Here is a 56,773-nt window from a genome sequence, read left to right on the forward strand (position 1 = left end):
GCTGACGCCGACAACGCAGCGTGGAGGCACCTCCCGGGGACCCCCCGCGACAGCAGGGGGAGAAGCCAGGGGGAGTGCGTGCCAGACGTCGCGGGCCAGGCGGGATTTGTCAGACACGGCCGAGGGCGTGCGTGGGGCGGCGGTCCGGGCAGGCGGGGCGGGCCGGGGCGACACGCGGAATCCATCCCGGGCCGCCCCACGCGTGGGACACGACGACCGGAGCCGGCGTACGTCACACGGCCGGGAGCGTGAACGTCAGCGCGGGGCGATGGCCGACAGCCGTCCCCGCCCACCGCGCCGACGCGGCCCAAAAGGTGCACCGGACGAATGGACCGGGCGGGGCTGACGAGCGACCCCCGACCGGCTCGCCCTTGGCCGAGCCGCCAGAGCGGCAGGCACAACGAGCAGCCTGGGACCCCAGCAGGGCCGGGGAGCGACAACCGGAACCCGACCCTGCCCGCCAGACACCGCACGCGTCGTCGGACAGACCGGAGCCGACACACAACGCCTGGCCGCCGACACGCGACCGGCAGCACGAGGCGAGGGACGGGCCGACGACCCGACCCGGCCCGGCTTCCCGACACGGCCCACAAGGCGCACCGGACGAAACGGAGCGGGCTGTCGGGGCCGACAGGCGGCCTCGACCGGCTCCGCCCTGCCAGCCCCCGCCAGATCCGCAGGCAGGACGAGCAGCCTGTGACCGGAACCGAAGCGGGCGTCGGTGCCCAGTCCTTGAGGACTGGGCCGACGGCATGTGGCCCGTCCACCGAGTGTCCGGGGGCACGCACCCACGGCGGCACCTCAGACCTCGGCGGCCAGGCGCGCCAGCGCATCCGCGTAGGAGTCGATGAACTCCTCCGCCGTGGCGTCGACCACCAGCGTGCGCTGGTGGTCCACGGCGAGCAGTACGCGCTGCGAGACCGGGTCCTGGATCAGTGAGGCGCCGAACGCGAAGCTGTTGGGCTCGTGCCGCAGGGTGGGCTCGCAGCCGATCCTGCTGTCCTCGATCCGGGCCGCGCTGAGTCGGCCCAGCGCGTGGAACCGCAGATAGCCGAACTGGCTGTCGAGCGCGGTGTCGGCCATCATCCGGGCCAGCCGGGCGAACGGCACCCGGCGGTGCGGCATCATGTCCAGCTCCTCCCCGTGCACGTGCCGTACCAGGGCGGACAGGTCCCCCTCCGGCTCGGCGACCAGCGGGACCGTGTTGAGGAACAGGCCGTACACCTCGGTGCCGCCGAGCCTTTCCAGTCGGCCGTTCATCGCCAGCCCGGTGGTGACCCGGCGGCGCCCGGTGATCCGGGCGAGTGCGTGCAGATGGGCGGCGAGCGCGACCGACTTGACCGGTACGGCGAGGGCGTCGGCGACCGCGCGCAACTGCCCGGGGGCGTCCGGCAGTACCCGTTCCACCGTGCGCGGCAGCTCGTGGACGTTCTCGCTGCCGGGCCAGAGCTGGCCGGTGGCGCCGTCCAGTCGCCGTTGCCAGTACGCCAGCGACTCCTGGTCGGCGGTGGCCGCGCGTTCCACGGCGACGAAGTCCCGGAAGGCGGTGCGTGGCGGCGGGTTGGGAGCGGACTCCGGATCGGCGGCGAGGACGGTGTGGCGTTCGAGGATCTCGGTGAGCAGCGAGGTGAAGCTCCAGCCGTCGAGGATGGCGTGGTGCTCGGAGATGGTGAGCTGGAAGGCGTCGTCGGCCAGCCGCTGCACGGTGATCCGGAACAGCGGCGGCTCGGCGAGGTCGAAGGGCCGGTCCCGATGGCTCTCGAAGACGCCGCGTATCCGCTCGTCCTGCTCCTCTCCCGGCACCCCGCGCAGATCCTCGAACTCGGTCGGCACGGGCAGTGTGCCGTGCACCAGTTGGAGCGGTTCGCCGTAGCCGGAGAGGTCGAGGCCGGTGCGCAGGACGGGGTGCCGTGCCATCGCCTCTCCGACCGAGCGGCGGAACGCGTCGGCTTCGAGGGCGCCGGTGATCCGGTAGGAGTTGACGTTGTGGTAGCTGTCGGTGCCGCCGGCGACCTCCATGTGGAAGACCATCGAGAGCTGCATCGAGACCATCGGGTAGGCGTCGGTGATCCCGGGCGGCAGCTCGGCCCGGTCCTCGTCGGCGATCAGCGCGAACGGCCGTTTCGCGGCGGGGTCGGTGTCAACCGGCCGGGCAAGCGGCAGCAGTTCGGCGACGGTCGGCGCGTTGAAGACGTCCCTAAGGGTGACCTGCCACCCCCGGTCGTGCAGTGCCCCGGCCAGCTGGACGGCGCGGATGGAGTCCCCGCCGAGGTGGAAGAAGTCGTCATGGACGCCTATCCCGGCGACGCCGAGCACTTCTGTCCAGACTCCGGCGAAGAGCTCTTCCTCCGGTGTACGCGGCTCGACATGCCGGCCGGCGGGAGTGGGTGCGGCCCGGTCGGGGTCGGGCAGCGCGGCGCGGTCCACCTTGCCGTTGACGGTGAGCGGCAGCGCGTCCAGCACGGTGACGCTCGCCGGGATCATGTACTCGGGCAGTGAGCGTGCCAGGAACTCCCGCAGGTCTCCGGGCCCGGCGGCCGAACGCTCGGTGATGTACGCGGCGAGCCGGTCCTCGTGGACCGTGACCACGCAGGCGTCCACCTCCGGGTGGGCGGCGACGGCGTTCTCGATCTCGCCCAGCTCGATCCGGAAGCCGCGCAGTTTCACCTGGAAATCCGCCCGGCCGACGTACTCCAGACCGCCGTCCGGCAGCCGTCTGGCCACGTCGCCGGTCCGGTAGAGCCTGGCGCCGGGCGGGCCGTACGGATCGGCGACGAATCGGCCGGCGGTCAGGCCGGGGCGGCCCCAGTAGCCGTGCGCGAGGCTGCCGCCGCCGATGTACAGCTCGCCGGGGACACCGGGCGGGCAGGGGCGCAGCCAGTCGTCCAGGACGAGCGCGGTGAGGTGCGTCATGGGTTCGCCGACCAGGCTGCGCTCGAAGCCCGCGCCGCCCTCGGCGACATCGTGGATGGTGACGTGGACGGTGGTCTCGGTGATGCCGTAGAGGTTGCAGAGCCGGGCGGGCGGCAGCGGGTCGAGTTCGTGCCAGCGCTGCACCACACCCGGGTCGAGCGCCTCGCCGCCGAGCATGATCCACCGCAGGTCGGGCAGGGCGCGCGGATGGCGGCGCAGCGCCGGTTCGAGCTGCCGGAGGGCCGATGGGGTGAGGCAGAGGTGGGTGACCTGTTCCTCTTCGAGCAGACCGGCGAACTCGTCGGGCGAGCGGCTTGTGAGGTAGGGCACGACGACCAGGCGGGCGCCGTGCAGCAGGGCGCCCCAGAGCTCCCAGACCGTCCAGTCGAAGGCGTAGCTGTGGAACAGGGTCCAGACCTTCTCCGGGCCGAAGCCGAAGTGGTCCCGGCCCGAGTCGATGAGGCGGCTGACGTGCTCGTGGGCGACGGCGACGCCCTTGGGGCGGCCGGTGGAGCCGGAGGTGAAGATGAGATAGGCGATATCGGCGGGGCGGCCGGTGCGGGAGGGACGGGTGGGCGGGTGGGCGGCGATCTCGTCCGCCCGGTCGGCGAGGTCGAGGGTCCTCCAGGGCCCGTCCGGGGCACGGTCGGGCCGATCGGTGAGGACCATGGTGACGGCGGTGTCGCCGAAGACCAGGGCGGCCCGGTCGGCCGGTGCGGCGAGGTCGACCGGCACGTAGGCGGCGCCGGTTTTGAGCACGGCCAGGATGGCGACCGGCACGGCGGCGGTGCGTTCGAGCAGCAGGCCGACCCGGTCGCCGGGGCGCACCCCGCTGGCGAGCAGGGTGTGCGCCAGCCGGTTGGCACGGCGGTCGAGTTCGGCGTAGCTGAGGATGCCGCCCTGGTCGCTCACGGCGGGCCGGTCGGGGTGCGCGTCGGCGGCACGCTCGAAGAGGTGGTGCAGGCAGTCGCCCGGGTCGAGCCGGGCGGGGCGGTGGGGCCGTCCGGCGGAGGTGAGCCGGAGCACGGTGGCGTCCGGGTCGGCGAGGGCGGCGTCCAGCAGTGCGCCGTAGTCGGCGGCGAGCCGGCGCACGGTGCCGGGGTCGAAGAGGTCGCTGCTGTACTCGGCCTCGCCGCGCAGTTCGCCGCCGTCGCTGCCCTCGAAGACGGACCAGGTGAGATCGAACTTGCTGGTGCCGTTGGAGCGGACGGTGCGCACGGCGGTGGCGGCGCCGAGCGCGACCGGCTCCCGGTCCTCGGCGTGGGCACCGAACACCACCTGGACCAGGGGCGGGTGCTGCGGGGTGCGGGAGGTGCCGAGCATGTCGACCAACTGGTCGAAGGGGACGTCGAGGTAGCCGAAGGCATCGAAGGCGCTGTCCTGGATGTCGGCGAGCAACCCGCGGAAGGTGGCGCCGGGAGCGAGCCGTACACGTATCGGCAGCATGTTGACGAAATAGCCGAGCAGGTGGCCGAGTTCCGGACGGTCGCGGGTGGTGACCGGGGTACCGACGAGCAGATCGTCGGCACCGGTCCAGCGGCCCATCAGCATGGCGAAGGCGCCGAGTTGGATGGTGAACGGGGTGACGCCCTCCGCTTCGGCGAGCGCCCGGACCCGGGCCGCGGTGCCGGGGGCGAGCTCGAACGGCTCGGTGGCGCCGAGCTGGCTGCGCTCTGCGGGCCGCGGCCGGTCACCGGGCAGCTCGAGCAGGGTGGGAGCACCGTCGAGGCTCCGCTTCCAGTGTGCGAGATGCTCCTCGTAGGAGGTGTGCTGCTCCTCCTCCGCCCAGTCGGCGTACTGGGTGGGGAGCGCAGCCAGGACGGGATCCCGCTGCTCACTCAACGCGGCGTAGAGCTCGCTGAGTTCGCCGTCGAAGAGCTCAGCCGACCAACCGTCCCAGATGATGTGGTGGACCACGAACAGCAACGTGGTGCGGTCGTCGGCGAGCCGGAACGCCTCGGCGCGCAGCAGCGGTCCCGTGGTCAGGTCGAACGGTTCAGCGGATCGTTCGGCGATCAACTGCTCTGTTCGGTGGCCTTGTTGGGGCTCAGGCAGCTCGCGGAGATCGGTGACGGCGAGTGGCAGGGCGAGGGTGGGGTGGACACACTGGTGGGGGCCGTCCGGGTGCAGGGCGAAAGTGGTGCGCAGCGCCTCGTGCCGGGCGGCCACACCGTCCAGCGCCCGCTGGAGCAGTGTGAGATCGAGCGGGCCGGTGATGTCGTACGTCCAGGGGGTGGTGTACGTGGCGGCCTGCGGGTTCCACCGGTCGAGGAACCACAGGCCGCGCTGGAGACCCGAGACCGGCGCGCTGCGGACGAGGCCCGGGCCGTCGGCGGGCTGCACGGCCGCCCGGCCGGCGGCCGGGCCGGCGGAAGCGCGGAGGTCCGCCGACGGGACGGCGGGCAGGTCGGCTGCCCGGTCGGTCGGCGAACCGGCCGGCGGCGCGACGAGCGGGGCGCCCCACGGGGAGGCCTGAGTGGTGCTCAGCGGCGCGGCAGGCGGGTCGGCGGATGGGCTCATGGCCTCGTTCCCTTCGTTCGGGCGGGTGGACTGACGGTCAGGCGGGCTGGCGGCGGTGCGAGGGGCCGCTTCATCGCGCCCCCATGCGTTCGGCGATGGCGCTGACCGTCCGTCCTCGGAAGACCACCTGTGGCGGGACGCGGGTGCCGGTCTCCTGGGAGAGCCGCATGGCGACCCGTACGGCGGCGAGCGAGTCGCCGCCGATCCGGAAGAAGTCGGCGTCAGGCCCGAGGGCGTCGGTCAGCTTCAGAACAGCGCGGACGGCGTCGGCCACCAGTCGCTGGTCCGGGGTCAACGCGTCAGCAGGGGTCTCCTCGGGGCGTTCGGCGGGAACGGGCAGGGCCCGGCGGTCGGCCTTCCCGTTGGAGTTGAGCGGCAGCGCGTCCAGTACGTCGCAGGTGGCGGGCACCATGTGCTCGGGCAGGAGCCGAGCGAGGTAGTCGAGCAGCGTGTTCGGGTCGGGCCCCGGCGCCCCGGCGGCGGTGACATACGCGGCGAGCCTGCGGTCGCCGGGGGCGGGCTCGTGGACGGTGACGACGGCCTCTCGTACGGACGGGTGGCGGGTGAGCGCGTCCTCGATCTCGCCGGGCTCGACCCGGAAGCCGCGGAGTTTCATCTGGTCGTCGATCCGGCCGGTGATGTCCAGCACCCCGTCCGCCGTCCGGTGGCCGAGGTCGCCGGTGCGGTAGAGCCGTTCGCCGGGCCCACCGAACGGGGAGGCCACGAACCTCTCGGCGGTCAGCCCGGGCCGGCCCATGTATCCGAGTGCGAGGCCACCGCCCGACGCGTACAGCTCACCGGTGGCGCCGTCCGCGACGGGACACAGCCGCTCGTCGAGGATGTGGATCTCCTTGCCGTGCAGCGGGTGGCCGATCGGGATGGAGTTGCCGGCGGCATCCTCCCGGGTGGCGCGGTGGCAGGTGGTGAGGCCGAGGCTCTCGACCGGGCCGTAGCCGTTGGCGACGACCAGGTCCGGCCACTGTTCGAGCGCCTTGCCGACATGGGTGACGGAGGCCCGCTCACCGGCGGTGAAGGCCACCTTGAGGTCGTCGTAGGTCTCCGGGAACTCCTCCAGAAGGAAGTTGAACAGGCTGGCCGAGAGCTGGAGTTGGGTGACGCCGTGCCGTCGGGTGAGTTCGCTGACGGTCTGCGGGTCGGGCCGCTGGCCGGGCTGGAGCACGCACACCCCGCCGAAGGCGAGCGCCCCGTACAGCTCCAGGGCGAAGGCGTCCCAGGAGACCGGGGAGCACTGGAGCCATACCTCGTCGGGGCCGAAACGGGCGTAGTCCTGGCCCAGGTACGTGGTGGTGAGGGCGCGGTGCGGGACGGCGACGCCCTTGGGGCGTCCGGTGGAGCCGGAGGTGAACATCACGCAGGCGAGATCGGCACCGGTGACCGGCAGGCCGGGGTCGTGGCCGGGACAGGCCCCGACGACGGCGGCTGCGGCGTCCAGGTCGAGATGGTGGGCGACCGGGAACGGCGGTCTCGTGTCCCGGTGGGTGATCAGCAGGGCGGCGCCGCTGTCCGCGAACGCGCCGGCCAGCCGCTCGGCGGGGAAGTCCGGGTCGAGCAGGGTGTAGCCGGCGCCGGACTTCAGCGCGGCCAGCGAGGCGATGACCAGGTCCGGTGCACGCTCGACCAGGATGGCGACGGTGTCGCCGCGGCCGATGCCCAAGCCGCCACCGAGGTGGTGGGCGAGACGATTGGCCCGCTCGTTCAGGGTGCCGTAGTCGATGCGGTCCGCACCGGAGACCAGGGCGAGGGCGTGCGGTTCCCGGGCGGCCCGGTCCTCGAACAGTGTGTGCACCGGCGTTTCGACGGCGGCGGCGAGAGTGCCGAGCCAGGCTTCGCACAGCGCGGCCATGGTGGCGGGGTCGAACAGGTCGGAGTCGTACTCGAAGCGGCCGGTGAAGTCGGTGCCCCGGTCGTCCACGGAGATGGAAAGGTCGAAGCGGGAGACGGGGTTGGAGTGCAACTCGCGGGTGACCTCGGTGCCGCCGACGGTCAGCGGACGGGTGTCCAGCGGGTGCAGCTCCAGCAGCACCTGGCAGAGGGGGTTGCGGTCGTCGGTGCGGTCGTCGGTGCGCTGCTCCATGACGGCGCCCGCGATGGCGTCGAACGGTGCCTCCTGGTGGCGGTAGCCGCCGATCGCCACCTCGCGGACGTGTCGGACCAGCTCACGGAAGTCCATCCCCTCGTCCAGTCGTACGCGCAGGGGCAACAGGTTGACGAAGTAGCCGATCAGGGCGTCGAGTTCGGCCCGGCCACGGACGCTCACCGGGGAGCCGAGCACCAGGTCGCGCCGCCCGGTGCGCCGGTGCAGGGTGAGCGCGAGCCCGGCCAGCAGGACCATGTACGGGGTCGCGTCCTCGCTGCGGGCGAGTGCCCGGACAGCCTCGGCGACCGGGCGCGGCATCGTGAAGCGGTGGAACGCGCCACGGAAGGCCCGCAGTTCGGGGCGGGGGTGGTCGGTGGGGAGCGCGGGCTCGGTGGGCGCGCCACGCAACTGTTCGCGCCAGTAGTCGAGCTGCCGCTCGGCGGTGCCGTCTTGCTGCTGCCACAGGCTGTAGTCGGCGTACTGCAGCGGGAGTTCGGGAAGTCCGGCGGGACGGCCGGTGGACAGGGACTCGTACAGGGCGGCCAGTTCAGCCTCCAGGACCGGGAGTGAGCCCTCGTCCCAGACGATGTGGTGGCAGAGCAGCAGCAGGGTGGACGTCTCGCCGGTGCGGTAGAGGTGGGCGCGGACCAGGGGGCCGGTCTCCAGGTCGAACGGCACCAGCGCGGCCTTGGCCAGCAGGCCGTCCACGGCATCGGCAGTGGTGTCCACGACGGTGAAGGGCAGCTCGATTGAGGCGCGGATCATCTGCCGTGGGCCGTCCTCGCCCAGCTCGAATGTGGTGCGCAGCGCTTCGTGCCGGTCGGCCACGCCCGTCAGGGCGCGGCGGAGCAGCTCCGGGTCGACCGGTCCGGCGAAGCGGAACACCCAGGGCACGATGTAGGTCGGCGCGTCCGGGTTCCACTGGTCCAGGAACCACAGCCCGCGCTGGAAGTTCGCGAGCGGCGCCTCGGTGGCGGCGGCCCGGTTCAGCGCCGGGCGTTCGCCGCCGTCCGAGGCGGCGGTCACCGCGGCGGCGAACTCGGCGAGGGTCGGCGCGTCGAAGATGGTGTAAGGCGAGATCATGCCGAACACGTCGAAGACGCGGCCGACCACGCGTACGGCCGTGAGCGAATCCCCGCCCAGGTGGAAGAAGTTGTCGTCGGCGCTGACTTCGGGGACTCCCAGCACGTCTGCCCAGACGGCGGCGATCAGCTGCTCGGCGGGGGTACGCGGCGGGCGGCGGGCCGCGACCGGCGCGGCGGGCGCGGCCTGCGGCTCGGGCAGCGCGGCCCAGTCCACCTTGCCACCGGCGGTCAGCGGGAACGCGTCCAGCAGGGTGACGGTCGCCGGGACCATGTGCTCGGGAAGCCGCTCCGCCAGGTAGGCACGCAGTTCGGCCGGGTCTGGGGCGCTGCCGGTCGCATACGCGGCGAGCCGGCCCTCATGCGCGACCACGACCGCTGCGGCGATGTCCGGGCGGGCGGCCAGCACCTGCTCGATCTCGCCGGGCTCGACCCGGAAGCCGCGGACCTTGACCTGATGGTCCACGCGGCCGACGAACTCCAGGGCGGTACGAGTACCGGCCTGTGTACCAGGCTGCCGGACCAGGTCACCGGTGCGGTACATCCGGGCGCCCGGCTCCGGTGCGAAGGGGTCCGCGAGGAACCGGCCGGCGGTCAGTCCCGGGCGGCCGTGGTAGCCGGAGGCCAACAGCGGTCCGCCGATGTACAGCTCACCGGATGTGCCGGGCGCCACCGGCCGCAGCCGGTCGTCCAGCACATAGGCGCGGCGGTCACCGAGCGGGCGGCCGATCGGGACCGTGTCGCCCTCCCCCGCGGCCGGTCGCGTCAGTTCGTGCACGGTGGCGGTGACGACGGTCTCGGTGGGCCCGTAGGCGTTGAGCAGCGGCACACCGGTGGCGGCCCACCAGCGGGAAGCGGCGTCCGGATAGAGCCGGTCGCTGCCGGAGATCATCAGTCGGAGGGTGCGCGGCGGGCGGCCGCCCTCGCGGAGCGCGGCCACCACCTCCTGGAAGTAGCCGGCGGCAAGATTGGCCACGGTGACAGCCTCGGCGTCCAGCAGCTCCAGCAGGGCGGCGGGAGCGAGCAGTCGCTGCTCGGGTACGAGGACGCAGGCGCCGACCGAGAGGGCGGTGAGCACCTGTTCGACGGCCACGTCCACGGTGGGGCGGGCGAAGTGCAGCACCACATCGTCCTGGGTGAGCCCGAAGCGCTCGACGGCGGCGGCCAGATGGCCGGTCAGCGCGGCCAGTGGGACATGGACGCCCTTGGGGCGACCGGTGGTGCCGGAGGTGTAGATGAGGTAGCCCGCGGCGGACTCGCGACCGCGCCGGTCCGGGTCCGGCTCGCTCGCGGGTCCGGCCAGGTCCCGGGCGGCAGCAGGCTCTGCGCCCGTGAGCAGTTCGCCGTCGGTGTAGGAGAGGGTGGCTCCGGCGTCCTCGCGGATCCAGTCGTTGCGCTCCTCGGGTGCCTCCCGGTCGAGCGGCAGGTAGGTGGCACCGGCGCGGAGGGCGGCGAGCAGGCCGACCACGTGGTCGAGCCGGTCCCGGCCGGTGACGGCCACCGTCCGTCCGGGGGCGATCCGGGCGGCGAGGGCTCCGCTCAGCTCGTCCAGCTCCCGGTAGGCGACGGTCCGGGAGCCGAGCCGTAGGGCTGGGCGATCCGGGAACCGACGTGCGACGGATATGAAAGGGAGATCGCGAGATTCCATCATCCAACCCCGATGAATTGACGACGCTGCGGGTGGTCGTCTCGAAAATATGGCGGTGTCTCCGGGCCGATCGGCAGAATGCCCGGAAGACCGTCGGCAGTTTCAACTGCCTCTCAGTCTGAGCGAGTTACAAAACGCAGAAACAGCGCAGCCCGCCCGGGCGACAGCGAACGCCCCGGCGGGCTGCGGGAGATTGCCCCGGCTATCCCGTGACGGGAATTTCAGGGAAGTCCTGGGACCATATGTCGTTCCGGTCCAGTGCGGTCGGCGCGTATTTTCCGAGTGCGCTGATCAGCAATCGGAGTTCGAGCGCGAAGCACTCCGCGAACCGGATCAGCCCGGCCCGCGGGTCTTCGGCTGTGGCGAGCAGAGCGGCCCGGCCCAGGCCCACGGCGCGGGCGCCCAGCGCCAAGCTCTTCACCGCCCGGCCGCCCTCCCAGATCCGTCCGGAGACGAGCAGGCAGGACACTGGGCCCGCGGTTGCCAGTCGGCGCAGGCACTCCGCCAGCGGCAGCCCGACCTGGTCCGGGAAGATCCCCGGCGCCCACCCGGTGCCGCCCTCGGCACCGTCCACCGTCACGGCGTCCGCCCCCGCCTCGGCGGCCACCCGGGCGGCCTCGGCGATGTCCCGGCCGGGGTGCAGCTTCACCCAGATCCGGGCCCGGGGGAAGTTGTTGCGCATCAGCCGGATCTGCTGGCGCAGTATCTCGGCCGTGAAGGTACCGGGGGTGCTGGAGCGCAGCACCCGGCCGTCACCGAAGACGTCGTCAAGACCGTACCTGTCACCGAGCCGGCCTGCTGCCCCGGTGTCCAGCACGGTCATCCCGCCGAGACCCGGCTTGGCGCCCTGCCCGAGCTTCAACTCGAAGGCCAGCCGACCTGATTCGAGCAGCGGCAGGGCAGCCGGGTCGCTGTATACGAGGTTCCACACCTCGGCGTCGGCGTCCTCGGTCGACTGCTGTACGGCGACACCGCCCTGTCCGTCCGGCAACTCTTCCGCGTAGGCGCGAAGGCGGCCGAGCAGTGCCCGGTCAGCCTCCTCGCCGAGTCTGCCGTAGCCGTTCACCGGGACGACGTTCTCGCCGATCACCATGGGGACGCCGAGCGCGCCCGCCTGCCTGCTGAGCGCGAGACCGAGGTCGCCACCTGCTGCCCGGGTGGAGCCGAGTGCGGATACGTACACCGGCAGGGGGGAGGTGAATCCACCGATGGCGGTGTCCAGTTCGACATCCCGGTAGTCCGGCTCGCGGCCGAGGTCGATCAGCCGGGCGAGACGTTGCGGCATGAACACCGGCGGGGCGATCCGTACCGCGTCGAGCACGTCCCGCTCGCCGCCCCGGAACCGGCTCTCCCCGTGCTCCGCACCGAACAGGACCCGGCCGTACTCGCCGGGGGGCGGGAAGGCCGCCGCCGTCCCGCCCCGGGCACGCCACCGGACCTCCTCCTCCGGGAAGCCGGGCGCCGACAGATCGCTCACGGCGACACCACCCCGGCCAGCTTCGGGAAGGCACTGGCCTGCCAGACCGCGTCCAGTCCGGAGACATAGCGGGTCAGCCGCTCGACGCCGATACCGAAGCCCGCGCTGCCGGGCACACCCTCACGGACCAGGTCCAGATACCAGCGGTACTTCTGCGGGTTCTCGCCGGTCTCCCGCATCCGGGTGACGATCTCCGCGTAGTCGTTGGTGCGCTGGCTGCCACTGCACAGTTCGCCGTAGCCCTCGGCTGCGATCAGGTCGAAGTTCCTGAGCAGGCCGGGCTGTTCGGGGTCCTCCCGGTCGTAGAATCCGCGGGAGCCCTTGGGGTAGTCGGTGACGAAGAACGGCCGGTCCCGCTGGGCGGACAGCAATGCCTCACCGGCCCAGTCGAGTTCGGCGTCCGGGCTCTGCGGGTGGCCGAGCCCTTGCAGTTCGGCGACGGCCTCGGCGTGCCTCATCCGGCCGAACGAGCCCTTCAGCAGCTCGGTGAACGCATCGACGTCCCGCCCGAGTTCGGAAAACTCCTTGGGCAGTTCCCGGACCGCGCTTTCGACCATGTGCACCACCAGGCGTTCGACCAGCCGAACGGCGTCGTCCCTGGTCGCACCCGCTATCTCGACATCGAGCTGGTGGAACTCGGCCAGGTGGCGGCTGGTACCGGCGGTCTCCAGCGGTTCCAGCCGGACGTTGGGAGCAATGCAGAAGATCTTGTCGAAGGCCAGCAGTGAGGCCTGCTTGTAGAGGATCGCGCTCGTCATCAGCTTGTAGCGGTGACCGTAGAAGTCGACATCGACCTGCTTTGAACCGCGTGAGCCGGGGTCGGTGACCGGCCCGATGATCGGCGGGAGCAGCTCGGTGAAGCCCTGCTCGCGCAGGAACTCCCTGGCAGCGAAGAGAAGTTGGTGCTGGACCCGGAGCGCGCTGCGAGTGGCCGGCGCGGTCAGGTGGCGAGCGGGGTCCGGGAACGGTGCGGGGGCCGTGAGACCGTCGGTGGTCATGATGTGGTGAGTCCCAACTCTCGTCGTGGCGTGGACGTCGTGCGGGGCGGTACAGGCGGAGGGAGCGGGCCGGGGACGGCGGCACGGGCGTCGTAGTGCCGCTGGACGTGGGAGAGCGCCGAGAGCAGCCCGGCCGAGCCGAGGATCGGCGGCCGCGGGCGGCCGTCCGGCCGCCCGGTGATCGGCATCGACCCGACGCTCGACCAGTGCAACCGGCCGTCGGGCGCGAGTGAGGTGCGGGACCGGCCGGCGTTGTCCGGGTGCAGGCAGTAGGGAACGTCCAGGTAGCCGGCGGCGAAGGCCCGGACCAGCGCGCGGCCGATATCCGCGTCCAGCTCCAGCACAGCGCCGATCAACGCGCGCGCCTCCGCCTCGATGCCGGTGTCAGCCACGCCGGTCTCCCCGATCCCGCTGCCGGCGGTGCCGGTGTCCGCGGTGCGGATGCCGGGCACAGCGGTCAGCGGTGCCCCGGCGCGCTCGGCGGCTGCAGCGGCCGCTGCCGTCTCCAACGCCCGGATGTTCTCGCCCACCGTCGGGATGCGGTGCGCCTCGGCGGTGGTCTTGACGATCAGCCGGGCAGCGCCCGCCCGCACGGCCAACCGGGCCGCGTCCTCCAGCAGCATCCGGGCCCCTCCGGGCGAGCGCGGGAAGACACCCATGTAGGCGTAGAGCACGATGTGATGGTCGACGTCCGGCAGCAGTTCGCCGGCCAGCCGTCCGAGCACGGTGAGTGCCTCCTCGTCCTGGCGCGGGTCGGCCTGCTGGGCGTAACTGAGCGAGAGCGAACGCAGCCCGTGCTGCCGGAAGAAGAGCGCCTCGAGCACACTGACCGCGATCAGCAGGCTCGGTGGACAGAGCTGACCCATCAGGCAGCCGCCGAATGTCTCCAGATGCGGCTCGGCGCCGAACCGCGCAGCCGAGGCGAGCAGTTCACAGCAGCGCTGCCAGTTGGCAACCGCTTCACGCAGCGGCGTACGGCTGTACGGCAGGCAGTACGAGACCGGGCCGCCCTCCGTTGCGTCCAGGCCGACCGCCAGCAGCGCACGGACGATGTGCTCCGGCATCGCCGAACCGTGCCGGACCTGTACCGGGAACCGTGCGTCCGCGACGCCCCGCAGCACCGCCCGAGTGGTGTCCGCAGGGTGGGTGGCGATCGGGTAGCCGTTCAGGCCGACCCCTTCGGCGAGAGCGCGCCGGGCGGCGTCGAGATCGCCGGTGCGGGTGTAGCTGTCGAGCGTGATGGTGCCGACCGTGGCAGCGTCCGCGTCCCGGGTGGCGAGCAGGCCGTCGCGCATCAGCAACGGGTCGGCCATCCCCATCCTGGGCTGTACGACCAGAACACCGCTCGCCCGGGCTCGGGCGACGAAGGCACCGAAGCCGGACTCCAGGGCGGCCGGGACGGCACGAGGGGACATCGGAGGAGCAGGGGCGGCTGGAGCGGACACTGGAGCAGCAGGGGCAGCAGGGGCAGCAGGGGCAGACGCCGGAACAGCAGGCGCGGATACGGCACGAGCTGACCCCGAAGCAGCGGACACGGACGCCGGGGCGGCAGGTGCGGACGCTGAGACAGCGGGTGCGTCACAGCGGTCGGTGAGCGCCTCGCTCGTGCCACCCCCGGGGCCGGTCACAGCAGCACCCCCGACTCGGCGGGCAGCACCTCGGATCCGGTGGGCAGGGAGCCCGACCCGGAAGCCGGCAACCCGGGCCCCGGCCCAAGCGGCAGCGCCCTGGCCCCGGATGACAGCGAGCCGACGAAGGACTGGAACTCCAGTACCGACCCACCCTCTTCGAAGACCCCGTCGAAGCCTGCCGCCAGCAGCGCCCGCTGCCGGTTCGTGGTGCCGGAGCCGGAGCCCGCGATCCCCAGCTTTCCGCCGATCACGGTCGGCGTGCGGACCAGTTCGGGGCAGGCGCGCAGTGCCGCGATCACCCGCCGTCCGTCGTGGAAACCGTGCCCGTTGACGCTGCTCAGCACGATCAGGTCCGGTTCGATCCGGCGGCACTCGGCGACCAGCAGTTCGTCCGGCACACAGGCGCCCAGGTTGGTGACCCGGTGCCCGAGCTCCTCCAACAGTAGCTGGAGGAAGACCAGGTTCCAGGTGTGCGAGTCCGAGGCCATGGTCGTCACGACGATGTCCAGACCGGCCGGCTCGGCCTTTTCGTGCTGCTCCACGGCATGCTGCTCCACGGCGCAAACCCTCTGTGTCGGTAGGTGGGTGGGGAGTCCCGGCGAGTGGTGGGACTCCGGGTGTCCGGGGCGACAGGGTGTTCGGCTCGCCCGGCCGTACACAGAACGCTAGGGAGCGTCCGGGCGCCGGACCGGCAGCTCGCCCGGCAGGATTCGGGCAGTATCGGCTGCTCGGACCGGAGCTCTCGGCGGAAGCTCAGCTCGCAGCCGCGAGCTCCGGGTACGCACCGGTCCCGCACAGGAGCCGGAAGAGGTTCAGCACGGTGAACCGTACGCCGTCGCGGGCGGGGACCCTGCGGATCAGCCCGCTCGCCAGCAGCTCGTGCACCGCCGCCAGGCACTCCTGCGGCGGGCGACCGCTCAGTTCGACGGCGTCCTCGCCCGACCAGTCCCCCGGTGTGGCCGCGAGCCGCTCCAGAAGGTCCCGCTGACCGAGCGTCAGCCGCTCCAGCGCGGCGCCCAGCGCCGCGCCGACGTCCGCCCTACCGCCGTATCCGGCCGGCGATGGCGCCAGATGGAGCGGACCGCTCGCCAGCTGCGCCGCCAGCTGACGCGGGGGCAGTACCGTCGACCAGTCGGCCGCAAGCTCCAGCGCACCTGGCAAGCCGTCGAGTTGACGACAGAGCGCGGCGATGGCGGGTGCCTCGTCGGGTTCCATCCGGTAGCCGGGGCGGAGTCGGCGCAGATGCGAAAGCAGCAACCGGACCGCGCCCACCTCGGCCAGTGCCACCGGATCGTGGTCGAGTTCCGGCTCGGGGGTGGGCAGCGGCGCGAGCGGGATCACCTGGCCACCGGGCAGCGACTGCGGGGCCCGGGCGGTGATCAGCACCCGCAGACCGGGGCAGTGGTGGAAGAGCTCGTCCAGAAGGACCGTGTCCACGCCGGCGTCGGCGCCGTCAAGGACCAGTAGCGTCGGCCGCTCGCCGATCGCCCGGGCGAGGTCCGCGCGGCGTTCGAGTCCGGCCGCCGGCTGCCGGCCGCAGTCGATCCAGCGCACCGACCACCGGGACCCGAGGTGCAGCCGACGCGCGACCTCCAGCACCAGCCGGGTCTTGCCGGACCCGCCGAGGCCGGCCACGGTGATCAGCCGATCCCCGTATACGGCCAGAGCGTCGGTCAGGACTTCGGCCTCCAGCTCCCGGCCGATGATCGCTCCCCGGGCGACCGGCGGCGCGGTCGGCTCGTCGGACGTCTCCTCGACGAACGCCTGCCGACGGGCCGCCGCTTCGAAGTTGGACCGGATGCGGCCCTCCAGCCGCAGCGCATCGGCCAGCAGCCGGACCGTCTCCTGCCGCGGGCGCTGCACCCGTCCGCTCTCCATGTCCCGGATCGCCCGGACGCTCAGGGTCGCGTGGTCGGCGAGCACCTGCTGGGTCAGGCCGACCCGTTCACGCCGGATCCTGAGCAGTTCTCCGAAGCCCGCCGTCGACCGCAGTGGCTGAAAACCGTCCATGCCTCGTCCACCTTCCGTGGGTTGGCCAATGCGCTGGGGACCCGGGGCCCTGGCGGCGTACGGTGCACGCCGAAGGCGGCGGCGACCGGTGGTGACCGGCGAGCCGTGTTCCCCCTTGGCTCCGATGGTCCACGGCACGGCTCTACGGCCGATCAACGGCCGATCACCGCACGTTCACGCACTCTCCACACTGTCCGGCGGCTCGCCGTCGGGCGATGGGACACGGGAACGGCCAAAAGGTGAGGTGCGGGGAGCGCGACGGGTCAGGCACCTCGCACGCCCCGTTTCAGCCCCCGACCTGCCCCCGAGGCCTGGTGTGGGTGATCCCGCGTTTGCGCAGGTAGTTGCGGAATCCGCGGGAGCTGTGAGCCTTGTCCGCAACGACGTGGTCAGGTCTTGAGCGTGGGCGGCCGGGACCGGTGCGAGGTACTCGGATGCGCTCCAGCAATGTCTCGGCGCAGACGCTGCCGTGGCGTTGGCCAGGGGTGAGCAGGATGGCGAGGGGCCTGCCGCGGCCGTCGCAGGCGAGGTGGGGCTTGGTGGTCAGTCCTCCTCGGGATCGGCCGTGGGCGTGATCGTCCGGTTCGTCCCTGCGGTGCTTCCCCCTTTTCGGCCGGTGGCGGCGGCGTGCTGGTGGGCCCGGACGACAGTGGAGTCGATCTGCACCAGCCAGTCGATGTCGCCGAGCGCGTCCGCTTTGGCCTGGACCTGCTGCAGAACCCGGGTGAACACGCCGTCCAGGGCATAGCGCCGAAAGCGCGTGTACACCGTCTTCCACGGCCCGTAGCGCGCGGGAAGGTCACGCCAGGAGACCCCCGAGCCGATGCTGCACCTCTTCTCATTTCGTCGTCCCCGGACCGGCTAACGCGCGGTGGATGCAGGCTGAGGGGGCATGGCGACGCGTTTGAGATGCGGACTCGCCAGCAGTATGAATGAGATGACCAATTGGACAACGGCGGCCAAGCTGATCAGCAGTCCGGCTCCGCCGCCCGGGGCGGCAAAGCGCGGAAACACCTGTGCCGCCGATACGGTCAGAGCAGAGTCCGACGCGAAAGTGTGGCCAAGCAGCCAGCCCCCGAGGAGTACAGCTACGGGGTAGGGGCCTTGGCCCAGCAGGCGCCTGGCGCCGAACACCGAAGCCTGCTGTTCTGGTGGCACTCGTTCCTGCCAAATAGCCGTCAGCGAGGTGTTGCTGACTTGCAGCGCGGCGCTATTGACGGCGTGAGTGATTGCCCAGACAAGAGGGATCGCTGTGAGTGCCAGCCCCAGTCTCCCTACTGCTGGAGCGGCAAGCAGCGAACCACCGATCAGGATTGCTCGGTTGACACGTCTACCTAGGCCTACGGCGACAGCAGACCCGAGCAGGAGACCCACCGAAGCGGCAGTGTTGACCATGGCGAGGTTCCTGTTCGCATCCGTGGCTGAAGATGCAGTCAGTACATACACCGTCAGAACTGCTGCGGTAAGGCCATTGCAGAAATTGATGGCTGCGTAGGAAATCTGCAGACGCCTCAGATCCGGATGTCCCAGCACGAATCTCAAGCCCGCTGCCGCTCCTGCGAAAAGTCGCCTGCCTCGTTCTGGCGCTTGGCTCGGGTGTTCGTCCCAACGCATCTTCAAGAGAAGCAAGGCGGGAATACCGAAAGTTGCTGCATCGAAGAGCAGTACGATGGACGGTGAAAATGCAGCGTACACAGCGGCCCCGAGCACCGGACCAACCAAGGTGGGCGCCGCCTCGATCAAAGAGGTTACGCCATTGATCCGGGTGAGGTCTGCTTCAGGGCGCAGCTGCCGCACACTTGCAGCAAGAGTCACCGAGAGCGCCGCATTGAGAATACCTGCGGCGAAGAGCAACCCCAGCAGTACGGAGAGCCAAAGCGCATTCGAAGTACTATCCGACGACATCACCAGAGCCAGCAGCACCGACAACGTGCTCAGTGCGGCATTGCAAAAGATCAGCACAATGCGGCGGGGGAATCGGTCGGCGACGGTTCCAGCGATCGGGGCCAGATAGATACTGGTAAGCGTACCTACTGCGGTGATCAGTACCAGATCCGTCGCGCTCCCCGTCTCGGCATAAACCGTGAGAGCGATGGTGATTGCCGCGGCACTCGAGCCGGTAAGAGACAAGAGCTGGCCGCCCCAGACTGCAGCGAAAAGCCGATCTTTGCGACTGACCCGCTTACTCATACGCAGGTAGCGCTTGATTCTGGGCGCCCTCATCGACTGGGCGTTTGTGCAACCACGCCTCAAGGAGGCTGGACCTCTGCGCCGACGCCTCCACGAGTCGGCCAACGAATAGTGCACCTTCGCTGGTGAAGTAATCGATGTGGTCGGTCAGGGCCACGCACAGGGTACGCAGCGCGCTCACGGACTCCTCGCTTGCCTGAGAGATCATGGCACGCTCCTCGGGCGTGAGTTCAGCGCTGCTCAATTCGGCAAGCCGCCAATGCATCAGATGGCAGTACACGGCAGCCGCATGCAGCACCCGGTCCAGCTCCCACTCCCGGTTACGTTCCTCGCCGGCTGTCTTCCGCCAGTAAATGGGGATCTTCGGGCTAGTACTGGAGCTGTAGCCAGGCACCAGCAGTTCCCTGGACAGCAGCGTATGGTTGACCGCTTGGTGCACTGCTTCGTGATAGAGGTTTTCAGCGGCGAGCCGGGCCGACGGAGCGGAGGCGACGCTTCGCGGCGGGATGTGCACGAAGGCGCGCTGGGAAAAGAAGACACAAAGCGGGAAGTCCGGTAGCGAACATGAGGTGATCAAGGGAGAGCCGCCCTCCGCGGACTGCTCCGTCAGTGCGAACGTAGTGACGTACGTCCGGAGCAGTTCCATGGCCCATGGATGAGTCGCTACGACTTCCAGGGCTGCTGAGATCGATTCCCGGACGTATGCGCAGGGGGACACAACGGCATGGCCGTCGAGTGAGACCGCGTCGTCCAGGGAACCCGGTACGTCACCCGGAAGAAGCCACCAGAAGACACTGCCACCGACCTCGAATCGCTCAACTGTTCCGGTCCGGGCCGTTTCGCCTTCGGGGCTGCCGAGCAGGATGTCGTGCAAGAGGAGGGGCAGGAGACCCTCAGGAGCCGCGCTATCGCGGCAACCCAGGCTCGCAGCCACCCAACTGCGGTCTGCTGCCGTCGCTGCCTTCGCGTGGAAGAGACTGGGGTGGTACGTGGCCAGCGGAGCGGGCGAAGTCACTGCCACCACCTCGGGGAAACACCGACGTCGGTGGACCTGTAATCGCCGATTCGTTCCAGTCGTTGTATTGGTCGCAGACCTTCGTCCGGCACCAGTTCATGGAGCCTGTCCACCAACCACTGCAACTTCTCTCTGGATGTCATTTCAGAGTTGGGGACCAATTGATCCAGCCGTCCCCGAAGGGCGTACAGCTTCGACCGTGCGGTCCGCCTGTTAGCTGTGATCAGCTGAGAGGAGGGGACAACTCGAGCCAGCCGTTCAAGCCTCTCGTCCGGACTCAACGACGGATCGGGCAGCAAATGGATTAGCCGCACCGAGAGATCCGTCAGTTCCTCCACGACGTCCTCAAAATCGTCCTCAAACGGGACTATGTAATCCTCGTCCGTGAATGGCTTGCATCGCGCCACATCATCTCTTGGCAGGAGCGGATCAAAAGTTACATCAATTCGCACCGGCTTCTTCACGGCTTCTCCGTTTCGATTCACGGTCGCTACCAACCAGGATTCCATCAACCCCGTTTACCACGAGGGTTAAATCGCGAGGGCTGCGGTGGGGAAACCCTCACCACAGCCCATCTACCGAGTCCAGTTCGCCGACATATTCTCGTCAGGTAACCCGGTTAATGCGTTACAGAAGATCCAGACGCGCCTGTGACAATGCGGTCCGATTAACGGTTGAAACCGACTACTTCGGAGCGTCGGTGACGATATGGTCCAGACGGCGGGTGAAGGCGGCCACCTTGGGGGCGTCGGTGACGATGTGGTCCAGACGACGGGTGAAACCGGCCACCTTGGGAGCGTCGGTGACGATGTGGTCCAGACGACGGGTGAAGGCGGCCACCTTGGGCTCATCCTGGTTCGACATAATAAGAACTCCTCCTTGTTCGATTGAGTTCCGCAGGAAACGCGAAGGCTCCGGCGCTACCGCCAACACACGACGAGAGTCGCGGAGTCGTTCCGCCTCCCGGAACGCCCTCACCTTTTCGCAGAGAGAAGTCCAGTGCATCGTGGAATCTACGTAACCCGACTACGTAGGTGCGTGAAGGCCCCGCAGTGATATCCATTTTGATCATGGAATGGGCTGAAGAGTGAGGAAGGCGGCGGGGCCGACGGCCGTTGGCGGTGTTGGCTCAGCCGGCGGGGCGGAGGGCCGCGCGGACGATGTCGCGCGCGGCGGTGAGATCGGGCCGCATTGTGGAATGGGTGCCCGAGCGGGACGCGGGCAAGCCGTCCGGGGAGCGGGAGGTCTACCGGGTGGAGGACATCCACACCCTGACCGGGCCGCGCAAGCGCGACCCGGTGCCGGCCGTTCAGCACGGGAAGGGTCGGCTACGTGGCCGGCGGCGGCCACTGGGCACCCCAGCCCGTGTCACGGGCCTCGCAGTACAGCGCGCCATGACGCTTGGTGACCGTGGTGCGGTGCAGGGTCCCGTCTTCGGAACAGTGCACCAACGTATGGAGTGATCGTTGAAGGCTGGTTGCCTCAGTCGCAGCATCCAATGCGGCTCATGACCCCTCGCATACCACGTTCGCCGAGGAGAAGGCCCAGCAGCCCGGTGAGTGCCACCCACGGCGGTGCCGGTGAGGCAACTCCGAACAACTGGTACAGGGCACCGGCCAACACACCAGTCAGCGCGGACGCGAGGTGGAGCCGGACGGTGGGCGTCATGTAAACCATCCCAGTGTCACTTGGCCGACGAGCATGCCGGCCAGCCCGGCGAGTCCGTACAGCGGCGGGGCAGGCGACTTCACCCGCAGCAGGCCGTACATCGCCCCGACCAGCGCGCCCGCGAACAGGGCCTGGGCGTACGAGGACATCGCATTCATCGGTTTCCCCTCCAGGCCACGTCGCAACCCAGAGAGGAGGGAGGGAGCGCCCGGCGGAAAGTGTCCGGGCCCTGCAGGAGTCGGTCTACCGGTATCGAGCGCACGATGGAGATGTCGCACACCACTCGGAAGGCCATGGGCACTGTGAGCCCTCGTACTCCATTGGGTTCAGGCATGGGAGACCCCCTTGAACCACATCGGTAGGCAGGTGGCGGTGTTCGGCGGTGGTATGTCGGTGCGGCCGTGGTGCTGTGATGGGGCCATGTGGGGTCAGTCGTTCCTGAACCGTTCGTGGATGGCGGGGAGGAAGGACGCAAGGTGGGCCATCTCCTGGGCGCAGTGGACCATCAGGTCCGTGGCGCGCTGCGCGTCCATGGCGGCGACCCTTCCAGCGATGGCGGGAAGTGCACGGGAGCGGCCCGGCTTCCCGGTACGGAGGGCGGCGTGTCTACCCCCGACCCAGAATCGGGACCGCATCTCGGCTCCGTCCGGGGTACGGCGGACGTGGTGCAGGAGATAGCCGGCATCGATCGGTTGGTTCGACAGACCGACGCGGGCGCAGATCGCGGTGGCCTCTTCGGGATCGGCCAGGGCGTCTTCGTCCAGGCCGAGTTCGTGTGGCGGGACGAACCGGATGGAGGCATGGGTGAGTCGGGAGCCGAGGTACTCGTCCACGAAGGACGTGCGTCCTACGTAGGTGCGGAGGCCGTGGTGGACGTCGTCGTCCGCCCACTGGGCGGACACGTGCGCGCGGGGGTGCCACAGCTTGTACTTGCGGGTGTCGTCGCCGTGCCAGGAGAACCACCAGTCCCACATGGCGGGAGTCACGCCGGGCATCAAGGTGTGCACGGCGACACGCATCGAGCCGTCGGGCAGTAGTGCGTAGCCTGTCTCCGTCGCCTCCCGTTCGGTTCGCAGCAGCGAGCCCGCGTCCTCCAGCGCGGTGAGCAGGTCGCCGGCCTGCGGTCCGGAGTTCACGGCGGCGGCCACATGCGGGGCGAGGGGAGCCATCGCGGGGTTGAAGAACGCCGCGAAGGGAGTGGCGATGTCCTCGGCCGTCCGGTAGCCGAGGTGGGGTTCGGTGGGCCGCACGGGGCGGCGGCGCAGAGTCACAAGCGCCCCATCCACGGGTGGAAGCGGCCCTCGGGGTCGTAGGCAGCGCGAGCCCGGTCCAGGCGTTGCATGGCAGCGTCGGTGGCGAAGCGGGCGGGACGGCGGCCGAGGTTCTCGTCGGCCAGTTGGACGCCGCTGGCCTGTGGGGCCATCGCTCTCATATGGGTCTCAGCCCAGCCTGCGTAGCGGTGGTCGTCGGCCGCGTCGGACCAGACGGTGTACAGCGCGAGGTAGATGTCGTCCTCCATGGAGTACGCCATGTCCTGACGCTTCGGTGAGGGACCCCAGTTGAGCCAGAGGAAGTGCGAGGGAGCGGGCGGCAGTGTCTTGGAGATGCGCCGCAAGCCAGGGAGCAACTCGTCGAACGGTGCCGAGGTCCACATGTTGTCGGTGGCGTAGCGGTGGGCCTCGGGGTAGGCGTGCGTGACCGCCGCGTACCAGTCGGAGAGCTGTGCGGGGGCGTACGGCACTGCGATCAGTGCCCGGTCACGGACGGGGCAGCTCTCCAGCAGGCTCAGGGCCTCACGCGCCTCCTCCTCGGAGTCCGCGAACACCGGGGAGGCGATGACGATCGCGGGCCCCTCGATGCCGAGATCCGGGAAGGCTGCGGCCATGACGATCTGCATCTCCACGCGACGGTCGACATGCGGCCCTATCGCATGAGCCCACCGGTACACGTTCTCCATCAGTTCGATGGGGTAGACGTACAGGCTCGAACCGCACACGGCAGGCTTCGGGTATACGCGGACGTGGAACCGTGTGACCACTCCGAAGAATCCGGGGCCGGCCCCGCGAGCCGACCAGTACAGCTCGGCGTTGTGCGACGCGTCCGCATAGACGAGCTCGCCGTCGGCAGTGACGACGTCGATGCCGGCGACGCTCTCGCAGGCGGGGCCGAACACCCGACCGTTCCAGCCGTAGCCGCCCTGGAGGAGGTACCCACCCACGGCCACGCCCTGGCAGTGGCCCGCAGGGAAGAAGAGACCCTGCTCGCCGAGGATCGCGCACATCTCATGGCCGTGGCGGCCGGGGCCGACGGTCGCGGTCATCGACTCACGGTCGATCTCGACGGTGTCCATCCGTGACACGTCGAGCAGGAGGCCGCCGTCACGCACGTGATTGGCCGCCCAGCTATGGCCACCGGAGCGGACACCCACCCGCATTCCGTGGTCCTTGGCGTAACGGATTGCAGCCTGCACATCGGCCACGGAGGAGGCCTGCACGACGAGATCGGGGAACCGGTCCGGCACCCTCGCGTTCCAGACGGTAGCGCGCCTGGCCTCCTCGTAGCCATCGGTTCCGCGCTCGAACACCCTGCCCATGGGAGTCACGCCCACCTCCTTGCTTCGGATCCGCGATACGGATCCTGAGATCTGCTAAATGGACTATAGGCAAGTGCTCTCGTCTACGCCAGGCTCATCCGTGTGCCGACCCCGGCCGCTCGTTACCGCCATCGCGCGCCTGTCCGCCTTGTGCGTCAAGAGCAGCGCGCCTGTCGTCGCCCGCCAGAGACAGGGGCTGGTGCCGCATCAGGCATCGTGCGCCCCGTCGCGACGCCCGGCACGGCGACTCGCGGCGTTGCCGCATCAACCCAGCGGGTCCACCCCGAAGCCGATCTCCCCCTGCCTTCGGCGGGGGGATCCCAGCGCCCGCGATCGCGTCCCCTCGGCCCTTGCGGCCTGGGGAGACCCCACCCCCTCGACCCACGAGGCCCGGGGAGAGACCCCACCCCCTCGACCCACGAGGCCAGGGGAGAGACCCCACCACCTCGACCCACGAGGCCAGGGAGACCCCATGCACCGGACGCCGCTCCTTGACGGGCGAAATCACCCGAAACGGCACCGACCTGCCGATCGGTCGCGTTGAGCGACTCGGGGAGCGCACTGTCCGTACTACTGCCACCGCGCTCACGCCCTGGAGCGCACCAGCCGCGCGGCACCGTCCTCTGCGGCACTCTCAACCATCCGCCCGCCGGCCGGGCAGGCGGCCGGCACCCGCTTCCCGCATTCAGTTGCGCAGCGTCTCCGGGTTCATATCCGCGCGGCGGCGATCTGCCTCGGCCGGGGACTTGTGCACGGCAACCACGCCCCCCTGGAACTTTGCCGGGTAGTCCGCCATGATCACGACATGCTTCTTTGCCAGAACCTCAAGATCCAGCATCTCGAGGACCCAGCATCGGACTGAGGGCCCGTTACCCTCGCCCGGCCACCAGGACTGGCCATCCGCCGAGTTCCACAATACGGACTTTTCGATCTCCCATACGGGCTACGCTGAGGATATGTCTTCCTTCCCAGACTCCAGCCGCCCCGGTATTCAGGTAATCCGCCGCGCCGCCCGCGTACTCGAGGCGGTCGGGGCGCGCAACGGCGTGATGCGGCTCGCCGACCTCGATGACGCCGTCGGGCTCGCCAAGACGACAGCCCACCGCATCGTCGGAGCGCTGGCCACGGAGCGGCTGCTACGCGTCGACGCGGACGGGCGACTGTGGCTGGGCAGCGCGCTGGGCGCACTCTCCGGCGCCGCCGCCGCGGGGCTGGTGAACGAACTCCGGCCATCCCTTGCCGAGTTGCAGGCGGCGATCGACGAGACGGTCGACCTGTCGGTGTTGGAGGGAGACGCGGTGCGGTTTGTCGACCAGGTGCAGAGCACTCAGGCGCTGCGGGTGGTCTCGGCGATCGGCGCCGCATTCCCCCTGCACTGCACGGCCAACGGCAAGGCGTTCCTCGCGGCAATGCCGGAGGAGCAGGCAGAGCGGCTGCTGCAGCGCCCGCTGGGACGGTTCACGCCCGCGACAGTCACCTCCGCGGCCGCGGTCCTCGACGAGCTCGCGCAGATCCGGGCCTCGGGAGTCGCGTTCGACCGCGAGGAGCACACCACAGGCATCGCCGCCGTCGGGGCGCTGGTGACCCGCGACGGCGTTCCGTTCGCCGCCATCTCCGTGCCGGTGCCGGCCGAGCGCTTCGCCGAGCGGGAATCCGAACTGGTCCTGCACCTGACGGCCATCTGTCGGACCGCTTCCACCTGAGCCTGCTCGGGTAACGTCGCCGCACTCGATGTACTGCGCGGCATGGTCAAGGAACCGGAGACCCTCGAAGCCTTCCTGACCGAAGTGGACCAAGCCGCAGGCGCCGACCGCCACCTCGACGGCGCCATCGCGCGGCTGCGCAACAACCTGGGCGCTCTCAGCGATCCGGAGATCGCCCAGATGTGTGCCCGGCGCCTGGTGGAATCCATGGCACTCATCCTCCAGGCCTCACTCCTGGTTCGGCACAGCCACCCGGCAGTCGCCGACGCCTTCTGTCGCTCCCGCCTCGGCGGCGACTGGGGCAGCTCATTCGGCACCCTGCCCGCCGGACTCGGCCTTGCCACCATCATCAAGCGTGCCACTGCCAAGGAAACGGCCTGACCACACGCCGAGCAGCCCGCCCTGACATCCTCAGTCTCTCCGGGCGGGCCGGGACCGCAACGCGCTGGCTCTCCAAGGACATCGTCTCCACCGTCCTGTCCCCGGGCGATGGACGACGAAGCCCGCTGGGACACCGCCCGCCGCCTGCTGCACGACGACACCCTCAAGCCCGAAGGCCGCTGTGCACGGCTTCTGTTGCTCCCCTACGCCCAGTGGCCCGCGGCGATCTCCCGGCTCACCAACCTGATACAGGTCCGCAGCGCGCCGGGGACCCACGCGGAGCCTCACGGGCGGGAGGCATTCAGAGAGTTCCCATACCCGACTCCACCACTACACCCCGACGTGCACAAGATCACCGCCGCCGGTGCCGCCTTTTCGGCCCACCTCAGCGTGCTGCGGGCGCCACTTCCTTGCCGAGCCTGATCGTGGTTGCCGCGCTGACGCGGTCAAGGCGAGTTGGTCCCCAACTGGTCCCAAAAACGATCAAGGGGCCGTTTCAGACTCACTCTGAAACGGCCCCTGACCTGCGACTTCGCAAAGTCGGGACGACAGGATTTGAACCTGCGACCCCTTGACCCCCAGTCAAGTGCGCTACCAAGCTGCGCCACGTCCCGATGCGCCTCCGTCGGGGCTGGGCCCCGGCTGTGCGCGCGGAACAAGATTACCTCACTCCAGAGGCCGGATGGACGCACACGCCTCCCGGGCGCGTGCCGCGAGGGAGGCGGATCCGCAGGTGGTGGCCAGATCGGCGGCTCGGGTGAGCTCGCGCGGGGAGCGGATGGCAAGACCGTACTCAAAGCGGGCCAGAGCGTGTTCGTACCCGGCCGGGGACGCCTCCAGGTGGCGGACCGCGCGGGCGAGCAGCGGGATGGCTTCCGCTTCGGGAGCCAGCGCGGCGGCGCAGCGGAGGGCTTCCCCTATGGCCGTGCCCGTGCCGAAGCGCTCGGCGTGGGCCCGGGCGCGGGTGGCCAGCTGGGCGGCGCGGGCCGGGGATTCGGCGGCGACGGCCCGGGCCAGGTCGGCCGACCATGGGGCCCAGACGCCGTTGTGCCTCCCTCGGCTTTCCAAATCCCCTCCGCCTGCTTCCAGTTCGGCAACCGCCTCCTTGGTGTGCCCGGTCGCCAGCAGCAGTCGTCCGCGTACGCTCGGGCCGTCGGGTATCACGATGGCGTTGGGGTAGGGCGGCCGGAAGGCGTAGTGCTCCGCCACCGCTTCCGCTTCGGACGTCTCGCCGCGTGCCAGCAGTGTGTCGATGAGCAGGCCCCCCGAGATCCAGTGCACGGGCAGACCGCTCCCTATGCGATCGGCGAGCCTCAGGCCTTCGCGCAGGAACGACTCGGCCTCGGGGAGATTGCCCCGGCGGCGGTGGACAAGGCCGAGCAGGGTGTGTGCGAAGGCCAGGTGGGCACCGCTCCAGCCGCTGATCTCGTACGCCCTGACCGCCTCGGTGAACAGCTCCTCCGCGTGGTCGAGCCGGTCGGTGTAGGCGTAGCTGATACCGGCGAGTGCCGGTAGTTCGAAGCCCCACTCGGTGTCGGTCCAGCCGAGACCGGGCGCCGGGCGCCCGTCGACCAGGGCCCGGTCGCACAGTTCGACGACGAGTTCGGCGTCCTCGCCGCGCAGCATCGCGTCGAAGGCGCGGATGGTGAGCAGGGCCCGCTCGGCGTTGTCGCGGCCTTGGAGCCGGTCGGCGAGTTCCGCGAGCCGGCGTGAGCGCGCCGGCCCGTCGTGTTCCCTGGCCTGGGTGCCCTCCCACAGGAACTGAGCGGCCTGGAGCCGCATCCGGGCCGGTCCGGGCGGGGTGTCGGCGGCCTCGGCGGCGAGGGTGACGGCCGCTTCGTTGAGCTGGTCGTTGTGGGCGAGCGCCTGTGCCAGGCGGTAGGTGGCGTCGACGCGGAGTCCGCGGTCGAGTCCGGGCAGCTCGAGGGCCTGGCGCAGATGCCGGATGGTGGTGGGCGGGGAGGTCAGCAGGGTGGCGCAGCCGAGTTCGTACAGCACCTGTGCGCGGACGCCGCTGCGCGGCGGTTCCTGGAGGGCTCGTTCGAGGCAGCGGCAGGCCGCCTCCGGCGCACCGACCGCCAGATGGTCCCGGGCTGCCTCCCTCAACTGCCGGACGACGTCCTGGTCGTCGTCGGGGTGCACTTCGAGCAGATGGCGGGATGCGGCGGCGGAGCCGAGCCCGGCTTCGGTGACGGCCCAGGCGGCGCGGCCGTGCATGGCGGTGCACAGGGCCGGCGGGATGGCGCGGTAGACGGCGGTGGCGATGAGGGGGTGGACGAACTCGAGCGGGTCCGGCCCGGTGACGATACGCGCCTCACGCAGCCGCTCCGCGCATGCGGCGGCCTTTGCCGGGGGCATTCCGGCGAGGGAGGCCGCGAGGTCGAGGGAGATGTCCGTGCCGAGGATGGCGGCGGCCCAGGCGAATCTCGTGGCGTCGGTCCCGAGCCCTTCGAGTCGGGAGACCAGCCCGCTGCCGCGTGCCGTGGCACCGAGGACGCGCAGCTCACGGGTGCGGGGCCCGACGGGTTCAAGGCCGTGGTCCTGCACCTTGGCGATGAGCTCGACCGCTTCGTACGGGTTGCCGTGGGTGACGGTCCACACTTCGCGGCAGAACGCGTCGTCGGCACCATCGCCGACGGTGGCCCGGACGAGCTCCGACACGGCGTCGGCGGTCAGCTCGCGCAGCGGGATTCGCAGGCGCGCCGCGGCACCCGCGGTGTCCAGAAGTACGGACGAGGCGTCGGGCGCGTCTTCCGGGCGGTGGGCGATGACGATGAGGAGCGGGAGCGTACTGAGCCGGGTGGCGAAGGAGACCAGCCAGCCGAGGGATTCGCCGTCCGACCAGTGGGCGTCGTCGACGAGCACCACGAGGGGGCGCTTGCGCAGCCGCTCGGAGAGCGCGGTGACCACCCGGTCGAGGCCGTCACGTACACCCTGGGGGTCGGCGGGCGTGCCCGACGGTGCGGCAATGCCGAGTGCGGGCGCGGTGATGTCGTACCAGTCGCCGAACAGCTCGCGTGCCTCGTCCGGTGCCATGCCGCTGAGCGCCGGCTGGAGCAGCTGCCGCACGACATGGAACGGCACGGAGGTCGCGGTCTCGCTGCCGCGCGCGGTGCGGACGGTGCAGCCACGGGCGGTCGCGATGCCGCTCACCTCCGCGAGGAGGGAGGTCTTTCCGAGGCCCGCCTCACCGCTGTAGATCAGCAGACCGCCGGTGGCGCGTTCCGACCGCAGTGCCTCGACGGCGCGCGCAGCCGCCGCGACTTCCGGTTCGCGCTCCAGGAGCGCAGTACGTTCACGGTGTTGCGCCCGGTACAGCATGGGCGACCTCCCCTCCCCACGAGGTGTCAGATGGCTGAGAGTAGTCCTGTCGCGCCCACGGCGGACACGGTTCCGGTGCAGCCCACCGCGCGAGTGACAATCGAGGCGTGGAAATGACGCCGAGAGACCGCGATCCCGAGGGCCGGGCACGCAACGCGCGCCCCCGTGACGGCCTCGGGCGCCCCTTGCCGTACGGGGCGGAGGGAGTCCCCCGGCAGCCGGAGGGACTGGTGCGCGCACCGCGGGAGACGCTGGTGGAGGCTCAGCGGCTGCTGGACGCGGGGATGCCGTTCCATGCCCATGAGGTGCTGGAGGATGCCTGGAAGTCGGGTCCCGAGGAGGAGCGCGCGTTGTGGCGGGGGCTCGCGCAGCTCGCGGTCGGGCTGACGCACGCCGCACGCGGCAATGCGAGGGGCGGCGCGGCGCTGCTGGCCCGTGGGGCGGAGTCGGTGGCGGCGTACGCGGATTCCGCTCCGTCCTCAGGACTCCATGGTGTCGACACGGCGGGCCTCACCCGCTGGGCGGGCGCACTGGCGCGGGAGCTGCGCCGGGACGGGGCCGCCGTCCCGGCTGCGGAGCGCGCTCCGCGGCTCCGCCTCAGCCGGTGACGATCACTACTTCCAGGGTCCGCGGGCCGTGGACGCCCTCGACCCGGTCGAGTTCGATGTCGCTGGTGGCCGACGGCCCGGAGATCCAGGTCATCGGGCGGACCGGGTCCAGTTTGGGCAGCGCTTGGGGCAGCGCCGCGACGACCTGCTCGGGGGCGCGTACCACGCAGATGTGGTGGTCCGGGATGAGCGTGATCCGCCGCCGCCCCTGATCGGGGCCGCCGTCCAGCACGATGGTGCCGGTTTCGGCGATGGCGAGCGCGCAACCCGTGACGACGCTGTCGACGGTGTCGAGTTCCCGTGGGGTGAGGATCGCGCGGTCGGCGACGATGGTGAGGTCCGCCACCGCCGCCAGCCAGTGAGCCGGGAGGGCGGGTGGTGCGAGGACGGTACGGGAGCTCCGCGCGGCGAGCAGTTCCGCCAGCAGCGCGGGAAGGCCGTGCCGGTCGGTGCGGTGGACGATCGCGCGGTAGTCGGCGAGGTTCTCGTGCAGCAGTTCGATGAGGGCTGCCGGGTCGCCGGGGGCGTGGGACTCCAGGTAGTCGCGGCGTACACCGACCGCGTCGGGGGCGTAGGGCGTCTCGCGGACGGCGGCTCTGATCCGCGCGAGGATCTGCTCCCGTGTGCCGCCGCCGTGGCCGCCGGAGGCGGCGGGAGCGACGGGGGCGGAGCGCTCGGGGCCGGCCGGGCCCTCCGCTCCCCGACGACCTCGCTCGGGGCAGGCCGGGTTCTCCGCTCCCCCGGTGCTCGGCGCACGGTGTTCGCGCCACCAGTCGCGGAAGGGCTCCGCGGGTAGTCGGGGCAGATCGCGGTCGGCCGTCCAGGCAGCGGCCCCGGGCGGCTGCGCCGGGTGGAAGCGGCGGGTCCTGGCGGCGAGCCGCTCACTCGCGGCGAAGGCCGCCGGATGGTCGAGGAGCCAGCCCGCCGCCCTGAACGCGGCTTTCTCGGCGCGGTGCCCAGGGCCGCCCCGTCCCACCACACGCTCGCGCAGATGGACCAGGACTTCGGGGATGTCGATGGCGACGGGGCAGACGTCGTAGCAGGCCCCGCACAGTGAGGAGGCGTACGGCAGGGAGGCGTCGATCTCGCTGGAGGTACCACGCAGTTGGGGCGTGAGGATGGCGCCGATGGGACCGGGATACACGGAACCGTAGGCGTGGCCGCCGACGCGTTCGTACACCGGGCACACGTTCAGACAGGCCGAGCAGCGGATGCAGCGCAGTGCCTGGCGGCCGGTCGCGTCGGCAAGCACGCGGGTGCGGCCGTTGTCGAGGAGGACGAGATGGAAGGCACGCGGGCCGTCGGCGGTCGCGGGGTCCGCCGCTCCGGTCCACATGCTCGTGTACGGGTTCATCCGTTCGGCGGTGGAGGAGCGCGGCAGCGTCTGGAGGAAGACCTCCAGATCGCGCCAGGTGGGCACGATCTTCTCGATCCCGACGACGGAGATGAGGGTTTCGGGAAGGGTCAGACACATCCGCCCGTTGCCCTCGGACTCCAGCACGACGAGGGTGCCGGTCTCGGCGACCATGAAGTTCGCCCCGGAGACGCCGACTTCGGCCCGCAGGAACTTCTCACGCAGGTGGAGTCTGGCCGCTTCCGCCAGCTCGGCGGGGCTGTCTCCGAGCCCTTCGGGGGCAGGGCGGCCCCAGTCCCCCATGCGCCGCCGGAAGATCTCGCGGATCTCGCGGCGGTTGCGGTGGATCGCGGGCACGAGGATATGGGACGGAAGGTCGTCCCCGAGTTGCACGATGAGCTCGGCGAGGTCGGTCTCGTAGGCCGCGATGCCCTCGGACGCGAGGTACTCGTTGAGCCCGATCTCCTGGGTGGCCATGGACTTGACCTTGACGACCTCCGTCTCGCCGGTGGCCTTGACCAGGTCGGCGACGATCCGGTTCGCCTCGGCCGCGTCTGCCGCCCAGTGGACTGTCCCGCCGGCCGCTGAGACGTTCTCCTCAAGCTGGACCAGATATTCGTCGAGCCGGCTCAGCGCCAGGTCCTTGATCTGCCGCCCGGCCGCACGCAGCCGGGCCCAGTCCTCCAGCTCGGCCACGGCTCCGGCGCGCTTGTCGCGGATGGTACGGGTGGCGTGCCGCAGGTTGGCGCGCAGGGTCTCGTCACCTACTGCTTCGCGTGCCGCCTCCGGGAACGAGGGCATCCCGAGGAACGCACCGCCCATACCGGCGCTCATACCGCCGCCCCCTCTGCCGTTCCCTCCGTCGCGGCGAGGATCTCGGCGATGTGCAGGGACCGCATGGGCGCGTCCGCACGACGGAGGATGCCGTCGAGATGCATCAGACAGGAGTTGTCACCGCCGCACAGCACCCCGGCCCCGGTCGCCTGGGCGCTGCGCACCTTGTCGCGCCCCATCGCGGTGGACACGGCGGCGTTCTTGACGGCGAAGGTGCCACCGAAGCCGCAGCACTCCTCGGCACCGGGCAGCTCCACGAGGTCCAGCCCCGAGACGGCTTCGAGCAGCCGCCGCGGCCGGTCACCGAGACGGAGCAGCCTCAGCCCGTGGCAGGACGGGTGGTAGGTGACCTTGTGAGGGAAGCAGGCGCCCACGTCGGTGACGCCGAGCACATCGACCAGGAACTCGGTGAGTTCGTACGTCCGCGTCGCGAGCGAGGCCGCGTCCGCGCCACCGAGTCGCGGGTAGTGGTGCCGAAGCATCGCCGCACACGACCCGGACGGTGTGACGACATACTCGTACCCCGCGAACGCCCGCGCCGTACGCCGCACGAGCCGTTCCGCCTCGTGCCGGTAACCGGTGTTGAACTGCGGCTGCCCGCAGCAGGTCTGCGCGGCCGGGAAGTCGACCTGGACGCCAAGACGTTCGAGCAGGCGTACCGTGGCCACTCCGGTGGAGGGGTACAGGGCGTCGTTGACACAGGTGACGAACAGGGCGACGCGCATGGGCGGAGGATATGCCGGGGCGCTACGGCACACCAGGCACACCGGGCCCGGGCGAGCCGGACTCGCGAGTCTCCACGGCCATACTCATATGCCGTGAGCGGCATGCTGCCCGTCGAGAGGGGCAGCGCCGGGTAGGCCGGGATGATCGCGTACCTCCTGCGCGGCTGTGCGCCGGATCAGTAAGGCTTTGGCAGGGTCATCGCCCGGAAGAAGCCGGGGAAGGCTGGATTTTGATGGATACCGTACGAATCGTGATCTCGCTGCTGCTGGCGGCACTGCTCGCCATGACCGGTGGCGGCAAAGTCCTGGGCGCCGGCAAGTCCGTCGAGGTGCGTGACGCCCTTGGACTGAGTCCGGCACTGTGGCGCCTGATCGGCGCGATGGAACTGTCGGGAGTGGCCGGACTCGTCGTCGGCATCTGGCTTCCCGTCCTCGGGGGCGCCGCTGCCGTGGGCGTGGTTCTGCTGATGATCGGGGCCGCGGGTTCACGGCTGCGCGCCTCCGACGCCGGGGTGCGCGGTCCGGCCGGTCTCGTCACCGATGCGGTGGTCGCCGTCCTCGCCGGTGTCGTGGCGGTGCTCGGGTTCGCCGCCGCTTGAGCCGCCGTCCTGACCGGCCTCCATGGTGTGCGGTCTCCGTGGCGGATCGCTCATCCATATCCCGGCCCCGGCACGGTCAGCGTCGGCAACCCCTGGGTCTTCGCCCGGCCTTGACACCCTGAACCGGCGTCCCGGACGGGATCGCTCTCGGGTACGGTGCCCGCCCTGGCTCACGGGGCCGGGCTCGACGTCCGGCCGCGCCCCGATCGGCCGCCCGCCCTCAGGACACCAGGGGCCTTACCCCCGCCACCGCGAGCCGTCCGCCGCGCCCCGGAGCGGGCCCGTCCGGTGGCAGCCGGCCCGCGGACCAGGCGTCCGACCAGCACCGGAATGCACATCGTGACCTCGGGCGACGGCACAACGGACGGGATTCCGCTTGCCCGGCCTCTCCGGAACAGGGCCGCACCCGCGACGGGGACTCCCTCGCGGCGACGCCGCCGGGCCCTGCCGGGAGTCCCCACTGTGGGTCCCCTGTGAGGCAAGGGTTTTCCCCGTATCGAGTTCATCTCGCCGTTCCCTACTGTCTGCCGCACCGGCGATTCCCGGTCCCTGATCAGTGAATGTCAGGGGCATGTAAACGCATGTGAACACGGTGTTTCGTCCGGTGGCGGCTCTCGACCAGGAGCCGTCGTGCCGGCGGCGGCGCAACGGGCGATGGAGCCCGGGAACCACGGGTCGCACCCCCACAGCGAACCGCGGTTCCGCGCCGTCCGTCCGATCCCCAGCTTCCTGGAAAGGGAACACCTTGAACGGTTCCGGACGGAGATTCATATCCGTCGTTGCCGCGACCGCCACCATCATCGGTGTCGCCGCCACCTCCGCCGTGGCGTTCGCCGCCGCCCCGGTGGGCACCTCGCCGCAGCCCGCACCGGCCACGCAGTCGCTGCCCAAGCCGCCGACCGCGCCGGTCGAGAAGGTCATCGTGACCTACAAGACCCAGGCCACCGAGGCGAGTTCCAACACCGCCGCCAAGAGCGACGCCGCCGCCAAGGCCTCCGAGACCGGTGAGAAGCTGGCCTTCGAGCGCCGACTCGCGGGCGGCGCCGCGCTCGTCGACCTGGGTGGCGCCGCCTCCAACCAGGACCTCGGCGAGGTCATGGCCGCCTTCCGCGCCGACCCCTCGGTCGCGTCCGTGGAGCCGGACATCCGCGCCTACCCGATGGCCATCACGCCCAACGACACCCAGTACGCCGCCCAGTGGGACCTCTTCGCGGCCACCGGCGGTATGAACGTGCCGACCGCCTGGGACAAGACCACCGGCAGCGGTGTCACCGTCGCGGTCATCGACACCGGTTACGCCACCCACACGGACCTGGCCGCCAACATCGTCTCCGGTTACGACTTCATCTCCGACTCGGCCGACGCGCGTGACGGCAGCGGACGTGACAGCAACCCCAAGGACGAGGGCGACTGGAACGCCACCGACGGCGAGTGCGGCGTCGGCTCCGAGGCCAGTGACTCCTCCTGGCACGGCACGCATGTCGCCGGCACCATCGCCGCGGCGGCCAACAACGGCAAGGGCATCGCGGGTATCGCGTACAACGCGAAGATCCAGCCCGTGCGCGTGCTCGGCAAGTGCGGCGGCTCGTCCTCCGACATCGCCGACGCGATCACCTGGGCCTCCGGCGGCAGCGTCCCGGGTGTCACCGCGAACCCGACCCCGGCGAAGGTCCTGAACCTCAGCCTCGGCGGCTCCAGCTCCACCTGCCCCACCGTCTACAAGAACGCGATCAACGCCGCGGTCGCCCGCGGCACGACGGTCGTGGTCGCGGCGGGCAACGAGAACTCCAACGCGTCCGGCTCCACCCCGGCGAACTGCCCCAACGTCATCACCGTGGCGTCCACCAACCCTGAGGGCAGCCGCTCCTACTACTCCAACTACGGCACCACCGTCGACATCGCGGCGCCCGGCGGCGAGACCCGCCGCTCGACCGACACCCCCGGCACCGTCACCACCCCCGAGCGTGCGATCCTGTCCACGCTGAACTCCGGTGACACGACTCAGTCGACCGAGAACTACGAGCCCTACCAGGGCACCTCGATGGCCGCTCCGCACATCGCCGGCCTCGCGGCGCTGCTGAAGTCCGCGAAGTCCTCGCTGACCCCGGCCGAGATCGAGGCCGCGATCAAGGCGAACGCCCGCACGCTCCCCGGTACCTGTTCGGGTGGCTGCGGCTCCGGCATCGCCGACGCGGCGAAGACCGTGAACGCCGTGCTCGGCACCGACACCGGTTCCGGCGCGACCTTCACGAACAGCACCAATGTGACGATCAACGACAATGCCACCGTGTCGTCGTCGATCAGCGTCACCGGCCGCACCGGCAACGCCCCCGCGGCCCTCAAGGTCGCCGTGGACATCAAGCACACCTGGCGCGGTGACCTGGTCATCGACCTGGTCGCTCCGGACGGCACCGTGCGCAGCCTCAAGACCTCCTCGGGCTCCGACAGCGCCGACAACGTCCTCACGACGTACACGGTCGACGCGTCCAGCGAGGTCGCCAACGGCACCTGGAAGCTCCAGGTGCGCGATGTGGCCTCGGGTGACACCGGCTACATCGACAGCTGGGGTCTCACTTTCTGAGACAATTGACCGAAGGCCATATTCGCTGGTCAGGGGCGCGTTCGCGGGCGTAAGCCACGGGCGCGCCCCACCGCTTTCCGGGTACAGTCCTGTCCGCATGCCGGACACCGGGCATGGACTGGGACGATGGGCTTCGTATCCTCACTGCACACGTGCACGAACGGGCAGGGGGCTCGCAGGCCGGAAGGGGGTGGTGGGTGCGTGTCGTCAGCTCAGAAGCGCACTGCGCCCGTCGGCCGGGCAGAAGTCATCGAGCGCCTCGAAAGGGTGCTGCACGCGCGCGGGCGTGCCCTGCTCACCGGATCGGCGGGGGTCGGGAAGACCGAGGTCGCCCTGGCCATCTCCGCACGCGCCCAGGCGCGCGGTGAGACCGTGCTGTGGCTCGCCACCCTCCCCGGCGACCGCGCCATCCCCGGTGCCACCGCCGCCGCACTCGTCGCCTCCGTGTCCGCGACACTGTCCCCGGCCGGGCAGCTCGGGCCGCACGGCGCCGAGGCGGCCACCACCGCCGACAGCCCCGCACGGGTCATGGCGGACGCGCCCCGGCCCGCCGATGCCCAGCTTCACGGACTGCCGGGTGCGTCGGGCACGCCCGGTGCGCACGGCGCGGCCTCGGCGCCCGGCACCCCGTACGACGTGCGTGACGGGCTGCCCGGCCCCCAGCGGGACGCCGTCGCCATGCTGTGCCGTGAGGCCCCCGTCCCCGAGGGCGGCTGGGATCCGATCGCCCTGCGCCTGGCACTGGCCCAGATACTGCGCACCCTCGCCGGGCACCGGCCGGTGCTGCTCGTGGTCGACGGCGTACAGCGGATCGACCCCGACAGCGCCGATCTGCTGCGCTTCGCACTCCATCTGGCCCCGCCCACGCTTCGGGTGATCGCGATCGAGACGCCGGAAGCGCACGACCCCGACATCGGCGCCGCCGGGCCCGAACAGCTGTGGGTGCCGTCGGAGGCGGATGTGCTGCTCGTGCCCCCGCTGCACGCCGACGACATCGCCGAGCTCCTCATCCACCACCGGCTCCCGTCCCGGATGGCCGGGCGCATCCACAAGGCCAGCGGCGGCAATCCGCGGCTCGCGCTCGCGGTCGGCCGCTCGCTGGCGGACGCGCGGACACCCGTGCACCACGCGGAGGCACTGTCGCTCTCCGGGCGGGCGCGCGACCTGTCACGGCAGTTGCTGGGGCTCGTGCCACCGGCGGTCCGCGACACCCTGCTCCTTGCCGCGCTCGCGCTGCGCCCCTCCGCGTCGCTGATCCGCCGCGCGGGCCGCCCCACGGCCGAAGCCGACCTGGCCGCTGCGGAACGCGCCGGTCTCGTCCTGCTGACCGAGGACGGAACGGTGGCCTTCCGGGCCGGCATCCTTCCCTCGACCCTGGTGCACGACGCCTGCTGGACCGACCGCAGCGAAGGGCACGCGGCACTGGCCCGGGTCGTGGACGACCCCGTCGAGGAGGTCAGGCACCGGGCGCTGGCCACCGACATCCCGGACGAGGAGCTGGCCGCCGAGGTCGCCGCGGCGGCGGAGAGTGCCCGGCGGCGCGGCAACACCGCCCTGGCCGCCGAGCTCGCGCTGCTCGCCGCCGAGTCGACGCCCGGCCGCAACGGCACCCAGCGCATCGCCCGCCTCGTGGACGCGGCGGAGGAGGCCGCCCGGGCGGCCCGCGCCGACCTGGCGATGCGCGCCGCGACGGACCTGCTGGCACGTGACGCCTCCCCTGGCGAGCGGGTTCGGGCCAGGCTCGCGGTGCTGGACACGGCCGGTCAGGGACTGGCGGGTCTGGACGAGATCTACGCCCACGCGATGGAGGACTCGGAGGGCGACACAGCGCTGCGGGCCGCCGTACAGCTGCGCCTCGCGGTGAAGTACGTCCTGGCCGACGGCGATCCGGTGCGCTCCAGGGCCGCCGCGATCGACTCGGCGGCGCTCGCCGCCTCCGTGGGTGACCGGATGACGGCGGCGAAGGCACTGACCGTCCAGGCCCGGATGGAACGCGTACTCGGCTCACCGGACGAGGAGCGGGTGCTCCAGGCGGCCCGGGAACTGGAGATGGTCGACCGTCCGCTCGGCATCCGCAACGCCGCGCAGATCCTCACGATCCGCCACGCCCTGTTCGATGACCGGCTCCTGGACGCGCGCGACGAGATGAACGCGCTGCTGCCGCTGGTCGAACGGCGCGGCTCGGTCGAGGACGCGATCGAGCTGTTCCGCACCCTCGCGGAGGTCGAGGCCAGGCAGGGCCAGTGCGCTGCCGCGCTCTCCCATGCCGGACGGTCGCTCGCACTGACCCTGGAGGCGGGGCTGTCCCCCGGGCCCGCCTGGTACGCGCTGGCGCTCGCCGAGACGGCGGGCGGCAGCTTCGCCCGCGCGGCGAGCTACGCGCGTCGCAGCGCCCAGGCGTCGGACGAGGAGGGCGACAACATCTTCCTCTCGCGGAGCCTGTACGCGCTCGGCCGGGTCCAACTGATCATGGGGGACGTGAGCAACGCCCTGGAGACACTGCGCCGGGTGCAGTCCGGTGAACAGGCGCAGGCGGCCGTCGATCCGTCCATGCTGCGCTGGCACGAGGAGCTGGCGGAGGCACTGGTCGCGAGCGACTCCCTCGATGAGGCGGCCGCCCTGCTCGCCGAGGTGCGCCCGGTCGCGGAGCGTCTAGGCCGCCGTTCGGTGCTGCTGGGATGCGATCGCGCCGAAGGGCTGCTGCTGGCCGCGGGCGGGAAGCCGGACGAGGCAGCCGCAGTGCTGACCAGCACAGCGGAGAGCTTCGCGACGGCCGGGCTGCCCCTTGAGCAGGGCCGGGCGCTGGTGGCGCTGGCCCGGGTGGAGCGGCGCAGGCGGCGGCGTTCGGCCGCACAGCACGCACTGCACACCGCGGCCTCGGTCTTCGAACGGGCAGGCGCGGCGCCTTGGCTGGCGCTCGCGAAGGAGACGCCGGCCGGTGCTCCTGAACCGGCCCCGGCCTCCCGTGGCGGTGCGCTGTCGTCGCTGACGGAGGCAGAGCTGCGGCTGGCGCAGATGGTGGGACAGGGTGCCAGCAACCAGGAGGCGGCGGCCCGGCTGTACCTGAGCGTGAAGACGGTCGAGGCGCGGCTGACGCGGATCTACCAGAAGCTGGATGTCCGGTCCCGCGCCCAGCTCGCCACCGCGCTCGGTGCGTGGGCGGGCGGGCGTACGAGCCCTCTGCCGACGGACGCCGGACCGGCGCCCACCTAGTGCCGCGTCAGGCACTAGTGAGGCGGCCGGTCCGGCGGCGTACGGCCCTGAGGAAGCGGCGCGGGGAGCGGTGTACGGGTCAGGCGATCCAGGCGCTGGTGAGTCCGAGCACCGCGGAACCGTCCAGGTCGGCGTTCTTGATGCCGGTGAACTCGCGGGCCCAGTCGGAGGTCTGGATGCGGAATGCGGGGCTCTCGGCGGTGAGCGCCTCCATGACGGACTCGGCGACCTGGGCAGGGGTCTGGGCGCCATTGAGGAACTGCGCGGTCGTGCGGGTGATGTACGCCTGGAGGGTCGGTGCGTAGTCACCCGCGTCGGATACCACGCCTTCGAGGTCGACACCGAGGTTGTTGACGAACTCGGTGGCCACGGCGCCCGGTTCGATGACCGAGACCTTCACACCGAGTGCGGCCAGCACCGGGGCCAGGCTCTCCATGTAGCCCTCGGCGGCGAACTTGGCGGCGCAGTAGGCCTCGTTGAACGGCTGGCCGATGACTCCACCGACGCTGGTGACGGTGATCAGTCGCCCACGGGAGGCGCGCAGGTGCGGCAGGGCGGCCTTCGACGCAGTCAGCACGCCGAAGAAGTTGACCTCCATGACCTTGCGGACCTCGTCCACGCTCTCGTTCTCCAGGGTGCCGAGGTGACCGGCCCCGGCGTTGTTGACCAGGGCGTCGAGCCGGCCGTAGTCCGCCACCACGCCGTCGATCGCGGCGGTGACGGACGCGGCGTCGGTGACATCGAGCTGCCGGATGTCGAGCTCCACCCCCGCGTCCGCGGCGGCCTTGCGCAGGGCGTCGGCGCGGCCGGTGTCGCGCAGGGTCGCCACGGTACGCCAGCCGGCCTGTGCCGCGGCGACGGCGGCGGCGAGGCCGATCCCGGAAGAGGTACCGGTGATCAGGACGACGGGCGCGGACTGAACAGACTCAGAGGACATGGCGGGGGACCTTTCGATGGGCAAAGCGGCAAACACGGCCGAAGATCTGTGCGTGTACACACACCATAGTCATTATGTGTACACACACGCAACCCGTAGACTCAGGCTATGCCGAAAAGGAAGCTCACGCAGGCCGAGATGCCCGTCGCCGACCACGCCTTCTACGGGCTCGTCTGGGCCGGCACCGTACTCACGGAGCGCGTGGACAGGACCCTCACCAAGGCCCACGACCTTCCCGTCTCCTGGTTCGAGGTGATGCTGTGGCTGGCGTCCAGCCCGGAGCCGGTGCCCGCGTCGGTGCTCGGCAACAGCACGATGCTCAGCCGCAGCCAGGTGTCCCGGGTCGTCGACGCGCTCCAGGCGCGGGGCCTGGTCACCCGCACCCCGTCGCCGCGGGACGCGCGGTCCGTGGAGGTGGCACTGACACCGGAGGGCCACCAGTTGTTCGCGGAAGCGGACGAGACGCGCCGGGTCAGCCTGGCTCCCGTCTTCACCGACCTGCTCGACCAGGAGGACCTGGAGGCCCTGAGCGCCGTGTGGCGGAAGCTCAAGGCCGGCAAGGAGAGCCAGGACTGAGCGCCACCTCCGGGCGCCGCCCGGCACCCGCGGACAAGGGGCCGCGGACTCACCCCGGGCCATTGATCACTCGCCGAACCCAGTTGACTGATGAACCGTCAGATAATCTCCAGCGGCCTTATTGACAGTCCACCGCCAACGCGAAACGATGGCTGGCCGCGCCGCCGGAATCCCCCACCTCTTCCCCTCGCGCCTCCCCCTACACCCTTTCTCGCTCAATTCCTTGGCGGTCATGGGCCGGGAGTTCCCACACTCGCCGCCCGATTCCGGCATGCCCGTTTACCCCACCGCCTCTCAACCTGCGCCTGAACAAGGCTATTCGGCCATCTGCCGATGGTTGACCCTTGAGTAACCTAACGCTATCTTCAAGCCGTTCCACAGAAGCCCGAATTTCATTCCTCCGGGCTATGCAAGGCCCTGTACGTCTTGAGCTTCTGATTGACCGAAATTTAACCTCCGGGCAACGCCAACGCTTATTCGGAGAATTATGACGTCGGCAGAGCACATCGTGGACCTGGTCATCGGAACCACCCCCTTCGGTGAGCCGGACGCCCGACTCGCAGCAGCGGTCTGCCGTGCCGGCGGGCTCGGAGTGCTCGACCTGGGGACCGGCGACAGAAGAGCCAGGGATGCCCTGGCGGCACTGCGCCGCTGGGCTCCCGGCAGTTACGGCGTCCGGATCGGCCCGCGGTGTCGTCTGGGCCCGGACGAACTCGGCCCCGCTCGGGCCCTCACCGGCGAATCAGGCGCCGTGCGGGCCCGTACAGCCGCGCCCGTACCCGCCGGGCCCGCCCCCCACGCGCCCGACCCCGCCCGGCCAGGCACCGTGGTACTCGCTCCCGGGGCCGCCTGGACCCCTGGGGACGTACCGCCCGGCCACCGTGTGCTGGTCGAGGTCACCGACCTGGACTCGGCGCGCGCGGCCGTACGGTCCGGGACCGATGGGCTGATCGCCCGCGGCAATGAGTGCGGCGGCCAGGTCGGAGAGCTCAGCACCTTTGTGCTGCTCCAACAGCTCCTGAACACAGCGGAGTTACGCGGAGTCCCGGTGTGGGCCTGCGGTGGAATCGCACCAAGGACCGCGGCGGCGGCTGTCGTCGGCGGCGCCACCGGAGTGGTGCTGGACATCCAACTGGCGCTGCTGGCCGATGCGGAGACGCCCGAGCATATCGCCGCCGTGCTGCGGACGGTGGACGGCTCGGAGACCGTCGTCGCGGCCGGCCTGCGGACGCTGCGCCGCCGCGGACGCCCGGAGCGTGGTGACGCGGAGGATGACCGACTCCCCATCGGTCAGGACGGGTTCCTCGCGGCCCGGTTCGCCGAACGCTGGGGCGACACAGGCCGCGCCGTACGTGCCGTCATGGACACCGTACGCGCTGCCGTGCGCGAGGACACCGCCGAGCGAGCGCTCGGACCGGGCTCCGCGATGAGCAGGGCGCTGGGCACCCGTCTGCCCGTGGCGCAGGGACCGATGACCAGGGTCAGCGACCGTGCGGACTTCGCCGACGCCGTCGGCGCCGAAGGCGCTCTCCCTTTCATCGCCCTGGCACTGGCCGGAGCGGAGCAGTCACGGACCATGCTGGCGGAGGTAGGGCAGGCACTCGCCGGCAGGCCCTGGGGGGTCGGAATCCTCGGCTTCGCTCCGGAGGAGACCCGGGCAGCCCAACTGGAAGCGGTGCTCGCCGCGCGCCCGACCCACGCCATCGTCGCCGGAGGGAGGCCTTCGCAGGCACGCGTCCTGGAGGAGGCGGGAATCAGAGCGTTCCTGCATGTGCCGTCGCCGGGTCTGCTGCGGCAGTTCCTGGACGCGGGCGCCCGGCGGTTCGTGTTCGAGGGCGCCGAATGCGGCGGCCATGTCGGGCCCCGTAACAGCTTTCCGCTGTGGGAAGCCCAACTCGGCGTGCTGGAAGAGTTCCTGGACGGACATGGCGGCATACCGGATCGCGCGGGCGCGATCGGTGCGGGGACGGGGGCCGGGATACGGCAGGAGGCTGAACGGATCGAGGTGTTCCTCGCCGGCGGTATCCATGACGAGCGGTCCGCCGCGATGGCCGCCGCGCTCGCCGCCCCGCTCACCGCGCGCGGCTGCGCTGTCGGGGTGCTCATGGGCACGGCGTATCTGTTCACCGATGAGGCCGTGACACGAGGCGCGGTCCAGCCGCTGTTCCAGCGGCGGGTCGTCGCCGCGGAGCGGACGGCACTCCTGGAGACCGCGCCCGGCCATGCCACCCGCTGTGTGCCGAGCCCGTTCAGCGACGCCTTCCGGACGCTGGGGGACGACCTGCGCCGTGAGGGCCTCGGTGATCGCGAGGTCTGGGAACGGCTGGAACGGCTCAACGTCGGACGCCTGCGGATGGCCGCCAAGGGCCTTGAGCGCACCGAAGGCGGCGCACTGTCCACCGTGGGCGAGGAACGGCAACTGGCCGAGGGCATGTTCATGGCCGGTGCTGTCGCCGTACTGCGGTCAGCGACCACCACCGTGGCGGCGCTGCACTCCGCGGTCAGCGACGGCGCAGCACGATATCTCGGCGAACGCAGGGCCGCCCTGCGGGCACGCTCCGGGCTCGACCCGGACCGCGCGGCGGGTAGGGAACCGGCACCGCCCCGGCCGCTGGATGTGGCGGTGATCGGAATGGCGTGCATGTTCCCGGGAGCACCCGACCTCGCCTCCTTCTGGGCCAACGTCCTGGACGGTGTGGACTCCGTCGGCGAAGTCCCGCCCGAGCGCTGGGACCCCGCCGTGCACGGCCCCGAGGCGAGCGGTGCGTCGGCCTCGCGCTGGGGCGGCTTCCTGGCGCCCGTACCGTTCGACCCACTGCGCTACGGCATACCCCCCGCCTCCCTCGGCAGTATCGAACCCGTACAGCTACTGGCGCTGGAGGCGGCACGGCGGGCCCTCGAGGACGCCGGACTCGGCCCGGACGGACGGGACTTCGACCGGATGCGCACGGGGGTGGTGTTCGGCGCCGAACCCGGCAGCGATCTGTCGAACGCGGCGACGCTGCGCGCGGTGCTGCCCTCGTACTACGGCGACGTGCCCAAGGGCCTGGAGGGGCAGTTGCCCGCGCTGACCGAGGACTCTTTCCCGGGGATGCTCTCCAATGTGATCTCCGGGCGGATCGCCAACCGGCTCGACCTCGGCGGCCCCAACTTCACCGTGGACGCCGCCTGCGCCTCCTCGCTCGCCGCTGTCGATGTGGCCTGCAAGGAGCTGGTCGCGGGCACCAGCGACGTCATGCTGTGCGGCGGCGCCGATCTGCACAACGGGATCAACGACTATGTGCTGTTCTCGTCGGTGCACGCGCTCTCACCCACGGGCCGCTCGCGTGCCTTCGACAGCGGCGCCGACGGAATCGCCCTCGGCGAGGGTGTGGCCTGCGTGGTGCTCAAGCGGCTGGCCGACGCCGAGCGCGACGGCGACCGCGTCTACGGAGTGATCAAGGGCGTCGGCAGCTCCAGCGACGGCCGTTCACTCGGGCTGACGGCTCCCCGGCCGGAAGGACAGCGCAGGGCAATCGACCGGGCGCACCGCAATGCGGGGACCTCTCCCGCCGGCATCGGTCTGGTGGAGGCGCACGGCACCGGCACGGTGGTCGGTGACCGGACCGAACTGGAAGTTCTCACCGAGGTGTTCGAGGCCGCCGGCGCGGAGCCAGGAAGCTGTGTCCTGGGCTCGGTCAAGTCGCAGATCGGGCACACCAAGTGCGCGGCGGGGCTGGCCGGGCTGATCAAGACCGTGCTGGCCGTGCATACGGGGGTACGGCCGCCGACGCTGCATCTGGAGCGGCCCAACCGTGCCTGGCAGGAGGGTCGGAGCCCGTTCGTGTTCCACCGCGAGGCGCTGCCGTGGACCGCTCCCCCGGAGCGGCGGCTGGCCGGGCTGAGCGCGTTCGGCTTCGGCGGCACGAACTTCCACGTGGTGCTCAGCGCCCATGGCCACGGCACACCACCGGCGCACGGTCGTGACGCCTGGCCGGCCGAACTGTTCCTGTTCCGCGGCAGGGACGCCGAATCGGCGCGCCGGGCGGTCGAAGAGCTTCTGGCTCTGGCGTCAGCCGACGCGGAAGGCCCAGGGCCCGGCCGGTGGCGGCTGCGGGATCTGGCTCTGGCGGCCTCCCGGCGCGCCGAGACGGGGCGCGGTCCGGTGCGGTTCGCCGTCGTGGCGAAGGACCGGGGGGAGCTGTGCGAGCGGCTGCGGCGGTTGCTGGCAGGGGAACACGCCCCTCAGGCAGGCATCCATGTCGGCGACCGCACCGACGGAGTTTCCGGAACCGCGTCCGGAACCGGGTCCGATGCCCTCGCGGTGGCCGGGCCGGGCAGGGTGGCGTTTCTCTTCCCAGGGCAGGGCAGCCAGCGCCCCGGGATGTTCGCGGAGGTGTTCACGTCCTTCCCCGAGCTGCACCACCTGCTGGCCCGCGACGGCGGCGCCGCTGCGGCGCTGCTCCCTCCGGCTGCCTTCGCGGACGAGGTACTCACCCGGCTGCGTACCGACCTCATGGACACCAGGGCCGCCCAGCCCGCCCTCGGGATGGTGGGTCTCGCGGCTTACACCGTGCTCACCCAGGCGGGTGTCGAGCCGGACATGGCGGCGGGCCACAGCTACGGGGAACTGGTCGCCCTGTGCGCGGCGGGCGTCTTCGACGCCGGGGCGCTGCTGGAGCTGAGCAGGGAGCGGGCCACGGCGATCCTGGCGTCCGCCGGAGGCGACCCCGGTGCGATGGCCGCGGTGTCCGCGTCCGCGGCGGACATCGAGCGGGCCCTCGGCGCGGCGCGCGCCACGGGCGAAGTGGCGGGCGTGGTCATAGCCAATCACAACGCACCGCGCCAGACGGTGCTCTCGGGGCCCACCGCGGCCGTGGACGCGGCCGTTCGGCTGCTTCGCGAAGGGGGCCACGGCGCGAAGCGGCTACTGGTGGCCTGTGCCTTCCACAGCCCGCTGGTGGCGGGAGCCGGTGACAGCTTCGCGCGGACACTGGCCGAACACAGCTTGCGGGAGCCGGAGTTCACCGTGTGGTCCAATCGCACGGCACGGCCTTACGCGAACGGGTCAGATGCCATCCGCGCGGAGCTGGCCGCGCAGGTCGGCGCTCCGGTGCGGTTCGCCGAACAGATCGAGGCGATGTACGAGGCCGGTGCCCGGGTCTTCGTGGAGGCGGGTCCGGGCCGGGTCCTGACCCGGCTGGTCGCTGACGTCCTCGGCGACCGGCCGCACCTCGCCATCGCCTGCGAACCCCGCCCGGACAGCGGGCTGTCCGGGTTGCTGGACGCGCTCGCCCGGCTGGCGGTGGCCGGGCTGCCGGTCCGCACCGGCTGGATGTTCCGGGGGCGGGATGCGGTCGACCCTGGCCGCGCCGCCGCCGAACGGCAACCAGGCTGGATGGTCGACGGACATCTGGTGCGTACCGCCTCCGGTGAACTGCTGCCCGGTGCGCTGGCACCGGCCCGACGTGTCGTGGAAACGGTGGAGACGACTGTGACGACGAATCACCCCACGGGCGCCGAGGATGCCGACGGGGCGGCGGCCCGCCAGGACGCGCTGATCGCCGAATTCCTGCGGACCAGCCGGGAAATGGTGGCCGCGCAGCGCGATGTCCTGCTCACCTACTTCGGCGGAGCTCAGCCCGTCACCGACGCGGGCTCTGCCCCTGCGCCGCCGTACGCGGTTCCCGCGGCGGCCCACTCGCCCGCCCTACCCGAGCCGGTGCCGACGCCGGTTTCGGCGGTGGAGGCGGTGCAGGTTCGCCGTGTGGACGAGGACGACGACTCGGCCGGTCCCGGACCCACCGCGCTGTCCGACGCGGACGTCCTGCGCATGGTGGTCGAGATCATCAGCGAGCGTACCGGGTACCCGGCGGACATGGTCGAGCCAGGTCTCGACCTCGAAGCGGACCTCAGCATCGACTCGATCAAACGCACCGAGATCGTCGGTGAGTTGGCGGGGAGGCTGGTCGCCGCGGGCGCGGTGGCGGCGGAGGCGGCGGCCCTGGACGACGCCGCCATGGAGGAACTGGCCAAAGCCAGGACCGCGGAAGCCCTGGCGGGTCGTATCGCCGCGCTCGCGACCAGGGAATCAACCGACACACCGCCCCGGGCACCGCTTCCTCCGTCTTCCGCGACCGAGGCCACCGCCGCTGAGGCCACCGCGACCGGGACGACCACGACCGAGGCCAAGTCCGGGGCCGGGGGCACACCCGGCGCGACCGCCTTCGTAATGGCGGCGCCCAAGCGGTTCTTCCTGAGCCCGGCGCCCCTGCCCGAGACCACCGCACGCGACGAGGCCCGCGTCACCGGGCGGCGCTTCGCGCTCATCGGCGACGGTGACGGCGAACACGGCGGCGTTGCGGCCGCGTTGACGAAGCGGCTCGCCGACGCCGGGGCCACGGCCGTCCGATTCCCCGCCGGGCAGCTCCTCACGGACAAGGACGGGCCGCTCGACGGAGTCATCCTCCTCGACTCCCTCGCGGTGTCCGGACCGCCCGTGCTCCCCGGGTCCTTCCCCGTCATCAAAGCCGCACTGCGGGCCCGCCCAGCGGCACTGATCGCGGTGCGCCGGACAGACGAGGTCGGTGGCACAGGCGAGCGGGCGGCGGGGCTGAGCGGGCTTTTCCGCAGCGTCGCCCGCGAATACCCGCACACAGCGACCACGGTGATCGACCTGCTGCCGGACACGGCATCCGGGCCGAACGGACCAGGCGGACCGGCCGCCGTCGCCGCTGCCGTACTCGAAGAGCTGACCGCGCCCGGCGGCGTCCCGGCCGTGCTGCGCGGCCGTGCGGGCCGGAGCGTACGGGTGCTGTCCGAGGCGCCGTTCGGGCCGCTCGCCCTGACCGGCGCGGGCCCCGCGGGCGAAGGGGCGGCCGAAGCCGAGGCCATCGGGCTCGGCCGGGACGCGGTGGTGCTGCTGACGGGCGGAGCCCGGGGTATCACGGCCGCCTGCGCCGCCTCACTCGCCAGGGCCTGCGGCTGCCGCATCGAGCTGCTGGGGAGGACCCCCGCGCCTACCGGTCCGGAAGATCCGGTGACGGCGGCGGCCGAGGACGAGGCCGCCCTGCGGGGCGTGCTGGCGGCGCGGGGCCGGTATGGATCCCCGTCCGAGATCGCCGGTGTTGCCGGGCTGATCCTCGCCCAGCGCGAGATCACCGCCACGCTCGCGGCCCTCGAAGCCGCCGGCAGCCGGGCCCGCTACCGCAGTGTCGACTGCCGGGATTCCGCGGCCGTGCTCCAGACGGTCAAGGAGATCCATGCAGAGCACGGGCGGTTGGACGGAGTGATCCACGCCGCCGGTGTGATCGAGGACCGGTTGATCGAGGAGAAGTCCACCGAGTCCTTCGAGCGGGTCTACGGCACCAAGGTCGCGGGCGCCGCTTCCTTGCTGTCCGCGCTCGACGAACTGCCCGACGCCCCCTCGTTCACCGTGCTGTTCGGCAGCATCTCCGCCGTGCTCGGCAATCGTGGTCAGGCGGACTACGCCGCGGCGAACGACGCGCTGGAGAGCCTCGGCGAGATATGGACGGCGCGCACCGGGCGCCGGGTGCTGACCGTGCACTGGGGCCCCTGGGCGCCATCCGGTATCCATACCGGAATGGTCGGTCCCGAGCTGGCCCGGTCCTACTCCCAGCGCGGAATCACCTTGATCGACCCGGAAGAGGGCCCGCTCGCCCTGCTGAGGGAGCTGGCGTGGGGCGACAGGACGGCCACGGCCGTCGTCCACACCGCTTCGGAGTGGTGAGATGTCACGTCCCGAGTTCCGCAGCGTGCCCGTCGCCATCACGGGGATGGCCGTACTGCTGCCCGGCGCACCGGACTTGGCCGCGTACTGGCGCAATCTCCTGACCGGCTTCGACGCCATCAGCGAGGTCCCTGAGGGGCGTTGGGACGCGGCGTACTACCGGCCGGATTCCGCGGCCGGACCCGCTGCCGCGGACCGGGTGTACTGCCGCAGGGGCGGCTTCGTGGACACACTGACCGACGTCGACGTGACGCGGTACGGCGTCATGCCCAGTTCCGTGTCCGGTAGCGAGCCCGACCAGCTGATCGCCCTGCACGTGGCGGCGGCGGCACTCGCGGACGCGGGCGGTGAGAAGCGGCTGCCGGATCCGGGGCGGATCGGGGTGGTGCTGGGACGCGGCGGCTATCTGACCCCCGGACTGGTCCGGCTTGACCAGCGGGTGCGCACGGCGAGCCAGCTCGTACGCACACTCGGCGAGCTGCTACCGGAGCTGGACGCGTCCCAACTCGAACGGGTGCGAACCGCGTTCACCGATCGGCTCGGCCCCGACCGGCCCGAGAACGCGATCGGCCTGGTGCCCAATCTCGCCGCCTCGCGCCTTGCCAACCGGCTGGATCTGCGCGGTCCCGCCTACACGGTGGACGCCGCGTGCGCCTCCTCGCTCGTGGCGGTGGACCAGGCGGTGGGCGAGCTGACGTCCGGACGCTGCGACGCGATGCTGGCGGGCGGTGTGCACCACTGCCATGACATCACGCTCTGGAGTGTGTTCTCGCAGCTGCGCGCACTGTCGCCGAGCCAGCGCGTCCGCCCGTTCCACCGCGACGCGGACGGCATCCTGATCGGCGAGGGCACGGGGGTGGTGGTACTCAAGCGGCTGGCGGACGCGGAGCGGGACGGTGACCGTGTCTACGCGGTGATCCGGGGCACGGGGGTGAGCAGCGACGGCCGTACGGCGGGGCTGGTCAACCCCGATCCGGGCGGCCAGATCAGGGCGGTACGGCAGGCATGGCGGGCGGCCGGCATCGATCCCGCCGCCCCGGGTTCCATCGGTCTGCTGGAGGCGCACGGCACCGCGACGCCGGCCGGAGACGCGGCCGAACTGCACACGCTGGCCGAGGTGTTCGGACCTCCCGTGGGCCCTCGTGGTGACCGTCCCGGGGAAGAGTGGCCGGTCATCGGTTCCGTGAAGTCGATGATCGGCCATGCCATGCCCGCGGCGGGGGTGGCGGGCCTGGTCAAGGCGGCGCTGGCCGTCCATCACGGGATGCTGCTGCCGACACTGCACTGTGATGACCCGCATCCCGCCGTCGCTGACACCCGCTTCCGTCCGCTGGCACGTCCGGTTCCCTGGGAGACGGCGTCGGGCAGCGGGCGCCGCGCGGCGGTGAACGCCTTCGGTTTCGGCGGGATCAACGCTCATGTGATCCTCGAACAGGCCCCGGAGTCAGAGGAGTCAACGAGGTCAACGAGGTCGTCAGGGGCAACGGGGTCGAACGCTGGGGCGCACCGGACTCTGTCCGTCGCGGAGCCGGAGCGGATGCTGCTGCTCGCGGCCGACACCCCGGAGCGGCTGGCCGCCCTGCTGGACGCCGACGACCGCACCGTACTGGCCACGGGGATCGCACCTTCCGCGGCCGCGGATCCGGCGGGCCGGGTCCGGCTGGGCATCGTCGGCCCCACCCCCAAACGGCTGGCACTGGCCCGGCGCGCCGCCGCCAGGGGCCAGGCCTGGCGCGGTCGCAACGACGTCTGGTTCGCTCCGGAACCGCTGCTCGCGGGCGCCCGCCCCGGCCGCGTGGCCTTTGTCTTCCCGGGCCTCGAAGGCGACTTCGCACCGCGAGTCGAAGGGATCGCCGAGCACTTCGGGCTGGCCACGGCGGGCGGTGCGGGCAACGGTACGGCCGCCGCCGATGCCGACGACATCGGCCGGCACGGTCTCGGTGTGGTCGCGGTGGGGCGGCTGCTGGACGCGGCGCTGCGCCGGATGGGCATCGTAGCGGACGCGATGGCCGGGCACAGCATCGGGGAGTGGACGGCGATGGCGGCCGCCGGGATGTATGCCGAGCGCGCCGTCGACGACTTCATGGCCTCGCTCGACCCCGACACCGTCACCGTGCCCGATCTCGCCTTCGCCGCCGTCGGCAGGTCCGCGCTGCGGGTGTCGGAGGCGCTCCGGGACTCCGGTCTTCCGGTGAGTCTGTCCCATGACAACGCGCCCCATCAGTCGATGGTGTGTGGGCCGCCGGACGCCGTCGAGGAGTTCGTGGGCGCGTTGCGGGCCGATGGAGTGCTCTGCCGGGTACTGCCGTTCCGGTCCGGATTCCACACCCCGATGCTGGAGCCGAGTCTGGGACCCTTCCGGGCGGCGGCCGAGCGATTCGCCCTGCACCGGCCGTCGGTGCCGGTCTGGTCGGGTACCACGGCGGCTCCGTTCCCCGACGACGAGGCGGGGATCCGCGCGCTGTTCGTGCGGCATCTGCTGGAGCCGGTCCGGTTCCGGCAACTGACCGAAGCACTGTACGTGTCCGGCCACCGGGCGTTCATTCAGGTCGGCACAGGGCAGTTGGGCTCGCTGATCGACGACACACTGGCGGGCCGGGAGCATCTGGTGGTGGCGGCCAACTCGCCCCATCGCTCCGGTCTCGCACAACTGCGGCGGGTTGCGGTGGCCTTGTGGGCGGAGGGCGCTCCGGTGCGGCCCGATGTGGTCGACCACCCTCCCACAGCCACAACCAGGACCACGGTCACAGCCGCAGGCGTCGCGGCCGCCGAGCCGAGAACACTGCCGCCCGTGCGGCTGGATCTGAGCGGCGCCCTGGTTTCGCTGGAGCGCGGCACCGCCGCCGCGCTGCGCGCCTCATTGCTCCCGGAGCCACCCCGGCGCACGATGGCCACTTCGCTACCGCCCACGCCCTCCGCACCGGCCGTGCAGGCCACACCGTTCCCAACCGCCGCACCCGTCGCCGCAGCGACGCGATTCCCCGTACTCGCCGCACTCGATGCGCTGATGCGGGACACCGCCGCAGCCACCGCCGAACTGATCGCCGCCGCCGACCACCCGGCGCCGCCGCTGCGGAAGCCCACGGCACGTGCGATGCGCCGCACACCGCCGACGACCCCGACGGCCGGCCCGGCCCCCGCAAGGTCCGCGTTCACGGTCCGGGTCGGGCCGGACTCCATGCCGTATCTCCTCGACCACTGCTTCTTCCGGCAGCGTCCGGGCTGGCCCGATGTCGCTGACCGCTGGCCGGTGGTCCCGGCCACCACGATCGTCCACCACATGATGGACGCGGCCGAACGCAGCGCCCCCGGTATGCGCGCGACCGCCGTCCACGACGCCCGGTTCGACCGCTGGCTGACGGCCGCGGAGCCGATGGACGTCGCCGTCACCGTCACCCCGTCGGGAATCGACCGCGCCGAGGTGTCCTTCGGCCCGCACGCCCGTGCGACAGTCGAGCTCGCCGTACGCCATGGCCCGCCACCACCCGCCTGGGACCGCGGCGTGTTCCGTGACGAGCGCCGACCAGAGCACAAGGCATCCCAGTTGTACGACGAGCGCTGGATGTTCCACGGCCCCGCGTACCAGGGTGTGACCGAGCTGACCGGTATCGGCGACTGGCATGTACGCGCCGTACTGACCGTGCCGTCCGCACCCGGTGCGCTGCTGGACAACGTCGGGCAGGTACTCGGCTACTGGATCATGGCGACCGCCACCGAGAGGACCGTGGTGTTCCCCGTGCGGATGCGGCGGATGCGGTTCTTCGGCCCGCCACCCCCGCCCGGCACCGTGCTGGAGTGCCTGGTCCGCGTCACCTCGCTGACCGGTTCCCTGCTCGAAGCCGATGCCCTGCTGCTCTCCGGGGGCACGGTGTGGGCCGAGCTGGACGGCTGGCAGGACCGCCGCTTCGACAACGATCCCAAGACCCGGCCGGTCGAGCGATTCCCCGAGCGCAACACACTGTCCGAGGACCGCGCGGGTGGCTGGTCCCTGGTCCATGAACGGTGGCCTGACCTGGCATCGCGTGATCTCATCATGCGCAACATGCTGGGCAGTGCCGAGCGCCAGGCCTACGATCGGCAACCACCGCGCGGACGTCGGCAGTGGCTGCTGGGCCGCATCGCCGCCAAGGACGCGGTACGCGGATATCTCTGGCAGCGAGGCGAGGGCCCGGTCTTCCCGGCCGAGCTGCACGTGGACAACGACACGGCCGGCCGGCCCGTGGTGAGAGGACGGCACGGCCGGACGCTGCCACCCCTGTCCGTGTCGATCGCCCACCGGGCCGAAGCGGCTGTCGCCCTCGTGGCACCCCGCGCCCCAACGGATGCGGGCGGCGGTGGCAACGCCGGCGGTCCGGGAATCGACATCGAGGAGATCACCGAACGCCCCGCGACCACGCTGACCGCCGCCCTGGGCACCGGGGAACGTGAGCTGCTGGCCGCCTGCCAGGCTGGCACCGGTGAATCCGAGACGCTGTGGTTCACCCGCTTCTGGGCGGCGAAGGAGGCAGCCGCCAAGGCGGAGGGCACCGGATTCGGGGGCCGTCCCAAGGACTTCGCGGTGGTGTCCGCGGCACAGGACCGGCTGACCGTGGAGGTGCGTACGGCCTCGGGTGTGCCGCTGCGTACCCATCTGGTCATCTGCGAGCAGGTGAGCAATCCCCCAGGACTGCCGGAGCGCTCCTACGTGGTGGCGCGGACCGGCGGCCCGAACGGATCGACCAGCCCGAGCGACCCTGAGCGCTCCGGAACAGCAAGCGACGAGGAGGACGGGAAGTGACCACGACACAGCCTGCAGGGCCGTTACGCGCGGACCAGAACGAGATCCTCGCCGATATCACCGCGATGATCGGACTGGTCCTGGAGGACTGCGGACTTGACGACACCGACATCGGGATGGAGACCCGGTTCAGCCGGGATCTGGAGTTCGAGAGCATCGACCTCGTCACCCTGGCCGGTCATCTGGAGGAACGCTACGGGCGGACGGTCAACTTCGCCGAGTTCGTGGCGTCCATGGAGCTCGACGACATCATCGAGCTGACCGTGGGCCGGCTTGTCGAGTATGTCGCCCACTGCCTCAAGAGCGCGGGAGCGGACTGACCGATGGCGATCATCGAGGCCGACGGCATCCGGCTGCACGTGCAACGGCTCGCTCCCGGCGACGGACGCCCGGCCAGGGCCACCGTCGTCCTGCTGCACGGTCTGCTGACCGACAGTCTGGCGAGCTACTACTTCACCATCGCCCCGGCCTTCGCAGCGGCCGGACTCGACGTGGTGATGTACGACCAGCGGGGGCACGGCCGGAGTGAGCGCCCGGCCACGGGGTACAGCCTTGACGCGTTCACGGGCGACCTCGGGGCGCTGCTCGCCCGTCTGGAGATCCACGGTCCGGTGCACCTGGTCGGCAACTCCTTCGGTGGCACGGTGTCGTTCGGCTACGCCCTTCGGCACCCCGAGCAGGTGGCGAGCATCGCGGTCATCGAGTCGGAGCCGGCCACGCACTCCTGGGCACTCAAGATCTCCGGCCTGCTGGACCGGGTGCGGCACGAGATGACGGCCAACGAGCGCGATGCCCTCGACTGGATCACCGCGCACCGCGGCGGGCACACGGCACGGCTGGCGAAAGCCGCGGGACGGCTGGTGCGGGACACCGCGATCGCCGCCGAGGTCACCGCCTGCGAGGTGGTCGGCGAACGGCGGATGCGTTCACTGCGCTGCCCGGTGCTCGCGGTCTACGGCGAGGACTCCGACCTCGCCGAGCAGGCGCCGTGGCTGCGCGCGCTGCTTCCCCGGTGCCGGACGGTGCTGCTGCCTGGTCATGAGCACTCGGTCCTGGTGGAGGCCCCGGGGCGGGTGCGCGATCTCGTACTCGACTGGATCGGGCGCCATCCGCACCGGCACGACAGTCCGCCGCCTGCCGTGCCCGTGGAGGTGAACGTGCCGTGAGCCGCTACCTGTTCGTCGTCCCGCCACTCGTCGGGCATATCAATCCGCTGGTGGGGGTGGGGGCGGCGCTGGCCGAACGGGGACACCAGGTGGCATGGGCGGGGCTGCCCGAGGCAGTGCATCGCCTCGCCGGACGGGACGCACTGGTGTTCCCGTCCCCCGCGTCCTGGGCGGACGGTCCGGAACGGCCCGCGGACATCCGGGGCCCTGAGGCGCTGCGCTTCCTCTGGGAGCGGTTTCTGGTGCCGCTCGCCGACGCGATGGCGGAAGGGGTACGGGACGCGGTGGAGGTGTTCCGTCCCGATGTGGTGGTCGCCGACCAGCAGGCGGCGGCCGGCGGGCTGGTCGCCGAGCGGCTGGGGGTGAGGTGGGCGACGTCGGCGACGACTTCGGCGGAGTTCGCCGACGTGCTGGCGTCGATGCCGAAGGTCGCGGCCTGGAACGAGACGCTCCTGCAAGAGCTGCGTGGGCGTATCGGCGCCCCGGACGGAACGGCCGACCCCCGCTTCTCACCACACCTGGTACTGGCTTTCACCACCGAGGAGCTGGCAGGCCCGCCGGCCCGCGGCGGGGACCGGATCCGCTGGGTAGGCCCCTCTCTTACCGCGCGTCCCAGCCCGGCCGGCTTTCCCTGGGAGTGGCTCGACCAGGAACGGGCGACTGTCCTGGTCACCCTCGGCACCGCGAACACCGATGTGGGTCAGCGCTTCCTCACCGAGTGCGCCCGGGCGCTGCGGGCCCGAAGCGACCGGATGCAGGCCGTGATCGTGGACCCGGAGGGTGTCCTGGGCGCCGGTTCCGCGCATCTGGACCAGGACAAGGACCTGCTCTCCGTCCCCGTGGTGCCGCAACTCGCGCTGCTCAGGCAGGTCGACGCGGTGGTCTGCCACGCGGGTCACAACACGGTGTGCGAGTCGCTGTGGCACGGGGTCCCGCTCGTGGTGGCACCGATCAGGGACGACCAGCCGGTGATCGCCGCGCAGGTCGCCGACGCGGGTGCCGGGGTAAGGGTCCGCTTCGGCCGGGCGACCGAGGCCAGAATCGGGGCGGCCATCGATGCCGTGCTGTACACGCCCGGATACCGGGCCGCGGCCCGGACGATCGCTTCCGCGTTCCGTTCGGCGGGCGGCGCCGCGGCTGCCGCCGCCCATCTGGAACGCCTCGCCCGCCAGGACGCCACCGACACCCAGGACCCCGAGGAGAACGCCGTATGACGCCCCGCCCCGAGCGTTCACGTCCCCAGCAGCCACGGCATGAACGGGTGGCCGCACTGCGCTCCGCGTACCGGACGGAGCTCGCCGACGGCCCGCAGGCGTTCTTCGAGCCGATGCGGCACACCTGCCCATGGTGCGGCTCGGCGCGGATCGGCGGGCAGCTGCGTACAACCGACCTGCTCCAGCACAAGCCCGGCACGTTCCGGATCGACCGCTGCCACTCCTGTCGGCACCTCTTTCAGAACCCGCGCCTCAACGCCCGGGGGCTCGACTTCTACTACCGGGACTTCTATGACGGCCTCGGCGAGCGGCAGCTCGACGGGATGTTCAGCGGGCGCACCGCCTCCTACCGGCGCCGTGCCGAATCAGTGCTCCCGTACGTCGGCGAGGCAAAGCGGTGGCTGGACGTGGGTACGGGCCACGGGCACTTCTGCGAGGTGGCCAGGGAGGTGCTGCCGGACGTGGTATTCGACGGGCTCGACCGCTCCGATGGCGCCGAGCTCGCCGCCCGCGAGGGGCGGGTCGAGCGTGGCCACCGAGGTGGCTTCACGGAGCTCGCGCCGGGGCTGACCGGCGAATACGACGTGCTGAGCATGTTCCACTACCTGGAGCACAGCACCGAGCCGGTGCGGGAGCTGGAGGCGGCCCGTGCGGCACTGCGCCCCGGCGGGCATCTGGTGATCGAGGTGCCGGACCCGGACAGCCGCTATGCCCGGCTGCTCGGGCGCTGGTGGCTCCCCTGGCTCCAGCCGCAGCATCTGCATCTGGTCCCGGTGGCCAATCTACGCCGGGCGCTGGCAGGGCTCGGTTTCACGGTGGTGGCGCAGCAGCACGGATCGGCGCACGAAGCGGTCGATCTGGTGGCGGCGGTCTGGCTGGGCCTGGACGAGGCGGCCCCCAGGGACGACCTCCCCTGGCTTCCTGCCAGACCCGGCCCGACGAGGCGCGCGCTGCGCACCTCGATACTGCTGGCTGGGGTGCCCGCCCTGCTGGCGGCGACCCTGATGGACCGGGCTCTCGCGCCGTTCGCGGAGCGCCTCGGCCTGGCCAACGCGTACCGCCTGGTGGCACGGCGCGACTGAAGGGTGCAGATGACGCCGCGTTCGCAGGGCGCCATCGGGTGAGGCGCCGAACGGGTGGAGCGTCAGGCGCCATGCCGGCAGTCGGCGGGCCCCGGCTTCCCCACGCACCCGGGGGCGCCGCCAGCCGGCA

At 71.3% G+C, this 56,773-nt stretch carries 37 protein-coding genes, 1 tRNA gene and 1 pseudogene; 14 read left to right on the forward strand and 25 right to left on the reverse strand.

Annotation, left to right across the window (positions count from 1 at the left end; all coding sequences use genetic code 11):
* Window positions 1–801: 801 nt before the first annotated feature.
* From ACFWI9_RS09020 to ACFWI9_RS09110, 19 genes are all read right to left on the reverse strand, one after another.
* Window positions 802–5,433, reverse strand: coding sequence for an amino acid adenylation domain-containing protein (locus ACFWI9_RS09020; protein WP_387160091.1), 4,632 nt, complete (start codon window positions 5,431–5,433; stop codon window positions 802–804).
* Window positions 5,434–5,503: 70 nt separating this feature from the next.
* Complete coding sequence (locus tag ACFWI9_RS09025) at window positions 5,504–10,264, reverse strand: amino acid adenylation domain-containing protein (RefSeq protein WP_387160093.1); 4,761 nt, start codon at window positions 10,262–10,264, stop codon at window positions 5,504–5,506.
* Window positions 10,265–10,463: 199 nt separating this feature from the next.
* Window positions 10,464–11,738 (reverse strand): glutamate synthase-related protein, encoded by a 1,275-nt coding sequence (locus tag ACFWI9_RS09030; RefSeq protein WP_387160094.1) that lies wholly within the window; start codon window positions 11,736–11,738, stop codon window positions 10,464–10,466.
* Window positions 11,735–12,736, reverse strand: coding sequence for an asparagine synthetase A (locus ACFWI9_RS09035; protein ID WP_387160096.1), 1,002 nt, complete (start codon window positions 12,734–12,736; stop codon window positions 11,735–11,737). Before ACFWI9_RS09035 ends, ACFWI9_RS09030 begins: the two co-directional genes overlap by 4 nt.
* A complete protein-coding gene (locus tag ACFWI9_RS09040; RefSeq protein WP_387160098.1) occupies window positions 12,733–14,151 on the reverse strand; it encodes a methylaspartate mutase in 1,419 nt (472 codons plus the stop codon). Before ACFWI9_RS09040 ends, ACFWI9_RS09035 begins: the two co-directional genes overlap by 4 nt.
* Before the next feature lie 209 nt (window positions 14,152–14,360).
* Window positions 14,361–14,924, reverse strand: coding sequence for a cobalamin B12-binding domain-containing protein (locus ACFWI9_RS09045; protein ID WP_387160099.1), 564 nt, complete (start codon window positions 14,922–14,924; stop codon window positions 14,361–14,363).
* A gap of 196 nt (window positions 14,925–15,120) precedes the next feature.
* Window positions 15,121–16,377, reverse strand: coding sequence for a helix-turn-helix domain-containing protein (locus tag ACFWI9_RS09050; protein ID WP_387160101.1), 1,257 nt, complete (start codon window positions 16,375–16,377; stop codon window positions 15,121–15,123).
* 286 nt (window positions 16,378–16,663) lie between these two features.
* Window positions 16,664–16,924 carry a transposase gene (locus ACFWI9_RS09055; RefSeq protein WP_387160146.1) on the reverse strand — a complete coding sequence of 87 codons (261 nt, stop codon included), beginning with the start codon at window positions 16,922–16,924 and terminating at the stop codon, window positions 16,664–16,666.
* A complete protein-coding gene (locus tag ACFWI9_RS09060) occupies window positions 16,921–17,202 on the reverse strand; it encodes a transposase (protein WP_387160147.1) in 282 nt (93 codons plus the stop codon). Before ACFWI9_RS09060 ends, ACFWI9_RS09055 begins: the two co-directional genes overlap by 4 nt.
* A 36-nt stretch (window positions 17,203–17,238) precedes the next feature.
* Window positions 17,239–18,567 carry an MFS transporter gene (locus ACFWI9_RS09065; RefSeq protein WP_387160103.1) on the reverse strand — a complete coding sequence of 443 codons (1,329 nt, stop codon included), beginning with the start codon at window positions 18,565–18,567 and terminating at the stop codon, window positions 17,239–17,241.
* A complete protein-coding gene (locus ACFWI9_RS09070) occupies window positions 18,560–19,441 on the reverse strand; it encodes a hypothetical protein (RefSeq protein ID WP_387160104.1) in 882 nt (293 codons plus the stop codon). Before ACFWI9_RS09070 ends, ACFWI9_RS09065 begins: the two co-directional genes overlap by 8 nt.
* Window positions 19,442–19,578: 137 nt before the next feature.
* The gene (locus tag ACFWI9_RS09075) at window positions 19,579–20,046 is read right to left on the reverse strand and encodes a hypothetical protein (protein WP_387160106.1); all 468 of its coding nucleotides are present in this window, start codon (window positions 20,044–20,046) and stop codon (window positions 19,579–19,581) included.
* 220 nt (window positions 20,047–20,266) lie between these two features.
* Complete coding sequence (locus ACFWI9_RS09080; RefSeq protein WP_387160107.1) at window positions 20,267–20,446, reverse strand: hypothetical protein; 180 nt, start codon at window positions 20,444–20,446, stop codon at window positions 20,267–20,269.
* A gap of 464 nt (window positions 20,447–20,910) precedes the next feature.
* The gene (locus ACFWI9_RS09085) at window positions 20,911–21,030 is read right to left on the reverse strand and encodes a small ribosomal subunit Rsm22 family protein (RefSeq protein ID WP_387160108.1); all 120 of its coding nucleotides are present in this window, start codon (window positions 21,028–21,030) and stop codon (window positions 20,911–20,913) included.
* A gap of 34 nt (window positions 21,031–21,064) precedes the next feature.
* Window positions 21,065–21,250 (reverse strand): DUF1427 family protein, encoded by a 186-nt coding sequence (locus tag ACFWI9_RS09090; RefSeq protein WP_387160110.1) that lies wholly within the window; start codon window positions 21,248–21,250, stop codon window positions 21,065–21,067.
* Window positions 21,247–21,408 (reverse strand): DUF1427 family protein, encoded by a 162-nt coding sequence (locus ACFWI9_RS09095; protein WP_387160111.1) that lies wholly within the window; start codon window positions 21,406–21,408, stop codon window positions 21,247–21,249. The genes ACFWI9_RS09090 and ACFWI9_RS09095 overlap by 4 nt, the downstream gene beginning before the upstream one ends.
* A gap of 270 nt (window positions 21,409–21,678) precedes the next feature.
* The gene (locus ACFWI9_RS09100) at window positions 21,679–22,521 is read right to left on the reverse strand and encodes a DAPG hydrolase family protein (protein ID WP_387160113.1); all 843 of its coding nucleotides are present in this window, start codon (window positions 22,519–22,521) and stop codon (window positions 21,679–21,681) included.
* Window positions 22,518–23,843, reverse strand: a complete 1,326-nt coding sequence (locus tag ACFWI9_RS09105; protein WP_387160149.1) for an FAD-binding oxidoreductase — start codon at window positions 23,841–23,843, stop codon at window positions 22,518–22,520. Before ACFWI9_RS09105 ends, ACFWI9_RS09100 begins: the two co-directional genes overlap by 4 nt.
* Window positions 23,844–24,528: 685 nt before the next feature.
* Window positions 24,529–24,681, reverse strand: coding sequence for a hypothetical protein (locus ACFWI9_RS09110; RefSeq protein ID WP_387160115.1), 153 nt, complete (start codon window positions 24,679–24,681; stop codon window positions 24,529–24,531).
* 118 nt (window positions 24,682–24,799) lie between these two features.
* On the opposite strand from ACFWI9_RS09110, the gene ACFWI9_RS09115 reads away from it, so the two are divergent.
* From ACFWI9_RS09115 to ACFWI9_RS09125, 3 genes are all read left to right on the forward strand, one after another.
* Window positions 24,800–25,546: an IclR family transcriptional regulator gene (locus ACFWI9_RS09115; protein ID WP_387160117.1), complete on the forward strand. Its 747-nt coding sequence runs from the start codon at window positions 24,800–24,802 to the stop codon at window positions 25,544–25,546.
* A 42-nt stretch (window positions 25,547–25,588) separates the two neighbouring features.
* The gene (locus tag ACFWI9_RS09120) at window positions 25,589–25,927 is read left to right on the forward strand and encodes a hypothetical protein (protein ID WP_387160119.1); all 339 of its coding nucleotides are present in this window, start codon (window positions 25,589–25,591) and stop codon (window positions 25,925–25,927) included.
* A gap of 108 nt (window positions 25,928–26,035) precedes the next feature.
* The gene (locus ACFWI9_RS09125) at window positions 26,036–26,350 is read left to right on the forward strand and encodes a hypothetical protein (RefSeq protein ID WP_387160120.1); all 315 of its coding nucleotides are present in this window, start codon (window positions 26,036–26,038) and stop codon (window positions 26,348–26,350) included.
* A gap of 117 nt (window positions 26,351–26,467) precedes the next feature.
* On the opposite strand, the gene ACFWI9_RS09130 is transcribed toward ACFWI9_RS09125, so the two are convergent.
* A tRNA-Pro gene (locus ACFWI9_RS09130) sits at window positions 26,468–26,541 on the reverse strand.
* Between the two features lie 52 nt (window positions 26,542–26,593).
* On the reverse strand, window positions 26,594–29,248 hold the full coding sequence (locus tag ACFWI9_RS09135; RefSeq protein ID WP_387160121.1) for an ATP-binding protein: 2,655 nt from the start codon (window positions 29,246–29,248) through the stop codon (window positions 26,594–26,596).
* A gap of 113 nt (window positions 29,249–29,361) precedes the next feature.
* Here ACFWI9_RS09135 and ACFWI9_RS09140 point away from each other — a divergent pair, with 113 nt between their 5' ends.
* On the forward strand, window positions 29,362–29,856 hold the full coding sequence (locus tag ACFWI9_RS09140; RefSeq protein ID WP_387160123.1) for a DUF309 domain-containing protein: 495 nt from the start codon (window positions 29,362–29,364) through the stop codon (window positions 29,854–29,856).
* Here ACFWI9_RS09140 and ACFWI9_RS09145 read toward each other — a convergent pair.
* The 3 genes and pseudogenes from ACFWI9_RS09145 to ACFWI9_RS09155 form a co-directional block, all read right to left on the reverse strand.
* Window positions 29,846–30,202, reverse strand: coding sequence for a lactate utilization protein C (locus ACFWI9_RS09145; RefSeq protein ID WP_387160151.1), 357 nt, complete (start codon window positions 30,200–30,202; stop codon window positions 29,846–29,848). The genes ACFWI9_RS09140 and ACFWI9_RS09145 overlap by 11 nt on opposite strands.
* A gap of 408 nt (window positions 30,203–30,610) precedes the next feature.
* Window positions 30,611–32,032, reverse strand: a pseudogene (locus ACFWI9_RS09150) (LutB/LldF family L-lactate oxidation iron-sulfur protein); the annotation flags it as partial.
* Between the two features lie 8 nt (window positions 32,033–32,040).
* A complete protein-coding gene (locus ACFWI9_RS09155; protein WP_387160124.1) occupies window positions 32,041–32,769 on the reverse strand; it encodes a (Fe-S)-binding protein in 729 nt (242 codons plus the stop codon).
* A gap of 233 nt (window positions 32,770–33,002) precedes the next feature.
* On the opposite strand from ACFWI9_RS09155, the gene ACFWI9_RS09160 reads away from it, so the two are divergent.
* The 3 genes from ACFWI9_RS09160 (at window position 33,003) to ACFWI9_RS09170 (ending at window position 39,162) form a co-directional block, all read left to right on the forward strand.
* Window positions 33,003–33,368, forward strand: a complete 366-nt coding sequence (locus tag ACFWI9_RS09160; protein ID WP_387160126.1) for a DoxX family protein — start codon at window positions 33,003–33,005, stop codon at window positions 33,366–33,368.
* A gap of 745 nt (window positions 33,369–34,113) precedes the next feature.
* The gene (locus tag ACFWI9_RS09165; protein WP_387160128.1) at window positions 34,114–35,949 is read left to right on the forward strand and encodes a S8 family serine peptidase; all 1,836 of its coding nucleotides are present in this window, start codon (window positions 34,114–34,116) and stop codon (window positions 35,947–35,949) included.
* A 126-nt stretch (window positions 35,950–36,075) separates the two neighbouring features.
* Window positions 36,076–39,162, forward strand: coding sequence for an AAA family ATPase (locus tag ACFWI9_RS09170; RefSeq protein WP_387160130.1), 3,087 nt, complete (start codon window positions 36,076–36,078; stop codon window positions 39,160–39,162).
* Between the two features lie 79 nt (window positions 39,163–39,241).
* On the opposite strand, the gene ACFWI9_RS09175 is transcribed toward ACFWI9_RS09170, so the two are convergent.
* Window positions 39,242–40,099, reverse strand: coding sequence for an SDR family oxidoreductase (locus tag ACFWI9_RS09175; RefSeq protein ID WP_387160131.1), 858 nt, complete (start codon window positions 40,097–40,099; stop codon window positions 39,242–39,244).
* A 108-nt stretch (window positions 40,100–40,207) separates the two neighbouring features.
* Here ACFWI9_RS09175 and ACFWI9_RS09180 point away from each other — a divergent pair, with 108 nt between their 5' ends.
* The 7 genes from ACFWI9_RS09180 to ACFWI9_RS09210 all read left to right on the forward strand — a co-directional run bounded on the left by ACFWI9_RS09180 (window position 40,208) and on the right by ACFWI9_RS09210 (window position 56,643).
* Entirely contained in the window at window positions 40,208–40,675 is a 468-nt protein-coding gene (locus tag ACFWI9_RS09180; protein ID WP_387160133.1) for a MarR family winged helix-turn-helix transcriptional regulator, read from the forward strand.
* 487 nt (window positions 40,676–41,162) lie between these two features.
* On the forward strand, window positions 41,163–48,404 hold the full coding sequence (locus ACFWI9_RS09185) for an SDR family NAD(P)-dependent oxidoreductase (protein WP_387160135.1): 7,242 nt from the start codon (window positions 41,163–41,165) through the stop codon (window positions 48,402–48,404).
* A 1-nt stretch (window position 48,405) separates the two neighbouring features.
* Complete coding sequence (locus tag ACFWI9_RS09190; protein ID WP_387160137.1) at window positions 48,406–53,181, forward strand: beta-ketoacyl synthase N-terminal-like domain-containing protein; 4,776 nt, start codon at window positions 48,406–48,408, stop codon at window positions 53,179–53,181.
* A complete protein-coding gene (locus ACFWI9_RS09195; RefSeq protein ID WP_387160139.1) occupies window positions 53,178–53,501 on the forward strand; it encodes an acyl carrier protein in 324 nt (107 codons plus the stop codon). Before ACFWI9_RS09190 ends, ACFWI9_RS09195 begins: the two co-directional genes overlap by 4 nt.
* Before the next feature lie 3 nt (window positions 53,502–53,504).
* On the forward strand, window positions 53,505–54,347 hold the full coding sequence (locus tag ACFWI9_RS09200; RefSeq protein WP_387160141.1) for an alpha/beta fold hydrolase: 843 nt from the start codon (window positions 53,505–53,507) through the stop codon (window positions 54,345–54,347).
* Window positions 54,344–55,561: a glycosyltransferase gene (locus ACFWI9_RS09205; protein ID WP_387160143.1), complete on the forward strand. Its 1,218-nt coding sequence runs from the start codon at window positions 54,344–54,346 to the stop codon at window positions 55,559–55,561. Before ACFWI9_RS09200 ends, ACFWI9_RS09205 begins: the two co-directional genes overlap by 4 nt.
* Window positions 55,558–56,643 (forward strand): class I SAM-dependent methyltransferase, encoded by a 1,086-nt coding sequence (locus tag ACFWI9_RS09210; protein WP_387160144.1) that lies wholly within the window; start codon window positions 55,558–55,560, stop codon window positions 56,641–56,643. The genes ACFWI9_RS09205 and ACFWI9_RS09210 overlap by 4 nt, the downstream gene beginning before the upstream one ends.
* The last annotated feature ends 130 nt before the right edge of the window (window positions 56,644–56,773 follow it).

This window comes from Streptomyces sp. NPDC127084, from assembly GCF_042724175.1.
Classification (GTDB): domain Bacteria; phylum Actinomycetota; class Actinomycetes; order Streptomycetales; family Streptomycetaceae; genus Streptomyces.

Bases quoted from the DNA above. Each gene is read 5' to 3' on its own strand.
- ACFWI9_RS09115 (WP_387160117.1), top strand. From the start codon at position 24,800: ATGTCTTCCTTCCCAGACTCCAGCCGCCCCGGTATTCAGGTAATCCGC.
- ACFWI9_RS09210 (WP_387160144.1), top strand. From the start codon at position 55,558: ATGACGCCCCGCCCCGAGCGTTCACGTCCCCAGCAGCCACGGCATGAA.
- ACFWI9_RS09180 (WP_387160133.1), top strand. From the start codon at position 40,208: ATGCCGAAAAGGAAGCTCACGCAGGCCGAGATGCCCGTCGCCGACCAC.
- ACFWI9_RS09140 (WP_387160123.1), top strand. From the start codon at position 29,362: ATGACGCCGAGAGACCGCGATCCCGAGGGCCGGGCACGCAACGCGCGC.
- ACFWI9_RS09110 (WP_387160115.1), bottom strand. From the start codon at position 24,681: ATGCTGGATCTTGAGGTTCTGGCAAAGAAGCATGTCGTGATCATGGCG.
- ACFWI9_RS09135 (WP_387160121.1), bottom strand. From the start codon at position 29,248: ATGCTGTACCGGGCGCAACACCGTGAACGTACTGCGCTCCTGGAGCGC.
- ACFWI9_RS09125 (WP_387160120.1), top strand. From the start codon at position 26,036: ATGGACGACGAAGCCCGCTGGGACACCGCCCGCCGCCTGCTGCACGAC.
- ACFWI9_RS09170 (WP_387160130.1), top strand. From the start codon at position 36,076: ATGGGCTTCGTATCCTCACTGCACACGTGCACGAACGGGCAGGGGGCT.
- ACFWI9_RS09090 (WP_387160110.1), bottom strand. From the start codon at position 21,250: ATGACGCCCACCGTCCGGCTCCACCTCGCGTCCGCGCTGACTGGTGTG.
- ACFWI9_RS09050 (WP_387160101.1), bottom strand. From the start codon at position 16,377: ATGGACGGTTTTCAGCCACTGCGGTCGACGGCGGGCTTCGGAGAACTG.
- ACFWI9_RS09190 (WP_387160137.1), top strand. From the start codon at position 48,406: ATGTCACGTCCCGAGTTCCGCAGCGTGCCCGTCGCCATCACGGGGATG.
- ACFWI9_RS09040 (WP_387160098.1), bottom strand. From the start codon at position 14,151: ATGTCCCCTCGTGCCGTCCCGGCCGCCCTGGAGTCCGGCTTCGGTGCC.
- ACFWI9_RS09160 (WP_387160126.1), top strand. From the start codon at position 33,003: ATGGATACCGTACGAATCGTGATCTCGCTGCTGCTGGCGGCACTGCTC.
- ACFWI9_RS09200 (WP_387160141.1), top strand. From the start codon at position 53,505: ATGGCGATCATCGAGGCCGACGGCATCCGGCTGCACGTGCAACGGCTC.
- ACFWI9_RS09175 (WP_387160131.1), bottom strand. From the start codon at position 40,099: ATGTCCTCTGAGTCTGTTCAGTCCGCGCCCGTCGTCCTGATCACCGGT.
- ACFWI9_RS09025 (WP_387160093.1), bottom strand. From the start codon at position 10,264: ATGATGGAATCTCGCGATCTCCCTTTCATATCCGTCGCACGTCGGTTC.
- ACFWI9_RS09185 (WP_387160135.1), top strand. From the start codon at position 41,163: ATGACGTCGGCAGAGCACATCGTGGACCTGGTCATCGGAACCACCCCC.
- ACFWI9_RS09065 (WP_387160103.1), bottom strand. From the start codon at position 18,567: ATGAGTAAGCGGGTCAGTCGCAAAGATCGGCTTTTCGCTGCAGTCTGG.
- ACFWI9_RS09155 (WP_387160124.1), bottom strand. From the start codon at position 32,769: ATGCGCGTCGCCCTGTTCGTCACCTGTGTCAACGACGCCCTGTACCCC.
- ACFWI9_RS09020 (WP_387160091.1), bottom strand. From the start codon at position 5,433: ATGAGCCCATCCGCCGACCCGCCTGCCGCGCCGCTGAGCACCACTCAG.
- ACFWI9_RS09095 (WP_387160111.1), bottom strand. From the start codon at position 21,408: ATGAATGCGATGTCCTCGTACGCCCAGGCCCTGTTCGCGGGCGCGCTG.
- ACFWI9_RS09105 (WP_387160149.1), bottom strand. From the start codon at position 23,843: ATGGGCAGGGTGTTCGAGCGCGGAACCGATGGCTACGAGGAGGCCAGG.
- ACFWI9_RS09035 (WP_387160096.1), bottom strand. From the start codon at position 12,736: ATGACCACCGACGGTCTCACGGCCCCCGCACCGTTCCCGGACCCCGCT.
- ACFWI9_RS09080 (WP_387160107.1), bottom strand. From the start codon at position 20,446: ATGTCGAACCAGGATGAGCCCAAGGTGGCCGCCTTCACCCGTCGTCTG.
- ACFWI9_RS09120 (WP_387160119.1), top strand. From the start codon at position 25,589: ATGGTCAAGGAACCGGAGACCCTCGAAGCCTTCCTGACCGAAGTGGAC.